A 57671-nucleotide genomic window follows, 5' to 3' on the forward strand; every position below is an offset into this window, starting at 1 on the left:
AAAATTTTATGGTGTTTTTAAATGAAGCATTGTCATTTTTGACATTGCTTTTTCTGTTTTAATGGATTTGGAGTGTCTTTTTATGGCTGTACCTAAACGAAAAACCTCTCCAGCGAAGAGGGGCATGCGCCGTTCGGCTGATGCTCTGAAGGCGCCGACTTATATCGAAGATAAAAATTCTGGTGAATTACGTCGTCCTCATCACATTGATTTGAAAACGGGAATGTATCGCGGGCGTTCCGTTTTAGTGGTTAAAACTTTAGCGTTTTATCTCTTTTCCAGTAGTAAACTTCTTTTGATTCATGAGTGAATGCACGTTTGTGGCGTGCATTTTCGCTTTAAGGTGGATGTTGAGGTCTCCTTGTGTCGCCCTTATCACATTGATTTGAAAACGGGAATGTATCGCGGGCGTTCCGTTTTAGTGGTTAAAACTTTAGCGTTTTATCTCTTTTCCAGTAGTAAACTTCTTTTGATTCATGAGTGAATGCACGTTTGGAGCGTGTATTTTCGCTTTTTCTTGAGAACATGTGTAAGGCTTGGCCATAGAAAAATGATTCTATTGTGGGAGATGATTTTTTTGTTTTTTTGAGAGGCTATAAAGGATTGCTTGTGTCAGTGTCTTTTATGATGATTTCGTTAAGAGCTGGGGTATTGATATAAGTTAGGTCAGGAATGGAATCATTTTGTATCGCACTTAATTTTTATTGACTGTAGAGGGAATCCTATTAAACCGTAAAATATCGTCGTTTAAGGTGGTTGACCCATGTAAGGCTTTAAGCATACCGGTGTTTTTTATGAGAATATTTAAGGCAATGGTTTGTCTATAGGCTTATATTGTGACATGTGATTCCCCATAAAAAAATAGAGATTTACATCACATTGATTTATAAAGATCATTCGTTTTTTTTGCGTCTTGAATGAAAGATCTATCGTAGGATTTTCTCATTTCAAATTTCGCTCATGTTGAATCAATGGCAATCACTTGCTTTTCGGTCATAAGTGGGGCTGGTATGTGGGTAAAAACTCTATAAGAAAGGACAAAATGTCTATAATGAATACTTTCAAATGTAAGGATTTTTGTAATATTGGGGGTTAGTGTATGCTGATACCAGGGTGTTTTCTTATAAGCAGAAAAGAGAAAACCGTTACAAGACAGAAGGTGTACACATTCAATAATCTTTAGTGCTTTTGATGATAAAGGCACATGAGACTTTTCTATGAATATCACGCTTTCTTTTTATATTTTTGAACTAAGAATTGTCCATATATTTTTTCTTATTTTTGTGAATATAAGGGATTTGTTACGAACAGCTTGTAAAAATAAGTAAACTTAGAACCAGATGTTTTATGTATGGGGTTGAGCGAGGTATTTTATCAAAGCCGGTATGACTCTCCAGTTCATCGCTGGTTTATGAATGGTTTTATGGTGTTGCTTACCTAAGTTTGTGATTTTTTTGTTATCTGTTCATCAATATCTAATCTTTAGCGGTCTGTTTAAAACAGAGGTTAAGACTTTTAAGAGTTCTATGAATCGTTTTAGATTTTGTATGTCCGATTGGAGTAAGAATATTGCGTATATCTCGTAATCTCTGAAATGAGAATATAACCTCATTTTGGAAAAATATGAAGTTGCAAGGGGCAATATCAACGCTCATTTGTATTGTTATTTTTTTAAGTTAGCTTTACAAACTTTCAAAAGTATTTGGAATGCCTGTTACAGAATGGAGATAATGGTTTATTTCATGCTTTTGTTTATCGCGTTCTTTAATGGGGAATGCTTCTCATGCAAAATAGAGCGCCCAAGACAAAATATGCTTATGTTGTACTGTCACGCGTTTTTTTTAAAAGAAATATTTGTTGCATCCATTTTATGACGGCGTTTTTGAATGTTATAATGGTTTTGTAGAAGGGTAAATGGTAAAGTTTCGGTGCAGTGTATAAACGGCACTATGATCTTTACGCTTAATGAAAAAGCAAGCCCGCATCCTTACACATCTTGCCAGATTCCAATGTTGGTATATCCTTTGGTGCTTGAGACGGTTCTACTAGCTCTTTTTGTACAGTTTTTACTCACAGATCAGCTCCGCTTGCGACCGAAAAGCAAGTGATTTTGATTGATTCAACATGAGAGAAATTTGAAATGAGAAATCTTACGATACTCAAGATTCTAATTTAATATGAATAATGCTAGATTATGATGATTAATCAATTTGTTATCTATGAAGCAAGCAAATAGGGAGAAGGAATTTGTCGAAAAGTTAGATTGTTTATAGGTTGGCGCAGGTTAAGAAACTTTGTCCTTAAGGGCAGAGAGGATGTTAAAAAAATAAAACCAGCAAAAGCTGGTTTTATCAAAATATCTCATTATGATGAAAGAGTGTGTTATGCAGCGTAGACAGCTTTACTGCTTTCATCTGTTTCTTCTCTCTCAGTTTTAAATTCGCGTTTCGGTTTGTTGGAGAGATGCATCTCTATGAGATTGATAGCTTCTGTTTCAGAAAGACTATTAATAACCGCAATTTCGCGGGCCATTCTTTCAAGAGCAGCTGTATAAAGTTGGCGCTCAGAGTAAGATTGTTCAGGCTGTAGATTAGAGCGGAAAAGATCACGGACCACTTCGGCGATACAAATAAGATCTCCTGAGTTGATTTTAGCATCATATTCTTGCGCACGACGTGACCACATGGTTCGTTTAACGCGTGCTTTTCCACGTAAAACTTTTAAGGCGCGGTCGACAGAATCACTAGCAGATAATTTACGCATTCCAACGGAAAGGGCTTTTGCAATGGGGACTTTGACATCCATCTTATCTTTCGCGAAATGAATGACAAAAAGTTTTAATTTATGTCCTGCAACTTCTTGATCTTCAATCGCTATAATTTGTCCTACTCCATGCGTAGGGTAGACGATATATTCAGAGGTTGCAAATTCTTTGGTCTTGGAAGACGTTCCATGTTGGGATGCCATAATTTTAGTTTACTCCCTTATGATCAACAAATGTATCGGAAAACAGGTTATAAACCTGAGGGTTGAGTTTTCTTTAACCAAGTATATTGTACCAATTAAGCGAGCATAAAAGCCGAGTACTTTTAAATCCAAAAAAAATACATCGCTTTACTATAAAAAGCAAAGAAAAATACTTAGAAAGATGATCATGTTAAAATAACATTAACATCAAACTTCCAAAGAATCAATCATTTCGCTTAAGGATTTTTTTATTTTTACAAGAGAAGTCTTTCAATTGTTGGAGGAGGAGGGTGTACACTGTATCATTACTCTTCGCCACTTCCTGGATTTTCTGAAAAATACTTTTCTAATTTATTTGGAACGCCATCCATTTCTTTTGCTTGAGGAAGAGGATCTTTTTGGGTGGTTAGATTAGGCCATTTGTCTGCATAATGAAGATTAAGTTCTAACCACTTTTCTAATCCTGGTTCTGTATCAGGTAAAATCGCTTCTGCTGGGCATTCTGGCACACAAACACCACAATCGATGCATTCGTCTGGGTGGATAACAAGCATGTTTTCCCCTTCATAAAAACAATCAACAGGGCAGACTTCAACGCAATCCGTATATTTGCAGTGAATGCAGTTGTCGGTTACTACGTGGGTCAAGATCAAACTCCATTTGTTATTTTAATTCTCTTTAGAGGAAAGTGTGTGCGTGTTTTTATGATTGGTGAGTTGATCGCGTAGTATAGCTAGTTTTGCAAAAGGTGAATCAGGATTAAGGCGCTTTTCTTTTTGAAAAGGCTTATGATTTGCATGTTTGCCTTGGGATTTGTGGAACTTATGAGAGCGTTTTGTTTGTGATAGCGCTTCTTGAGGGGAATTTTCATTTGTGTGTTCCCCTTTTTTTACAGCGCTCTTCGATTTATTTTGCCACTTATTTCCTAATTTATCACGTTTTTTTTGCGCGTGGTGATGAAATTGATGTCTATAATGCCATAGTAAAATAACTTTATCTTCTTCTGTAGGGAGAGGGGTTTTGGCAAAATTCCCAACAGGTTCAGCCGCCGGTAAACGATTGGTTTTATGGGGATGTTTTTCAATACCAGAGGATAAAGTATTTGGGTATGAGGTATTTTCTTCTTCTTGTGTTGTTTCTGAATCGCTTATTGTTTTCCATTGACTGCCAACGCATTCTGCTGCGGGAACATCTTGCATTGTCTCATTGATAGGGGAAGAGGCTTGGTGTGCAAGGAGATTTTGTTCAAAAACAGTATTGCTTATGCTGTACGATTGATAACCAAGTCCTTTGAGGATTTCTTCCATATCGTTTCCATTAGCCCCAAGAATGGACATCATGGCTGGTGTAACAAAAAAACTTTTGCCATCATAGGCGCCATCGGGTTTGGGATCACTTCCTTGTTTCCAATGAAGTGCGGGGCGGATGAGATTGGCGAGACGTTCTAAAATATCAATCCGTACAGCACGTTGTCCTAAGATTCGGTAGCCGGCTAATTGATAAAATTGGCGGTTATAGGTAGGGTCAACAATCAAAGAGGTTCGACCAGCAGATAATGCTGACAAAATTTCACCCAAACCAGTTTGATCTTGTCCCGCATTTTGAAGATTCCACAGGAGAGTAATGGCTTGAACCGGAGCAGGTTTAAGCATTCCGGCAACATAGATGTGAAAAGCGCCAAAACGCACACCTAGACGCCGAAGCACGGCACGTGATTCTTGCGCAAGTTCTTTGACAATGTCTAAGACTTCGCGGCGTGGTAAAATCCCTAAAGAGTTAAAAAGTTGTAAAGCAAGATTGTTTGTCGAAACCGTTAAATTATCAGCATTACGCAAATCAAATAGAGGTTTTAAAGTCGTTTCAAAATGAAAGGTGACAAAGCGTTCTAATCGTTTCACAACGTTATCGCGAGATTCTCCTGTGAGTTGTTCATCTGCTAAAACAATCAATTTTGGTTTGAAAAAATCTTCTGTTGCTACAAGCTGTCCTACGGGCTGACCAATCCAGCGCACAATTCCATCAGAACCGAGGGTAAAATCTCCATTTGCACAAGCACAAAAACGTGTTGCACGTTTGGAAAAAGCAAGAATCAAATTTTCATTCTCTGTTGAAATTTGCTTCTCAGCTATTTGATCGGTACTGTTTTTGTTGGCATAAAAACGAAAACCTTCAAATTTACCCCTTCCGTGTTTTTCAATGAGAATATCATCTTGAAGAATTTCATCCTGTTGAACAATCTTGCTATCCATGATCATTTTCTTTCTCAGTGCGAAATTGGTCAAAAGCTTTTTGCGACAATTTCATAATGCTTCTTTTTCTTTAACATGTTTGTTGCGTTTGCTTCAATCACTCTTGTCGTTTTTTGCTGTTTCTTTTTGCGCCTTTAAAACTTGGATGATTCTTTTTTTATTCAGTTTTCATTCAGTTTGGATGCTTTATATTTGCAAATTACACTTATTAGTTGTATTGTAAAGATGAAAGCATAAATAAATTCTTCAATTTAAAAGGAAACAGAACCGGTTATTAATAAACAGCTTTTGTTTTACATGATCATTTTATTTTTTTTGCTGTTTTGTCATGAAAAGCGAAGAGAAAGTTTTTTCAAATATTTCATAGGCTAAAAGGCATATTGTAAAGGCATTTTGCAGGTGAAATTGTGTCTTATGACAAGAAATTTTACCATGACAGTAAAAAAAAACAATTGCGATTATAAAAATACACGTTAAAGTAGTGGATACAGAAGTTAACAACTTTTGCGTTCTTTTTAAGCAAAGAACAATGATGTCGTTGCCAAATCAATTTTGATAATTTTAATCGCAAGGGGTTATTATGGGTAATCTTTCAAATGCTGTTTATAAAAGCAGCAAAAATTATAGCGATGCAGACAAAAGCTTAGGACGTAATATGATGCGTTCTGCTATGCAAGCGCCTTATCTTGAACGACAAAAAGAGCATGATTTGGCTCTGCGGTGGAAAGACAAACGTGATGATGATGCCATGCATCAAATTGCAGCAGCTCATATGCGTTTAGTGATTGCTATTGCTAACCGTTTTAAACGTTTCAAAATGCCATTGGGGGATTTGGTACAAGAAGGGTATGTGGGACTATTGGAAGCAGCTGCACGTTTTGAACCTGATCGGGAAGTGCGTTTTTCAACGTATGCAACGTGGTGGATACGCGCTTCTATTCAAGATTATATTTTGCGAAATTGGTCAATCGTTCGAGGGGGAACTAGTTCTTCGCAAAAAGCACTTTTCTTTAATCTTCGGCGTTTGCGTGCAAAGCTGATACAAGATGATAGTGCTTTGTCAAAACAGGATATTTTTCGCACAATCGCTGAAAAGCTTGGCGTTTCCGTGCGCGATGTTGAAACGATGGATTTTCGTTTTTCCAGTTCTGATAATTCCTTGAGTGTTTCTGTTTCTGAGAACAGTGATAATCCCATTGCTAAGATGGATGTTTTGGTGGATGATAGTCCTCTTCCTGATGCTTTAATTGAGCAAGTAATTGATGGTCAACGGCGTACACAATGGCTTTACGATGCGTTACAAATTCTCAATGAACGGGAGTTGGAAATTATTCGCTTTCGTCGCTTAAATGAAGAGGGTGCAACTCTCGAAGTTTTGGGTGAAAAGTTAGGAATATCAAAAGAGCGCGTGCGTCAAATTGAAGCTCGGGCTTTGCAGAAATTGCGTTCTGCTCTTCTTACGGTTCATTCAGAAGATGCTTACGATATATAAGCAGTGAAAGGCTTTGTGGGAGGAAGAGAGAGAACGTATAAGTAAGGGGGTATATGAGAGTATGATGAAGTTGGATTTAGAGGATTGCCAGATTTGTCTAGGGATATGCCTCCTTGGGGATGTGTTTGGTGCTATTGATGAACAGAGGAAGATTGGGGGTGATATTAGTTCGAGGAAGTATGTATCAAACGGAGTCGTATGAAGGTATGATGAAATTGGTTTTTGAAATGTCCCTCTTCATTTGTGAATATGCTTTAAGGGGGAGGGAGTCATACAGATAGAAAAGAATCAAAACTGTAGCAGATGAGAAAAAAGGCTTATTCTGTAATGATTTTCACTTTTGTACCTGCGGATAAAGTTTGTGTTGGTGAGAGGGCGTTGAGGATGCGAAAGAGTTTTTCTTTATCTGGTGTGTGTTGCATTTTATTGGCTAGGTTTGCAACGTTTTCTCCTTGTTTAACGCGGACAACACGGATTTTTAAGGGCTTCAGTTTTTTTAATTGTGAAGATGAAAGAGAATGAAAGCTTTGTAGCGTTTTTTGGGCAACCTCTACAAAATTTTGAGAATTATGTGGGGCGGCTGTCAGAAAACGAAAGATGTGGTTGTTGAATGGAATGACAACTACATCAAATTGCCATTGCTCATTGGTAGCATGGGCTCGTGCTCCAAGTAAACTTTGGCTTTGGAATCCTTGACGCGTAAATTCTTGATGGGGGAGTCCCTGAATTGTGATGGGGCGGATAGATGATTGGTCTAGCCCGATAATCCAGCCGCTTTTCAAATAATCACTCGCAGATATTCCAGCAGGATGCGGAATAGCATCAAAACGAATCGCAATTTTATCTGGTCCACTGGCCCAAACAGTGTGTGCTGAATGTTCTATTGTAAAATTGTTTGGAACAGAGAAAGCTATGCGCAACTGTGGGTGAATAAATTGGTTGCCTCGTACAAAACCTGTATAAAATCCTCCTCCAAAAATCATGCCATCAATGCTTTTGAGAAAAGAATCGCGATCGGTTGTTTTACTATTCCCTTTACTTATTTTACGCGCTTTTTCTATCGCAAGCCGAATGCGTTGAGGGGTGGTTGGGTGAGAGGCTAGAAAATCTAGAGAGGCATTTTGGGTGCCGGAGATATTACGCAAAGCACTATAGGCTTCCATTGTTTGAAGAAAGCGTGGTGAAGCAAATGGATCATATCCTGCTTGTTGGAGCATTTCAAGTGCAAGGGAATCAGCTTCTAGCTCTTGATTGCGGGAAAATTGCGCGAGTTGTTGCTTGTTTTGCGTAGGGTTATGAAGTTTTTTGCCAATAGAAGAAAGAAGATGTGAAGATATGTGATTTGCCATCTTTAATTGGGCTTCTTTTTGCAGGCGTAAAATGCCATGATTGGCTCTAATATGTGCTATCTCATGGGCTAAAATGGCTGCAACTTCTGAAGAATCATTGGCTAATGCCAGCATACCACGAGTGATGTAGATCGCGCCATTGGGGAGCGCAAATGCGTTAATACTTTCTGAGTTTAAAATGGTTACAGAATAGCTTTGATGAGAACTATGGGATGCAACTGTCAGTTTACGGACAATCTTTGCTAAAAGGTGTTCAAGTTTTACATCATAATAAGCGCCGCCATACATTTGCAAAATACGTGGGTGTTGCAGAGCGCTTAATGTGACATAGATATTGTGATTGTTGGTACGTTTGATCGTTTTAGAAGAAGTGGAAGAAAGCCTATCATTTTGAGAGAGGGGCGTATGACAAGCCGAAAGGAGAAACGTTAAACTTATGAAAGTTGCTTTATACAGGCGTGAGCGAAAAAGAAACTTGCGTTGAAAAATGGAGTGCGTTGGATCATGGTGCACATTGTTTCTGCGGAGTAATTTGGCAAATTGCATTTGTATCTTTGTATCGTATGTTTCTTCAAGAGAGTCATCAGGGATAAGGATTCGTTTGGCTATATCACGCTTTTTGTTTATAAAAAATGACTCTCACTGATAAAAGGGTGCACTATAAAGGAAATTTTGTGAAAGGCAAAGTATGGCATGACAACATTTACGATATTGTTAAATGGAGATGTTTGTATCACTGATCGCTTGCTTAATCAAATTCAAAACAGTCGGGTGATTGCTGCTGATGGTGGTATGCGTCATGCGGCAGCGCTTAATGTGTTGCCTGAGTTGTGGTTAGGCGATTTTGATTCATCGGATGAGAATTTAATACGCGAATATAGTCATGTTCCGCGTGAGATTTTTCCCTCTGATAAAGATATGACAGATAGTGCTCTAGCTTGCGAAAGAGCGCTGCAAAATGGTGCTAAAAAGCTTATTTTGTGCGGTGCTTTGGGAGGTGAAAGAAGTGATCATAGCCTTTCTCATATGACGCAAGCATTGGTGATGGCTGAAAGGGGCATTTCAGTGTTGTTGACAAGCGGTTTGGAAGAAGGCTGGCCGGTTTTGCCAAGACCTTGTTCGTATGATTTGCCTAAGGGATGTTTGTTTAGTATTATCGGTTTTTCTGATTTAAAAGGCTTAACTCTTGCAGGGGTAAAATGGCCAATTTGTGACAAAAATGTGTCATTTGGCTCTTCTTTAACACTTTCTAACCGTATTTGGGGAACCTTTTCTTGCCATTTAGGTTCTGGAAAAGCTATATTGTTAGCGTCTGTGCCTATTCCATAAAGCTCTTCCAATATATTTTGAATAAGGCAGGGGGGGGCCTAGTGATTAAGTGCCGACATAAACGATATATTATGTATTGATCTTGAGAAGGAAAGGTTTTGATATGTTAAAATCAATTTTTAAAGTGGCTGTTGTTTCAGCCATTGGTTTCAGTTCAGTCGCTTGTACCACAAACGATGAACGCGTTGCACGTTACGGCGTAGGAGGAGCAGCAATTGGTGCTTTGGCTGGAACTGCTATTGCTGGAAGTACTCCTGGAGCAGCACTTACCGGTGCAGCATTTGGTGCTTTGGCTGGAACAGTAACAGGTGCGGCTGCAAATCAAAGAAAACAACAAAGACAGGCATCACAATTGTGCACGTATCGTGGTCGTAGAGGGCATGTTTACCAAGCACCTTGTGCACAAAGAGTCCCTGTACGGCAATTGTGTGCTTACCGTGATGCAAGAGGGGTGATGTATAAAGCACCTTGTCCGCACCGCGTTCGTTAATGGCGCCGCCGCTCCTGCGGCTTGACCGCATTTTCTTAAATTTTGGAAAAACGCCTTTGCTCAATCAAGCTTGTTTATCGGTTGAGCAGGGGGCGCGTATCGCGCTGGTTGGCCGTAATGGTTGTGGAAAATCAACCCTATTAAAAATTGCCGCAGGAATATTAGAGCCTCATGGTGGCGAAATTTTTCGCCACCCGCGAGTGACGCTCCGTTATGTCTCACAAAATCCGGATTGTTCAGGATTTGAAGATATTAACGCTTATATGGAAGCGGGGCTGGACGATATATCTGATGTTCAGTGGATCAATACGCTTCGCACAAATTTAGGGTTTTCGGGGGCGGAAAAATTGGAAACGCTTTCGGGAGGCGAAAAGCGGCGTGTTTCATTGTTACAGGCCATTGCTGCAAAACCCGATATTTTGTTCTTAGATGAACCAACCAATCATCTCGATTTACCAACCATTGAATGGCTGGAAGCTGTTTTATCGTCTTTGCGTTCAGCGATTGTGGTGATTTCCCATGATCGGCGATTTTTAGAAAATGTTACGCGGTCAACGGTATGGCTTGATCGTGGCACAACCAAAAGACTGGAAAAGCGTTTTTCAGAATTTGAAAGTTGGCGTGATAAGGCGTTGCAAGAAGAAGCCATTGAGCAGCATAAATTGGGGCGCCAAATTGCCCGTGAAGAACAATGGTTGCGTTATGGCGTGAGTGCACGGCGTAAGCGTAACGTACGGCGTTTAGGCGAATTAAAAAACTTAAGACAGCGTCATCAAACCTATAAAGGGCAGCCTGGAAATGCACTTTTGACAGCAGCGAAAAGTCATGAGTCTGGGCAATTGGTTCTTGAAGCAAAGAAAATTTCAAAATCCTATGGTGATCGCATTATCGTGAAAGATTTTTCTTTGCGTATTCAGCGTGGTGATCGAATCGGGTTGGTAGGACCCAATGGTATCGGAAAGACAACGCTCCTTTCTGCATTAATTGGGCAAGAAGCCGTGGATAGTGGAACGGTGAGGCATGGCTATAACCTTTCTATGGCATTGCTTGATCAGCAACGTATTTTAAATGAAGAAGAGACTTTAGCGCATTATTTAACGGGAGGAAGAGGTGATACTCTTGTGATCAATGGGCTGGAGCGGCATGTAGTTTCTTATATGAAAGACTTTTTATTTTTGCCTGAACAAGCACGCACTCCCCTTAAAGAATTTTCGGGGGGAGAAAGAGCACGCCTCATGCTTGCACGACTTCTTTCACGTCCTGCAAACTTTTTGATACTTGATGAGCCGACCAATGATTTGGATATGGAAACTTTGGATTTGTTGCAAGAATTTATTGCTGATTTTGCGGGAACAGTATTGTTGGTCAGCCATGACAGAGACTTTTTAGATCGTACTGTAACGCATATGTTGGCACCTCAAGGTGATGGTCATTGGGTTTTGTATGCGGGCGGCTATAGTGATATGATGGCGCAAAACCAGCATGCTCTGAGTTTACAACGAAAAAAAACAGAATTATCGCAGCGTAAAGCACCTTCAAAATCTCATGTGGGAGAGCTTTCAAAGCAGGACTCATCAACAGATCATAGCTTGATAGTGCGGGAGAAAAAAACACGAGGTAAATTGTCTTATAAGCAGGTTTATGCATTGGAAAGATTGCCTGAAGAAATTGCTGTTTTGCAAAATGAAATCAAAAAAATTGAACAAGAGCTCTCTGATCCAGCTCTTTATCGCAGTGATAAAGAGCGTTTTGAGCGTTTATCAACAGCGTTGGAAAAAAAGAAAAATACTTGCACACAAAAAGAAGAAGAATGGTTAGAACTTGAAATTTTACGCGAAGAAATGGAAGCGTGTTCACGGTAATGTCTAAAACATTTTAAGAGATTTGTATTCATTATCACGTTTTCTTGGATTTGTTACAAGATCTTATGGCTGATTTTGCGAGAACAGTGTTGTTGATGAGTCATGGCAGAAACTTTTTAGATCGCACTGTAACATATAGCATTTCAAGGTGATGGTCATTGGGATTTGTATGCGGGTGCAGTGATATGATAGCGCAAAACAAGCATGCTCTGAGTTTACAAGGCAAAGAAACAAAACTATCTTTGCCGTGAGTTTTTTCAAAATTTCGTATATAGAAGTACGCTAGTTCCATTGCATACTTTGCCAGTCCCCAATGTTGCTACAGCCCCCTTGGAATTTGAGAGCATTCATAAGAAACATTCCCTTATCTTTACCTTATATCCTAAATGCACCAACCCCGCTTCTGACGGAAAAGCAAATGATCTTCATTGATTCTAACGTGAGAAGTGTTGTGATGGGGAAAGCTTACTGTATTCGACGTTATGATTTAAGTTTAAAAATGATGATTTGTTAGGATAAACCAACGTGTTATTGTAACATTTCGAGGAGGAGAAAATGATGGCAATTAAAACAAAGCGAACAATTTCCACATTGATCGGTTTAGAAGATGCAGCTGAACTGTCTTCCTTATTACCTCCGTAATGCGAATCATCTGCGTCCTTTTGAACCTGTTAGATCTGATGGTTACCACAGCCTAACAGCTTGGGAAACACGAGCTAATGCATTTGCTTGTGAAAGTGCACAAAGACAAGCATACCGATATGCCGTACGATTAAAAAATGAAAAAACAGTCATTGGTGTTGTGAATTTTACAAATGTGGTTCGGGGTGTTTTTCAAGCTTGTCATCTTGGTTTTTCTCTTGATGAAAAACAACAAGGCAAAGGTCTCATGTTTGAGAGTTTATCGGCTCTAATACGGCATATCTTTCATGTTTATCATCTGCATAGAGTGATGGCAAATTATATACCTGAGAACATAAAAAGCGAACGTTTATTAAAGAGCCTTCATTTTGAAAAAGAAGGCTATGCCAAAGACTATTTGATGATTTCTGGAAAATGGAGAGACCACATTCTAACCTCTCGAATCAATGATCTGTATGAGCCCGTTAATAGATTCGAATAAAGTTTTGTTAAAAGTTCTATCAAGGGGCTTTTTATCAAATGTGTAAATATGCCGAATTTCTGCCTATCCTAAAAGACGAAGATCCTTAACCACCTCTTCTTTTGTAAACAGTTCAGACTCTCATTTAGCGGATTTCAACTGCTAACCACTTTATATGTTTCTTTTCGTAGATAATGAATTGATTTATCATCATCATTCATTTTTTCAATTTGAAGGAAGAGAGTCCTCAATATCGTAAGACTTTCTCATTTCAAATCTATAGATGTTTAATCATAAAAATCACCTCTCTTGCACATCACAAACTGGATTGGCGTACAAGTGAGGGTTTGTGTGGATAAAAATGATTGGAGGACAAGGATAAAAATGCTCTGTATAAATCCTTTTAATGTGAGGGCTGTTGCAATATTGTGTATTCTGTGACCGATAGTCTCGTTACAAGTTACACAAACTGCTTATTGTTGGGTGAAATTTTTATACATTCATTTTTTTTTGCATTTTGCGTTTCCTTTTCTTAAGAAAATTTCCAATGGTATCAATGATTTTAATTCATACCAAGCGCATTTTTATAAAGCTCAATGATTGCTTCTTCTTCCATTCGTTCGTGCTCTTCTTTTTTACGCAACCGTATAATGCTTCGAACAGCTTTACTATCAAAACCAGAGCCTTTAAGTTCAGTGTAAACGTCTTTAATATCATCAGAAATGGTTTTTTTCTCTTCTTCTAGTCGTTCAATACGTTCGATAAAAGAGCGTAATTGGTTTACGGATATAGCGTGTGTTTGATCGGTTACTGTATCGTTCATTGTATTTTTCTCCAAGTTATATATTTTAAGTTGTTTTTCGACGACGAATTTATGTTGAAAAAGCTTGAAAAACAAAAAGTAAATCAAGCTACACTGTTTTTTTACAAATTGACTTTAAATATTTTGTAAAATTTTTAAGATATATGCATTGATAAAAGGGCTATAAAAAGAAAAATATAAAAATATACGTTTTAGACTTGAAAAGCTTTTGAAAAAGAAGTGTGTAATTTGTTTTGAGAATTTGACATCATAGAGGAAGTTTTGTGATTTTAAAAAAACGATATTGGGTGTTTCAAAAAGGATTAAAGGTTTTTCTCTTGAGCATTTTGCTCTTGTTTCCCCTTGTTGTTTTTGCAAAAGCTGACTTTAGGGTTTGTAATACAACCCAACAGTCTGTAGGGGTTGCTCTTGGATATCGTACATTTTCAGGGTGGGTGAGCGAAGGCTGGTGGACGGTACCCGTGACGGAGTGTAAAACCTTAATTGAGGGGCCTCTTGCTTCACGGTTTTATTATTTTTATGCGGAAGGGGCACAAAAAAAAGGGAACTGGGCAGGCTCTGTAACCATGTGTGTGCAAGATAGCCAATTTACCATTCAAGGGGTTCATGATTGTTTCCCTCGAGGATATCAAAAGGCTGAATTTAAAGAAATCGATACCGGGAATCAAACCAGTTGGATGATACAGTTGACGGATGAGTCTTTGTTAAACAATTCTGTTGTCCCTTCTCTTTCAGGAAATTCTCCGCCGTGAAACGTGCACGTAAAGTGAAAATTATTGCGACTCTTGGTCCTTCTTCTTTTTCCAGTGAAATGATTGAGAAGCTTTTTAGGGCAGGAGCAGACGTTTTTCGTCTTAATATGAGCCATACTGATCGTGATATGATGGTTGATTTGGTCAAGTCTATACGAGAAGTTGAAAAAACAGTTCGGCGACCCATTGGTATTTTAGTGGATCTTCAGGGGCCAAAACTGCGTGTGGGTCGTTTTACTAAGGGTCAAGAAGATTTGCGTGTTGGGCAAAGCTTTACGTTAGATAATCGCGATGTGTCAGGTGATGCACAGCGTGTTTTTTTCCCTCATGAGGATGTATTTTCGGCTGTTAAACCAGGGGATCGGTTGTTGATTGATGACGGAAAACTGGAACTGCGTGCGCAAGTTTGTGATGGTCATTCTGTACAGTGTCGCGTGGTTGCTGGAACCCGTATTTCTGATCGAAAGGGTGTCAGTTTTCCCGATACAATTTTGCCTTTTGATTCGATGACGTCAAAAGATAAAGAGGATCTTCAGGCTCTTTTACAGCAGCCTGTTGATTGGGTTGCTCTTTCTTTTATTCAACGTCCAGAAGATATTATAGCGGTGCGTCGATTGACGAAAAGCAAGGTGTCTTTGATGGCTAAAATCGAAAAGCCGCAAGCTTTAGAGCATATAGAGAAAATTATTGATGTATCCGATGGTATTATGATTGCACGGGGTGATCTTGGAGTGGAAATGCCTTTGGAAAGGGTTCCTGCACTTCAGATGGAGCTCATAAAAGCTTGTCGTTTAGCAGGAAAGCCTGTTGTGGTGGCAACACAAATGCTCGAATCAATGATCTCATCTCCTGTTCCGACACGCGCAGAAGTGTCGGATGTTGCTACAGCAGTTTATGCAGGAACAGATGCGGTGATGTTGTCTGCTGAATCTGCTTCTGGTCGTTATCCTGAAGAAGCCGTGCTTATGATGGATCGAATCGCGCGGCAAATCGAACAAGATCACACTTATGCAGCTCAGGTTGGGGCACAACATCCAGCACCAGAATCAACAGGAACAGATGCGATTTCTCTTGCCGCGCGTCAGATTGCTGAAACACTTGAATTAGCAGCTATTGTTGCCTATACGGCTTCAGGAACAACGGGGGTGCGCGCCTCTCGTGAACGTCCCAATAGACCGATTATTGCTTTATCTCCCATTGTGGAAACAGCACGGCGTTTAGCTTTAGTTTGGGGGCTTCATTGTGTGGTTGCGCAAGATGCACGGAATTTAGAGGATATGGTTGATCGTGCAGCAGCCATTGCATTTCAGGAAGGTTTTTGCAAAGGGGGAGATCGCTTTCTTGTGACAGCTGGTGTTCCCCTTGGAACGCCTGGAGCGACAAATCTCTTGCGTATTGCTTCTGTCTCTCAAGATGGAACGAAAGGGATTTGAGCCGTTTACGCATGGTGTTTTTTTATGCGCCTTTGAACAGGCTTTAAACACAACACGTGTGCGCTTTTTGTGAATGCTTCCATAGACCTATTATTCTTTTATCTCCCATTGTAAAGATAGCAAGGTGTTGCTTTAAGTTGTCAGGTTTGGGGATGGGAGCAGATGCGGTGATGTTGTCTGTTGATTTTGTTTTAGTTCTGAGGAAGCTGCTTTTACGGTAGGGCATTTAATGGGAGCCCCCCCTTTTATTTCATTAAGGCATATTGGGGATTGCTTTATTGATGTTTATACGAGCAAGATGTTCATTGGTAATGAGAGTTCATTCTTTTGCTTGTTGAATGAGGGCTTTGAAATTTTTCTCATTTTAAATTTTTGCAAACAGAATTGAATAAAATTAGAATTATGTGCCTAAAAAGTCATGCTTGTACGTCACAAGTGGGGGGGCTTGTGGGTAAAAACTGTACAAGAAAGGCGCCTCTCTTATGAATCGTTTTAAGAGCCAAGGGGGCTGTTGCAATATTGGGGGCCGGTTATAATGATGGTGCCGATTTGCTCTTTCTTTTATTAAGCGTGGAGATTTTGAGGACTGGGGAGAGAGATATGGATGGATTGTTTGTTATAAGGATAAAGATGTCGGGAGAGAATGTTTGCAAGAGTTATTATTGTCGTTTATGATGTTTGAAGTTATCGCAGATTAACATAAACTTCGGGTTTGGCTTTTTTCCTGCTCTGAAGGATGAAAATATTTAATTCACGCTGGTTTATAAACGATACGGTTCTTCTAGGTGGGTTTCATCTGATGGACATTCTAGGTGCAAAGACTCCATGGTGCTTATATTATCAAATGGCGGTGTTTTACGGGATAATAGATACGGTTATTTTTTAAATATATTTTGAATATATATTGAATCTGCTTGGTATTATCTAGGGGCAAGGACTTTTGGTATGCATTCGTAGGGAACATGAATATAGTTCTTTTCTCGAAGCATGCTTTATTTGTTTATTTCTGTTGTCATTTATATGATTTTTTTACAATGATGTTGGTTTTTTATCTTGTTGTGCTGTTAAAAGACATCTCATTTGAAGGGTGGTGATATAAGGTTTCCTCTTTGATATAAGAAGTGTTTGTGCAGGGGTGAAATATTCAGGGCCGAGTTTTTCTTGTTGAGTTTTAAGTTTATCCCATAAGTGGTGAGTAGCTGGAATCCTCTCTATAAAAAACTGGACCATTTACAGACTGGTGTGGGTTTAAGAGTTTTTATCCTGTGAGGTGTAGCGGACAAGTAAAATCACTGGTTTGTTACGCGCTGATGTACTTTTAGAAATCTTCCTGTTCTTGTTCTTGAAAGTTTGTGCTGTTTTGATCATCTTTGAGCAATTGGTTGGTGAGATTTTCAATGCGTTGTGTGGTGTCACGCATAATTTTCCCCATGGTGCGGTCTCTTTCGTTGTGGAGTCGTAAAAGAGCATTGTAGTCTTCTTGTAGTTTTTTATTTTCTCGTTTTATTTCTTCCATTTCATCGATAATCATTATGCCAGCCATAACCGATAAACGATGGTCGCCAATTTCACCAAAATTGTTCTTTAAATGTGTGATATATTGATCCAATTGAGCAGCAAGCGCGATAAGACGACGTTCTTGTCCTTTATCACAAGCCATGCGATAAATTTTACCATCAATGGTAACGGAAACAGTTTCCATACATTCAAACCTTTATCTATCAATGACAACACGAATTGTTTCCATTGCTTTAATAAGACGTTTGGAAACTTCTTTGTTTACGGACTCTAAGCGTTCAATTTGGGCTTCAGCTTTGTCAAGCGCTTGGGCAAGATGGCTGCGGTCAGCATTCATTCGTTGAATTTCTTCTTCCCATTCGTTATTTTTATCAATAACGGCATTGCGGTTTATTATGGTGATCTCTAAAGTTCTAAGTGCTTTTTCTAGGTGCTCTAGAGCATCTTGTAGAACCGTCGTTTCTTGGTTCATTGCTTTTATCCTTTGGGTAATTGTATCCTTTATCAATGTGTTATGCAAAAACGAATCACTTTCAATCTTGTATTGTGTGCATTTTATTTTTAAGTATGTAGGATATTTTAGCAAGCAAAGCAGGGGATAGATATAAATTAAAAGCTGGATTTTTTGCGCGTATTGACATAAATGACATGGATATACAGGACGCGTGAGGGGAATGTTGTTAATGTTATTGAAGTGGTGGCAAAAAGTCTCACGCTAATGGTTAAAAAATAGTATTCCTTGAGAATTTTAAGAGAATACGGAAAAAGCAACAGAATAACGTATTTAACGAAATGGTCGATTATTCATGACAAATACCCACCAACAGAATCAGATGGCCAATGCTATCCGTTTTCTTGCTATTGATGCGATTGAAAAAGCAAATTCTGGTCATCCGGGCTTACCAATGGGGGCAGCCGACATTGCTACGGTCCTTTATACACAATTCCTTGCTCATGATCCTAAAAATCCTCGCTGGCCTAACCGTGATCGTTTTGTGTTATCGGCGGGGCATGGGTCTATGTTGCTTTATGCTCTCTTGTATCTTTCTGGTTATGAAGATCTCTCTCTTGAGGATCTCAAAAATTTTCGCCAATTAGGGGCAAAGCTTGCTGGGCATCCAGAATATGGGCATGTGGCGGGAATCGAAACAACCACTGGACCACTTGGACAAGGGTTGGCAAATGCCGTGGGAATGGCTCTTGGGGAGCGTTTGCAAAACGCCCGTTTTGGTGATCTCATCAATCATTACACTTACGCGTTGGTGGGCGATGGATGCCTTATGGAAGGGATATCTCAAGAAGCGATTTCCCTTGCTGGTCATTTGAAACTCAATAAGCTTATTGTGTTGTGGGACGATAATAATATTTCCATTGATGGAGAGATTTCACTTGCTGATAGTACTGATCAGATTGCGCGTTTTAAAGCTTCTGGTTGGGAGACACATAAAATCAATGGGCATGATCAAGCAGCAATTGCGCGGGCTATTGAGGCGGCACAAAATTCCGATAAACCAACTTTGATTGCTTGTAAAACAACAATTGGTTTTGGAGCGCCAAATAAAGCGGGTACCAATAAAGTTCATGGAGCTCCTTTGGGCGCACGAGAAATCACTGAAACCCGTATCGCTTTAGGGTGGGAGGCTGAGCCTTTCGTTATTCCAGCCGATATTCTCGATAGTTGGCGCTTGGCTAGTCTCAATGCTGCTAAAAAACGTCAAAAGTGGGAAGCAAAATTTGCTGATCTTCCTGTCTCAGAGCGTGTGGAGTTCGAAAGATTGATGCGAGGCGATCTCGTGGGTGGATTTGATGGCGCTATTGATACTTATAAACAAAAACTGGTTGAAGAGCGCCCCGTTGTTGCTACGCGTAAAGCCTCGGAAATGGCTCTTGAAGTGATCAATGAAGTCGTTGTTGAGACCATTGGTGGTTCGGCTGATCTAACCGGATCTAATAATACAAAAAGCAGCCAGATGAAAAGTATCTCTGCTGAAGATTTTTCAGGGCGCTATCTGCATTATGGAATTCGCGAACATGCAATGGGAGCCGTGATGAATGGTCTTGCCCTTTATGGCGGCTTTATTCCTTATGGGGGAACCTTTTTATGCTTTTCTGACTATATGCGTCCCGCTATGCGGCTCTCTTCTTTGATGGGATTGCGGGTGATTTATGTCATGACTCATGATTCCATTGGTCTTGGTGAGGATGGTCCTACCCATCAACCCGTAGAGCATTTGGCTTGCCTGCGCGCAATGCCTAATCATCTTGTGTTCCGCCCTGCTGATGCTATGGAGACAGTTGAGTGTTGGCAATTGGCTTTGAAAGCACGCAAAACGCCTTCTACTTTGGCTTTGAGTCGACAAAATCTACCGCTTTTGCGTCAAGAGTATGAAGAAGAAAATCTCTGTATGCTCGGTGCTTATGAATTCCTAACAGCTAGCGATGATGCACAAGTGACGCTGTTTGCTTCTGGTTCAGAATTGCAAATTGCGGTGGAGGCACATGCGGTGTTAGAAGAAAAAGGCATTCCAACGCGTGTGGTTTCTGTGCCTTGTTTTGAACTCTTTTCTCAACAATCTCTCTCCTATCAGCGTGCTCTCATTGGAGATGCGCCGATTAAAATTGCCATTGAAGCTGCTGTCGCCCAAGGATGGGACCGTTTTATTGGCTGTGATGGTGTGTTTATTGGTATGGAGGGCTTTGGGGCAAGTGGAACAATTGATGCCCTTTATGCGCATTTCGGTATTACTTGTGAGAATGTGGTCGCCACTGTTGAAAAAGAGCTTGGAAAGATCAAAGAGGAAAAGACAAAATGACAGCTTGTGTTGTCATGAATGGGGTGGTTTTAGGGCATCATATTCTGTGCAGTGTTCTGGATGATCTTGTGCATTATTGTGGATAAGTGAGTGAGTGATCAAGATATTGACATTGTGGGAATTAATGATTTGGGATTGGTGAAATACCCATTTATTGTATTTTAAATGTTGTGCTTAAAAAATTGATGAGGAAACATGTGAAATGACAGTTCGTGTTGCAATTAATGGGTTTGGTCGTATTGGTCGCAATATTTTACGTGCACTTGTGGAAAGTGAACGGAAAGATATTGAAGTGGTCGCAATTAATGATTTGGGATCGGTGGAAACAAATGCCCATTTGTTGCGCTATGATTCAGTTCATGGGCGTTTCCCTGGGACCGTTAAGGTGGTAGGGGATGCCATTGATGTGGGGAGTGGTTTAATAAAGGTATGCGCAGAGCGTGATCCTGCTCAATTGCCTTGGAAAGATTTGGATATTGATATTGCTTTAGAATGTACGGGCATTTTTACTGCGCGTGATAAAGCAAGTGCTCATTTGGATGCGGGGGCAAAGCGTGTTCTTGTTTCTGCGCCTTCTGAAGGAGCAGATCTTACGGTCGTCTATGGGGTTAATCATCAATCTTTAAGCAGCGAGCATCGCGTTGTTTCAAATGCTTCTTGTACAACCAATTGTTTGGCGCCTGTTGCACAAGTCTTGCACAACACGGTGGGCATTGAAAAGGGCTTTATGACAACAATCCATTCTTATACGGGTGATCAACCTGTGTTGGATACAATGCATCGTGACCTTTATCGTGCACGTGCGGCAGCTCTTTCTATGATTCCTACCTCAACAGGAGCGGCAAAAGCTGTGGGATTGGTCTTGCCAGAATTAAAGGGATTGCTTGATGGTGTATCGATTCGTGTTCCGACCCCTAATGTTTCTGTGGTTGATTTGACATTTACCGCTAAGCGTTCCACAACAATTGAAGAAATTAATACAGCCATTGCTATTGCTGCACAAGGTCCTTTGAAGGGCGTTTTGGATTATACAGAAGAAAAACTCGTGAGTTGTGATTTTAATCATAATCCTCATTCAGCTATTTTCCACAATGATCAAACAAAAGTGATTGATGGTAAGCTCTGTCGCGTTTTGGTTTGGTATGATAATGAATGGGGCTTTTCTAACCGTATGAGTGATACGGCTGTGGCTTTTGCTAAGACAATATAAGAGGACCTCAGGGTCCTCCTTTTTATAGGAAAAAGTCTCATTTTTGTACAATTTTGAGAACAACAGATAGAGGCTGTTGTTCTCATGCGCTGGAGAGAAGAAACTATTGAAAAATTGATGGTGTGTTTTGTTTTAATACTGGGTCAATACGTGCTTTTAAAAGCTGCATGAAAGAGTAAACTTTGAAAAAGTAAGATCTGAACGAGACACTCTTTGAGAAAACGTCAGAAAATTAGGAGATGTAAATTCTTTTGCCTAGAAGTAAAAGGAAGCTTTAATAGAGATCAAGTTGAGCCAATGCATTTGTTTGCCACAATGGGATATGAAGATTAAGAGCAATGGTGGGCTTTTGTACATTTGATGATGAAAGCTTTGGCTTTTCAGAAGCAGAGGGTGAGAGATGGGCTGTCGTGGATCTCTTGTAAAAGCAAAGAGGGGATAAGTGGAAAGAAAAGTGGGCAGGGTTGTTGGATGCGTTTTTATTTGAAACAATGGAAAGTGAAGAGGAAGCAGTGATGGGGTTTCGTACACTTGATGATGTTGATGTCACTGGAAAACGTGTTCTTGTGCGGGTGGATTTTAATGTGCCAATGGCGCAGGGCAAGGTCTGTGATACGACACGCTTAGAGCGACATAAAGAGACACTCGTTGAGCTACAAAAGCGGGGTGCTAAACTTATTCTGCTTTCTCATTGTGGTCGCCCCAAAGGAAAGGTAGAGCCAGAGTTTTCACTCCGTCCTGTTGTGCAAGTGCTGGAAAAGATCATTAATCAGCCTGTTTCTTTTGTTCCTGACTGTATCGGTTCGGTGGTGCAGGTTGCGGTTGAGTCATTACAAAATGGGGGTGTTTTACTGCTTGAAAATGTTCGTTTTTATGCTGGTGAAGAAAAGAATGATTGTTCTTTTGCGGAAGCTTTGGCTCATAATGGGGATCTCTATGTCAATGATGCTTTTTCAGTTTCTCATCGTGCCCATGCTTCGGTGGAGGGAATAACGCATTTGTTGCCTTCTTATGCAGGGCGCTCTTTGCAAGGTGAGATGCAGGCGTTAGAAAAAGGACTTGGCAATCCAACACACCCTGTGGTTGCCATTGTGGGAGGAGCGAAAGTTTCCAGCAAGCTTTTTGTGCTCAATCATTTGGTGGAAAAGGTTGATCATCTCGTGATTGGTGGGGGCATGGCTAACAGTTTTTTAGCAGCGCAAGGTGTGTCTGTTGGTAAGTCACTGTGTGAACATGCACTGATGGACACGATAAAAAAAATCATCAAAAAAGCGCAAGAGTGTCAATGTACCCTTCTGCTTCCTCAGGATGCTGTCGTTGGATTTCGCTTTGAAAAAGATGCACCGCATCGTCTTTATGACATTGAAGATATTCCACAAGATGGCATGATATTGGATATTGGGACACGCTCTATTGCGCATATCAATACTGTGATAGATAAAGCTGCTACTCTTGTGTGGAATGGACCCCTTGGTGTTTTTGAAATGTCTCCTTTTGATAAGGGGACCATTGCAGTTGCACGCCATGCAGCAGAACGTAGTTTGACGGGAAAGTTGGTTTCAATTGCGGGAGGGGGCGATACAGTTTTTGCTCTTAATCATGCTGGTGTTGCCAATGATTTTACTTATCTCTCGACTGCTGGAGGGGCTTTTTTAGAATGGATGGAAGGTAAGGTTCTGCCTGGAATTCTTGCCCTTATGCAGGTTTAGAGAGTTTATTGAAAGAGCAGCTTTAAAAAAGAGCTGTGTGTCGTTGTGTAGGCTGTGTTTAACGTGTTGCGCACTTTTGGAAGTTTAAGACAAAATGAAATTTTAAGACAAAATAAAGAGGAATTTTTTATGAATGAACGGCTTGAAGATATTGCACTTGCTTTGGTGCATGCGGGTAAAGGTATTTTGGCGGCAGATGAAAGTACGGCGACCATTGGAAAGCGATTTGAAAGCATTGGTGTTGAATCCAATGAAGATAGACGCCGTGCTTATCGTGAAATGCTTTTTAGTACAAAAGAAGCAATGGAAAGCGCCATCTCTGGGGTTATTTTATTTGATGAAACCATTCGGCAAAAAGCATCAACTGGGAAAATGTTGACGGATCTTATTCGGGATGCAGGCGCTTTGCCAGGGATTAAAGTTGATACCGGTGCAAAACCTTTGGCCGCTTTTCCACAAGAGACAATTACCGAAGGGTTGGATGGTCTTCGTGAGCGGCTAAAAGACTATTATGCTTTGGGAGCACGTTTTGCTAAATGGCGTGCGGTAATTGCTATTGATGAACACACTTTGCCAACAAGAGGCGCAATAAGACAAAACGCACAAGCTCTTGCACGCTATGCTGCTTTGTGTCAGGAGTTCAAGATTGTGCCGATTGTTGAGCCCGAAGTGTTGATGGATGGACCATCGTGTGGGCATTCCATTACACGCTGCTTTGAGGTGACAAAAGCTGTCTTACAGACCGTTTTTAAAGAATTGTTTGAAGCTCGTGTTCTTTTGGAGGGGATGATTTTAAAACCCAATATGGTGATTGATGGAAAGGATGCCCGCAACGCTTCTGTTGAAGAAGTTGCTGAAAAGACCGTCCAGGTGCTTAAACAGACTGTTCCTGCCGCTGTTCCAGGAATTGCTTTTCTTTCTGGAGGACAGTCTGATCAGGAAGCAACGGCGCATTTATCTGCCATGAATTCTTTGGGCGCATTGCCTTGGAAATTGACTTTTTCTTATGGACGGGCATTGCAAGCAGCTGCTTTAAAAGCATGGGCTGGAAAAGATGAGAATATTGCTGTTGCACAGAAGGCATTTAGTCATCGGGCTTTGATGAATCATCTTGCGGCTTTGGGACAATGGACAACAGAACGAGAAAAAGCCTGCGCTTGAAGCACAAGCCTTATACCTAAATGCGGAGAGGTTTTACATGTTTCTGCGTGATTTTGGGTGCCCTCATCATGATAAAAATGGCGGGGGCGTTTTAGGCTTGAAAGCTTTCTCAGAGAGTTTTCTCCTTGGACCTTTTAAAAGTCTCTAATGGGTACTATCAAAAGATAAGATTGCGCAAGAGGTGCGATTGCGGGAAGGGGAGATGGTGCTTTAAAGGAAATTTGTGAATGCGCAGCATCTTAGTATGGTGTCGTTCATGGGGTGGGCACTTGCTTTTTGAATGAAAATCATAAAACTAAGACTGTATTGAAGAGTTTGATATTGTGATATTTTTTCTTTTTCATGTTATCATTACTTGTCATCAGCAGAATTCATTTGATTGCAGTTTCAAAGGTGGATTAAGCGGGTAGATTAGAGAGTTGCGATGTCTGAGTGGATTTTAATATACAGCTTATGAAGTTTTTGTGCGTCAGGATAGCTTCCTCTGCAAGGTGGGTGGCTTTTTATTGACGAACGGATTGAATAACTCTTGCTAACAAAATAGATTTGCACCTCAATAAAACACCTATTTTTCGTTAAAATGAATAAATTTTTCTTGTATTTTATGATGATATAATTACAAATAGCTAATTTTACAGCATTTTGGCTTAAAATGGGGGGGAGTTGTGGACAGCATATCTTCTAAGAATACAAGCACAAAAAGAAAAAATCGATACGCAGAACAGAGCTTTTCTGTAATTATGATGCGAAAATTGTGCAATATGGTGCGTAGAGTATTCGCTGTAATATTTGGAGTGTTTATTTTCATAATTTTTCTTATCCTGTTCCGCATGCGTGGATTGGTTCATGCCGTACTAAGCTTCTTTGCGGGTGCGAGCGGATTAACGTGCTTTTTCTTTTTTGTCGGATACTACTTGGAACGCCGCGAAGCAACAGCAGATGAAGCCGGTATATCGTTCACATTAATCTTAGCAATTGGTGAAGGCGTTTTTTCTATTTGCTGCATGTATGCTGCATGGGGTTACGACGCTCTCTTATTCCGTTTAGCACCTCCTGAGTATGAAATTATTCTCTTTGAATAAATAGAGTGCAATTCGTTTGTGTATAAATCAAGATGAGAGGCTGTCTGCCTCTCAAATTCTTAATAATCGCTCTCCAAAATCGTAACATTAGACCTGCGTTTAATGAGAGGACTAACAAGCCTTGGTCCTTAAGCTCAAGGAAATCCTTTAAAGGTTGCGTCTAACGGCATCCTTGACCTTAAGACACCCAAACGGCTTATTTTGTTTTTCTCATGCGGCTCTGAAATCATGATATAAGGGGAAAGCTTCTCATGGTGCCTAAATGGTACCTTATCGTGTGTTAAATGGAAAAATCAGAAAAAGCATTTTTATGCAATATAATCCAATTATGATTTTTTGATTTAAACATAAAGGACTTAAAGTCTTCTACAAGCTGATACGATAAAAGGGGGAAGGTCGCCTATACTGAGCAACTAAGGCGTATTTTAGGTGCTTTTGATATAGCTATATCTCCAGATGACTTTGAATGACTTATCCTTTTAGCTCTATTCACTACAAGGTCATTTTGAGGGGTCTTGGTTAATGATTGTAAAGGAAAATTAGCACGTAATATTTGGCTTTGCTGGTATAGATGCTGAATGAGTTAATTATCCAGAGGATCACTGAAGAGGGAGTGCTAAAAAATGATGGAAAATCCTCTGTACCTCGGTGAACTCGTGGTTGAAGATATAATTGTAGAACTTGGCTTATCTGTGACTGAAACAGCTGAACGGTTTGAAAGGGTTAGGGTGTTAGTTCTGCAGACGCTTGACTAGCTATAAAAAAATTATGATTTGGTGTAAGCTTTAAAACATAAATACCTTAAAAATATATCCTCTTTGTACATGTTTCTATCATCGTTAATGTGCCTTCTTAAAGCACGACAGGGGGAGGCTATAAAATTGAGGGCTGTAAATATAAATGATGGCGTTGGTGGTGGTGTGGGAAGATGGTGTCCAATTAAAGTACGCTATCCTTATTTTTATAGGCTATGACTGGAAGAAAGAGCTGGAGAGACAATTTGTGAGCAAAGAGAAAGTGTTTTGAGGATGCGTGTCTGCAAGAGCAGAACAGTGGTTGTGGTGATATTTACAAACAATAAATTTGATAAAATTTTACGATTTTGCCAACAGCTGGTTTATTATAAAAGCTGTTGCTTATACGCGCTCACAAAAGTTATAAGAAGCCCAAAAGCGCTAAAAGAGTTTTTGCTCTTTTTCAATAGTACGGATCTGCAAACAATGTTCAAAAAGTGTTCGTTTTTTTGAAAGAGAATAAAAGGATACTCTTGCAGATGAGAAAAGCCTATTTGTGAATTACAATTTGTCATGATTTTCGGTAAACACTATTGTTTAGGGCGGTGATAGAGGGCATGAAAAAATTTTAATATTCAGTTTTTTTAAGAGTGTGATCAGTCTTTAGGGTAGAGCTTGTATCCAGCCTATCAAGTGGGCCGCATAAGGGCTTCCTCGGTAAGGCGAGCACCATTATACTCTTTGCCAGTCGTATACTCTTTCCAGCGCCCCAATGTTGTGACAGCCCTTGGTATTTAAAGGGATAAGAGAGGCATTTTGTTCTTTTTTGTACAGCTTCACTCCACACGCTAACTCTGCTTGTGATGTGCAAGCCAAGAGATTTTGTTTGATTCACTATGAGGGTTTGACATGAGAAAATCCTATGGTATTCATGATCTCTCATAAAAAACAATGAATTATCCTTATAAATCAACGTAACAGTGCTGTTATGAAGAGAACTCCTTGCACATCTTAATAGTTTATAAAGATTAACTGGGTGTCATTTTATATTCTGTACACAGATGAAGTATTTTTATAAAAATGCTCCATCTCACGCAGAAAAAAACAGCCCGTTAAGACTTTAAAAAGAAAAACCTCTCAATGCTTGTCCCTCTTTTTCCATGAGAGGTTCAAATTGATAAGCCTGTCTGAAAGGAGTGCTGTTTATGTGCCCTTAAAGATACTGCTCTTGTATCAAGATCACTTACTCCGGTGAAAATTGGAGTTTTGCGAGGTAAGCATAGACGCCATTTTTTGCCACAAGTTCTGCATGGGTTCCTTCTTCCACAAGAGCGCCTTTATCCATCACGAGAATACGATCAGCTTTTAAAATTGTTGCCAAACGATGTGTAATTACCAAGGTTGTACGATTTTGCATCAATCTTTCTAAGGCGTCTTGCACCAACTTTTTACTGTTTGCATCTAAAGCAGATGTTGCTTCATCAAGCAGCAACACTTTGATTTATAATAATAGTTCACTGTTTTGTATGTTGAATGGGGATCCCGAATATTACAGGATTTTCTCATTTCAAACCTGTTCCATGTTGAATCAACAAAAACCATGTCTCTTGTACGTTACAAGTGGGGAGAGACCGCGTGAATAAAAAAAATATTAAGGAAGGACTTAAAATGTTTATAATAAATCGTCTCAAGTGCCAAGGGCTGTAGCAACACCCATGAGCTGGCAAATATAATGATGGTGCCGGCTTGCAGCAACAGGGGTGCATTTCTTAGAATTGCACGTGCAATATCGATGCGTTGTTTTGTTCCCAGAAAGCATGGTACCACGTTCTCCTACTTGCGTATCCAAGCTATCTGGTAAAGCTTGAATCAATTCAAGCGCATTAGTCGCTTTAGCGGCAGCAAGGATGTCCTCTTCATGGGTATTTTTCAGTTCCAAAAAAAGAAGAACGGTTTGCAATTATTTTATTTCAGGTCGTTATACTCTAAGAGGAAGGATTTATGCTCGTATTTCAAACTGATTTTTAAATTTAAAAAACGCAGCCACCAAGATTTATTAGTGCCTAAGATCCCATCTATTTATGTTGGATGCGTTTTTGAATTAATATTTAAAGTGCACTCTTTACAGCATAAAAAACCAATCACTTACAATAGAGCAATCATTTTTTTAAAACTTGTGCTCTTTATAATCAGGAATAGGCTTTTACATGCCAATATTACCAAAACGATTTTTGAATTTAGAAAGACGACCGCCACGGTCTACGAGTGTTTGGGAGCCACCTGTCCATGCTGGATGCGTTCTTGGGTCAATATCTAGATTAAGAGTATCGCCTTCTTTTCCCCAAGTAGAGCGCGTTTTATATTGGGTTCCATCCGTCATAACAACGGTAATTGTGTGATAGTTGGGATGAATATTCGCTTTCATGCGTAAAAACCTTTTGCGTTTACAGAATGAAACAGCACTTGCTCGATTTTTTAAGTGCGCTTCCTTTGTCTTTTTGATACATTGATTAAAGTATTTATTCCTATAGCTGAGCATGCATAAAAAAACAAGTGTTCAAGATGCATCATTGTATCAAGTGTTATAAATTCAATATAGTGAGCGAAACCTTATGAATCTCTTCAATCATTCAGAAAAATCTACAAAGTCTTCCCCTAAAAAATCTTCATTCTCTTCGCTTGCAATTTTTTTTCCTTATCTTTTACGCTATCGTTGGTTGTTTATCTTTGCCTTCCTAGCGTTATCTGTTGCTGCTCTTGTCACATTAGCTTTGCCTGTGGCTATCCGCCAAATGTTTGATCATGGTTTTTCTACTTCAAGCCATGGACATATCAATTTTTACTTCGGAATTTTATTTATTTTAGCCTTGCTTCTCGCATTTGCTTCTGCTGGTCGTTATTATTGTGTTATCACATTGGGAGAACGGATTGTTGCCGATTTACGGCGTGATGTGTTTATTCATATTATGAAACTTTCTCCTGCTTTTTTTGATCGGTCGCATTCAGGAGAGATTGTTTCAAGGCTTCTAACAGATACCACACAAATAAAATTAGCTGTGGGTTCTACCGCCTCTACTGCTTTGCGTCAGTTGATTATAGTGATCGGAGCCGTCGTGATGATGGTGATTACCAATGCTAAATTGTCTTTGTTGGTTTTGGTTGCTATTCCTGTTGTGGCCATTCCCTTGGTGGTTTTTGGGCGGAAAGTTCGCTCGCGTACGCGTGCGGCGCAAGATCGTCTGGCAGATGCCAATGCTGTTGCTACAGAACAGGTAAGTGCTATTCGCACTGTGCAAGCTTTTACCGCAGAAAAACTCGTTGCAACACGTTTTTCACAATTGATAGAACGGGCTTTTCAAACAGCACGTGCTTCTGTGATCCTGCGCTCCTTTTTTACGGGGTTTGCAATTTTTTTGGTTTTTAGCAGTGTGGTTGCTGTTTTATGGATTGGGTCGCGCGATGTTTTGAATGGAACGATGACAGGCGGGACATTAGGGCAATTTGTCCTTTATGCGGTTTTTGGAGCTTCTACTTTTGCGCAATTATCGGAACTGGGGGCAGAGTTAATCCAAGCAGCAGGCGCTGCTGAGCGGCTTTCCGAATTGCTACAAGAACAACCTACTATTGTAGCTCCTAAAAATCCTTTATCATTGGAACAACCTGTTCGAGGCGAACTTGTTTTTGATCAGGTTGATTTTATTTATCCTTCTAGACCACAAGAGAAGATTTTACGCTCGCTTTCGTTTTCTGTGAAGGCAGGCGAAACGGTTGCTTTTGTTGGGGCTTCAGGAGCAGGAAAAAGCACCATTTTTTCTTTGATCCTTCGTTTTTATGACCCGATAAGTGGAACAATTCGGTTGGATGGCATGGAAATTAATCGCCTTTCTTTACAAGATTTACGCAGCGCAATTTCCTATGTTCCACAGGATGTCGCCATTTTTGATGGAACATTGCGTGATAATATTATTTTTGGAACTGAAAATACTCATGAAGAGGAAATCCTTGCTGCCGCTAAGGCGGCTAATGCACTTGAATTTATTCAAGCTTTACCAGATGGCTTGGATACGCAAGTAGGAGAACGTGGTACCATGCTTTCTGGGGGGCAAAAACAACGCATTGGTATTGCACGGGCAATTCTAAGAAATGCACCCCTGTTGCTACTTGATGAAGCAACATCTGCTTTAGATGCAAACAGTGAAAAGTTGGTGCAAGACGCCTTAGAAGGATTGATGCAAAATCGTACAACCTTGGTAATTGCACATCGTTTGGCAACAATTTTAAAAGCTGATCGTATTCTCGTGATGGATAAAGGCGCTCTTGTGGAAGAAGGAACCCATGCAGAACTTGTGGCAAAAAATGGCGTCTATGCTTACCTCGCAAAACTCCAATTTTCACCTGAGTAAGTGATCTTGATACAAGAGCAGTATCTTTAAGGGCACATAAACAGTACTCTTTTCAGACAGGCTTATCAATTTGAATCTCTCATGGAAAAAAGAGGGCAAGCATTGAGGTGTTTTTCTTTTTAAAGTCTTAACGGGTTGTCCTTTTTTCTGCGTGAGACGGAGCATTTTTATAAAAATACTTCATCTGTGTACAAAATATAAAATGATCCCCAGTTAATCTTTATGAACTATTAAGATGTGCAAGGAGTTCTCTTCATAACAGCACTGTCACGTTGATTTATAAGGATAATTCATTGTTTTTTATGAGAGATTATTAATACTATAGGATTTTCTCGTTTCAAATTTAGTTATGTTGTATTAGTTAAAACCATGTCTCTTGTATGTGGCAAGCAGAGAGAGCCCGCGTGAATAAAACACTTTAGAAAGAATAAGTCCTCTTCATGAATCGTCTCAAGTTTCAAGGGCTATCACAACGGGGGGCGCTGGCATAAGAGTATGATGGTGCTGGGCTACTTAAAGAAGAACTGATAAATAGGCAGAGAGGCGCTTTTTATCGATGTTATAAAACAGTGCGAACAAAGCACGCAGTTTGTTTTGCTGTTTGGTTGAGTTAAGGTTTTTATTACTTTGAAAATCAATATTTCATGGATCATGCATTTTGAGGGCTTATAAGGCTTTTCTTTAAAGTACATAAATCACTAAAACAGCATTATTAAATACAAATTGTTCTATTTTACCAACAAAAATATCTATATTTTGTGTATTATTTTTATTAAAATATAATATGTAGTGATTTTCAAATCATATATACACATAATGATACAATTTCGAGAAATCGAGAAAAGAGCTGCGTTAAATGTTGGTGAGGTTAGAAGAGAGCAAGAATGGAAGAAGACATAAAATGGGCAATAGCTTTCATAATAGCTATAATTAAGGTCATTTGGAAATGGGGGAAAGAATGTGGGAGTGTGAGATTCGGCGTTATGATTTTGTGCATCATATTGATGGGGAAGTCGTGGTATTTGGGATACTCAGTGGATTTTTTGTTCGGTTTTGCAATGATAGTGTGTTGTGGGGGAAGCTTAATGCTTGCATTGGCAATTTATCAAAACAAGCATTTAACTAAACAACTTGAGCAAAAAGAGCAAGATTGCGCTGGATATCAAGATATTATTGCACAATGGGAACAGAAGTGTCTTCAATTGACTGACCAACTTGAGCAAAAAGAGCAAGAGTGCGTTGGACATCAAGATATTATTGCACAATGGGAACAGAAGTGTCTTCAATTAACTAAACAACTTGAGCAAAAAGAGCAAGATTGCGCTGGACATCAAGATATTATTGCACAATGGGAACAGAAGTGTCTTCAATTGACTGACCAACTTGAGCGAAAAGAGCAAGATTGCGCTGGACATCAAGATATTATTGCACAATGGGAACAGAAGTGTCTTCAATTGACTGACCAACTTGAGCGAAAAGAGCAAGAGTGCGCTGGATATCAAGATATTATTGCACAATGGGAACAAAGACTTTTTGCAAAAACTCAAAAAGTATCGCAGGAATGGTTGAAACAATGGGATGAGGGAGTAAGGCTATGGGAAAGAGACGTACTGGGGATAAAAAATCCTAGGGAAGATATGAAATTCAGTGGAGATCGGCTTCCATTGGTAAAGGATATTTGTGTTCGAGGGGAGCACAAAGTGCGTTTATTGTACAAGCAAGCACTTGGAAAAAAACTTACTTATGAACATTACAAAAAAATATGTAGTCTCTTGGATACCTCGTATTTTAGGAAATTTTTTGTAAAAGCAGTGCGATTAATGAGAAGGAATGGAATAACTCTGCAAAAGTTTGTAGATCCTCTTACGAACAAAAAACGGAGTCAACCTACGATGTTATTACTTCATTGGTGGTTATATGTTCTTGATGATATGATTACAGCTGAATGCAAACAGCACCAAAAGGAAAACTTTACAGGGGAGGATGAAAAGAAAAAATTTACAGATACTTTGTGGGACAACATATCTATAAGTATAGAACACAAAGAGATAGAGGAAATACTAACGCTTTCGGAATCTTGGTCTGGTGAGTGTACTTTATTATTATATTGTAAAAAGAATGTGTTGTTGTTGTTGTGTGATATTTCCAGTGATTATAAGGCGGCAAGAGAAACTTTCATTTACTATAAGAAGCTTATTAAAACAGTGAAAAAGGGCTATGTTGCCTTTGATAATGGTTGCCATTCTGTCACAGTTAGAGATGTAATCAATACTTGTAAAGAGAATGACACAAATAGAGCAAAAAATCTTTCCATTGTTGAAGGGAATCCAACATTTGAAGAAATTTATAAATTAGGCGTTAAAGAGTGGATGAAATCATCAAATGAGAAATGCGATAACCGATTGATCTTTTGGGAGAAGCTTGTTGAGGAAAAAAAGTTAAAAGAAAAATTAAAAATTATCTTCTGTAATGAGAAGGTAAAGGTGCTGGAAGAGGCTATTGAAAAAGATAAAGAGCAGCTTGCAAGTGAAATGCAGAAAGCAATTTTGGAAAACAAAGATTTTCATTATTATAAATGTCGTCGGCATTTGATAAACTATTTGTAAAACGGTTGAATAAAGGGGTAGAGAACAGTCCTATAAATCAGTGGATTTTCGGAAATCTCTGCTATTATGCAGTGGTGGAAAAGACGTGAAAACTCTTAAACATATGCGGCAGCTTTTATGAGAGAGGAGATTTTTGATCAATGGATAGCGCACTATAAAGAGCATATATTGAGGAGGAAATGGATTGTGTTTTTGTTTTGGGTTCGATAATTGCTTTTTGTAGCTTTTTGTTATGATGTTTTTTTGTTTATTGCCTTTTTTAGCTTTTTTGGAGGGGGATTTGAATAACAGAAACGTCAATAAGGTAAGCTGTTGAGGATTGCTTTTGTGGGGGGTATAGCGAGTATATTTTTTATTTGTGATGATGTTTTTGTCACTATCTGATCAGTTATTTCCTATCGTTTTATGTAAAGAAAATTTAAAACTCTCTCTCCACGTGGTTTTTTAAGGTTCTAAGGTTTTTGTAAAAAACTGTAAGAGTTAAATACTTTTTTTGAGGGTTTTTTCTAGTTTGATGCGAATGTGTTCATTGCCAGCAATGATATTTTTTTGCGGGATATATTGTTGCCTTCTTTATCGGTGATAAAACCGCCGGTTTTGCGAACCATCAGTATGCCGGTAGTTCTATCAAAAATTTGTAGGTTATCTTCCCAAAAGCCATCGGTTTTTCCTGCGGTGACATAAGCTAAATTAAGAGCAGCAGCGCTAAGACGGCGAAGTCCAGCAACTTTCATCATTACTTGCGCAATTCAATAAGAGATAAGGTTGCGTGATGAGAGATATCTCTATGGGGATGTTGCAAAGTTGAACTTTTAGCATTGCCTTTTAAAAAGACACTACTTCTGAGGTCTAAATGCCTTTTTTGAGGGTTTTTTCTAGTTTGATGCGAATGTGTTCATTGCCAGCAATGATATTTTTTTTGCGGAATATATCGCTGCCGCCTTCTTTATCGGTGACAAAACCACCGGCTTCGCGAACCATCAATATTCCAGCAGCCATATCCCAAATTTGCAGGTTATCCTCCCAAAAGCCATCGGTTCGGCCAGAAGCAACATAAGCTAAATCAAGAGCAGCAGCGCCAAAACGGCGAAGTCCGGCAACTTCCGCCATCACATTGCGTAATTCAATAAGATAGGTTCCATGATTTGGGCGACCAAAATGCGGCATACCTGTGGCAATGACACAATCTTCTAGTCTGCGTCGAGCAGAAACGCGACAGCGCCGGTCATTGAAAAAAGCACCACAACCGCGTTCTGCGGTAAATAGTTCATCACTTACGGGATTGTAAATGACACCAGCAACGATTTTCCCTTGACTTTCTAAGGCAATGGAAACAGCAAAAAAAGGAATGCCATGAAGAAAATTTGTGGTGCCATCTAGAGGGTCAATAATGAAACGATGTTGGGAATCTTCGCCAATGATTTCTTCAGATTCTTCCATTAGAAAACCAAATTTGGGGCGCGCTTTGCTTAATTCATTGAAAATAATTTTTTCCGCTTTGCGATCTGCTTGGCTGACATAATCTGCTGGTCCTTTCAAAGATACTTGCAAATTTTGCACTTCACCGTAATCACGCACCAACGAGCGTCCTGCTTTCATTGCAGCTTGCACCATGACATTCATGACTGCAGAATGGGCCATTTTTTATTCCTTTATTTATCTTTTTCATTTGCGCGACGCAAATAAATCAACTCATTGGTGTCTACAATAATACGTTCACCAGCATTCATAAAGGGGGGAACAAGAATACGAATCCCGTTTTCAAGAATGGCGGGTTTATAAGAGGAGGTAACCGTTTGTCCTTTGATGGCAGGATCGGCTTCCACAATCGTGACAGCAACTTGATCAGGAAGTGAGATGCCAATAGGCTTTTCTTGATAAAGTTCAACTGTGACAGTCATCCCATCTTGGAGAAACGCAGCACGTTCACCAACAAAATCTTTTTGAAGTTCAAGTTGTTCATAAGATTCTGAATCCATAAAGACCAAAGCATCCCCTTGTTGATAAAGAAATGTGAAATCTTTTTGTTCAAGGCGCACGCGTTCAACCGTTTCAGCAGCACGAAATCGTTCATTAAGTTTTGTACCATCAATTAAATTTTTCATTTCAACTTGGTTAAATGCACCACCTTTTCCTGGTTTTACAGCGTTGCATTTAACAGCAACCCATAAGCTTCCTTGATGTTCGATCACATTACCAGGGCGAATTTCATTGCCATTAATTTTCATCGTTTCTATCCAATTCTATTCTTGCAAAAAGAACTCTTTTGTTGTCGTTATGGCGCTTTTCTCTGCTGCCTTTAACAGTGAGCTCTTTTGTTATTTTCGGGCTCAAATCTCTTTGATTAGCCTTGCGGCTCTCTCATGGTCCTGTGCGCTTTCATAGGCTTTCTCATGTTTTTTGCAAAGAGAAAAGCTTAAGTAAAAAAGGACCTTGATGTATTTTTGCTTTTCAGTTCTTTGCAAGACCATAAAAAGCGCTCAGACGCAAGCTTTTTAAAAAATTGCACAAAAATTTTTTAGAATTTTTAGGGGAATTTATCCCGTTGTGTCGTAAAATATCATCATTGATGGCAATGATATAATTGATGGCAATGATATAAGTTCCGTAAAACCATGAGGTGTTTTTAATTGAGAATATGTGATGAATATTTGAGGGGGGCTTGTCCGGATAATCTTGTGAAATGAACCACATGAAATGGGAAGATAAAAGAGGAAGCTAAAAGAGTTCTGTTCTGAGAAGACGGATTGTTTACCAACTGGATAGGGAAGGGACTTCTGTCCTTTGAGGTGTGGGAGGCAAGTTAAGAACAGAGAGTGTAGCGCCCTATATCATAATGTTAAAAGTTTTCATTTTGATCAGAGAGTAATTGTAAAATGGCTCTTTGTTTTATCGAGGTTAGAACTCTAAATCTTTTGAGCAGCAGGTATTCTTCTGTGCTTGATGCGATTTCATCATGGTGGTATGGGGGCTGTTGTTTTGTTAAGATATCCGCATAGAAAAAGGAAACCAGAACATTTAGGCTATCGGAAATTTCTTTTAAATGCCCTGCGCTGACACGATTTAAGCCTTTTTCATATTTCTGGATTTGTTGGAAAGTGACACCTAAATGTTGACCTAATGTTTTTTGAGACATCTTCAACATTTTTCGTCTAAAGCGAATTTTTTTGCCAATGAATTTCCCACTGAAAATGTCGTTATAAGGATTTTTACCGATACCCTAGAAAATGCTACACGGGATATAGAAAGCTATTCAGCTGCTTCAACCACAGATAAGCCAAGTTTTGCATTTGCATCTTCGCGTAATAATTTGCTAGGGTGTGGGGCATTTTCATTATTTTTAGTATTCTTCTTTCCTTAAATCTTAAAGCTGTAACTTACACTATTTTGTATTGTCACAATCTATAATAAAATTTATCCACTCTGGCTAAAAATGAGGTTTTTTATTAAGCTGCAAATCTCTTTGCCTTTCGCAAGAGCTTTTAAGTTTTTACGTTTAAAATATAGAGAATGGTTACATGAAATAGCGGGTTCATTTGGGATGAGTATTTATATAAGAACGCGGCTCTCCGTTCACGTTATACTGAAAAAGAGACACTATAGTGCTACTATTTAATCTTATTCTATAACTCAAATTCACACCCATGTTTTGTTGTTTTTGGGGTTGATCTGTATAAATCACATTATATCCATTCTGTCGCAACAGATTGATAAATACAGGAGTAAAGTTGTCTGCTGTATTATTTTTCTTTATAAGAAGTGTGGTTGTAGCGGGTGGTAAAAACCCTTTGTTACCGCTAATAAATTTGTTAGCGACTAATTGTGCCTGACGCTTTGTAAGACTTTGATCAACATAATTTGATGAATAATTGCCTACAGATGCGCAACCTGCCACCAACACAACCGGTGACAGCAATAAATATTTTAACATCGTTAATTCCCCTTACTTATTGTTGCTCTTTTTTGCGAAGCTCCTATTCCAAAAATTAAGAGCAACTTTACCTATAGCTACTTAACAACATATCGGTATCTAATCAATCGGTTAATTAATCAATGAATAATGGTTTCAGCTGTAAAGGTTGCTTGAAGTGCTTCTTGCGGCGTATATTTTAATAAACAGCTGTTTTTGGTGATTGTGATAAAAAAGCAATTTTTTGCGTTTGCATGTTAAGATCACGTCCTCTGTCACCATTATACAATCATGCGTTAGGTGCTGTTCCAGATTGACCAAAAAAAATTTCAAGCATTGCTTTTTGAGGGCTATTTTTTTAAAATCCGCATGAATGCTTATTTTGTTTGCTGTAAAATACTATCGTTTGAGGTGTGGTGCTGTAAGGCATCAAACTTTGCACATGTGATATTTTTATGAGAATGTGTGGTGAATATATGAGGGGGGGCTTGTCCGGATAATCTTGTGAAATGAACCACATGAAATGGGAAGCTAAAAGAGTTCTGTTCTGAGAAGACGGATTGTTTACCAACTGGATAGGGAAGGGACTTCTGTCCTTTGAGGGGTGGGAGGCAAGTTAAGAACAGAGAGTGTAGCGCCCTATATCATAATGTTAAAAGTTTTCATTTTGATTCAGAGAGTAATTGTAAAATGGCTCTTTGTTTTATCGAGGTTAGAACTCTAAATCTTTTGAGCAGCAGGTATTCCTCTGTGCTTGATGCGATTTCATCATGGTGGTATGGAGGCTGTTGTTTTGTTAAGATATCAGCATAGAAAAAGGAAACCGGAACATTTAGGATATCGGAAATTTCTTTTAAGCGCCCTGCACTGACACGATTTAAGCCGTTTTCATATTTCTGGATTTGTTGGAAAGTAACACCTAAATGTTGACCTAATGTTTTTTGAGACATTTTTAGCATTTTTCGTCTCAAACGAATTTTTTTGCCAATGAAAATGTCGTTATCAAGATTTTTGGCTTGCATTTTAAAGCCCCCTCCGAGTGCGAGCGCCCTCGCGTTGGTATTCCGGGAGCTTGAAAATACTGAATCCGAATCAGCCTTTTTGCTTTTAGTGCTTAAAGCACCTGGACATAGCAAAAACTCCCGGAATCCCGGGATACCCAAAAAGTGGGTTTATTTTCGCGTTCGGATTATAGGGTTTTCAAGGCCCTATTGGTCGTTGCGTATGCGACCAAAACACCTTTCAATTCATAAAGTAATTTCAGCAAATTTACAATAAAAAATAGTTTTTTACTGAGAGTTGGCGTGTTTTTCATCCAAGCAAAAAGAATGAACAAATAGAGCTTTTGGAATTTGCGTGATAGCCTAGTTCTTTTGCTTATTGGATATTGTTTGCTTAAGCTGATGACATCAGTGCGTTTTCTTTACCAATGGAAATGTCGTTATAAAGATCTTTGGTTTGCATTTCCCTCCGACGGGGTGCGAGCGCCCTCGCGTTGGTATTCCGGGAGTCTAAAAACACTGACCTCAAATCAGCATTTTGCTTTTAGGGCTTATCGCCCCTAGACAGTGCAAAATCTTCCGGAATTTCTATAAATTTTATCTTTTTGAAGCAGAGAGGAGTATTTTAAAAAACAGGAAGGAGCTTTATTGCTTCTTTGTGCGCTTTTTCTAGTTGTGTTTTGTCCATGCCTTGGAGCATCATTTCAAGATCAGGGGCTTGCATTTTTGCCTCCTTTGCAAGCATATACCATGCCGCTGCCATTATTATATCGCCTTTTGTTCCTGTGCCATCTCGATAAAGCCTTGCAAGGGAAATCTGTGCTGGTGCTATCATGTTGATAGCATTTCTTTGAAGTAAATGAAAAGCACGGGGAAAATCTGTTTCTCCTCCACGCCCCTGTATAAGCCATTGTGCTAAATGAAGTTGAGCTTTTAAGTGGTTGTTTTGAGCCGCTACCTCCATGAGTTTGCGGGCATTGCGATCATCCTTGGGTCGTGTTAACGTGCCTAAGGCAAGAATTTTTGCAGCAGAAAAAGCAGCTTCAGCATCCCCAAGAGCTGCACCTTTTAAGTACAATTTTAAGGCTTGCTCGATTGCTTCATTTTCACGACTTTGGGAAGAAACACCGGGGAGAGCTTGTTTTTCCTGTGAGGCTTTATAAAGAAGCAGTTGTCCATAATAAAAATAGGCTTCCTTGACGCCTGCATTGACAGCTTTTTGAATGAATTGTTCACCAAGTTTTTGATTTTGTTTTATAAAGTGACCATCAAACAACATAAGTCCATAGCGTAGTTGTGCTTGGGGTTCCCCCTGTTTTGCGGCGCGTTCAAACCATAAAGCAGCACGCGCACCGTCAATAGGGACAGCACATCCCTCCATATAAATTCTGGCAAGAAGAGTTTGTGCAAAAGGATCATTTTTTTCAGCACGTCGGAGTGCTTCACGAAAAGCTTTTAAATAATAACCTTGGATGTAATAGTCATAGGCTTGATCATAGTCTCCAGCTTTTAAGGGCTGAAAAGGTTCTTGAGTGTTTGAAGCTTCTTGAATCGTATTGAAAGAGCCTTCAGAACTTGAGAATTCTTCAGTGTTTCCAGCTGAATTGACAGCAGAACTTGCAAGTCCAATCACGCCTAAGATAAGCAGCTTCACGCTTCTCTTGATCATGGTGTTTTCTCCTCATTACCGATCAGAATTTTCACATTTTTCTTTCATCATTACAAGCCGTATAAGAATCTCATTTCTATATTACTTTTTATTTCTCAGTTTTTCATCTTAGTTAAGGTAGGGTTGGGTAAGTTTAAAAAAATAGCATAAATGTCGATGAGAGCCAGATTGTTTAAAACAGTTTTGTTAAAAATAATAATGATGAAGGGTATCGTGTGTAAAAATGCTTATCTTCTATTATATTAAGGGCATCTCCTCCTAAAATGAAAAAATGCTTATAATGGGGGCTGCTTTTTAAAATACGTATGAATGCTTATGAATAGTGCGCTATCCGTGTGATGTTAGCTTGCATTCTCATCAGCGATGAGCTGTAAAAAGGCTTTCTTTTTTACCGTTGTGAGAGTTCTAAATCTTTTGAGCAGCAGATATTCCTCTGTGCTTGATGCGATTTCATCATGATGATATGGGGGCTGTTGTTTTGTTAAGATATCCGCGTAAAAAAAGGAAAGTGGAACATTCAAAATATCAGAAATTTCCATTAAACGCCCTGCGCTGACACGATTTAAGCCTTTTTCATATTTTTGAATTTGTTGGAAAGTGACACCTAAATGTTGACCTAATGTTTTTTGAGACATCTTCAACATTTTTCGTCTCAAACGAATTTTTTTGCCAACAAAAAGATCAATATGAGGATTTTTACTTTGCATCTTTCCCCGCCGGTTGCGAGCGCCCTCGCATGAGTATTCCGGGAGCTTGAAAGTACTGAAATCTAATCAGCTTTTTTTGCTTTTAGTGCTGAGAGCACCTGGACATAGCAAAAACTCCCGGAATTCCGGGATACCCACAAAGTGGGGTAAATTCATGTTTAGATTTTCGGGCTTTCAAGACCCTCTTGGTCGTTGCGTATGCGACCAAAACATCTTTTAATTCATAAAGTAATTTCAGAAAATTTACAATAAAAATAGTTTTTTACTTACAAAATTTGTTTTTTAATGAGAGGCTATCCGCTTCTTAAATCTCTCTGGAATGATTGTCAAAATCATGACATTAGCCCCCGTGTTTTTTGAGAGGGTTAAAAAGCCTTAAGTTTTAAGATCAAAAGAACTTTGGACGCTTAAAAGTTAAACATTTTCAATTCGCTAATATTGACAACATAACCAATAGTAATTATCTTCAATGTTCAGGAATAGAAAGGACATACATATGAAGACCACCCTTTCTCCGCTAATTTCAGAGTTCGAAACCGTTGAACAGGAAAGCAGCTACACTGCATGGCTGCGCGATAAGGTAGCGAGAAGTCTTGCAAATCCATATCCTCCTATTCCGCATGATGAGGTTATGGCTGAAATGGAAGTTATAATCAGTCAGCTTGAAGCTGAACAGGAAAAGTGATGCTTCCGATTGTTTGGTTGTCTTCGGCGCGCGACGATTTGCGTCAGATTTTAACGTACATTGCTCGCGAAAATCCATCCGCTGCGCGCCGAATGAAAAGGTTTTTGGAAGCATCCGTATTGCCATTGGCAGAACATCCATATTTATACAGACAGAGTGAGAAGGTATTAGGATTACGAGAAATTGTAGCGCATCCAAATTACCTTATATTGTATCGAGTAGCTGCAAATCAAATCGAAATTGTAGCTGTAGTACATGCCCGACGTGAATTTCCTATTTTTCTTTAATCTAATCAGAGGCTATCTGCCTCTTAAACCTTTCTGGAACAATTACCAAAATTATGACAACAGTCCAGCGTTTATCAAAGAGACTAAAATGATTTCTTCTACGGTAGTGAATTCACACGCGGTCTCTTCATTTAAATTTGCACAATCGCTTGCTGTTTGAGGAAGGGTTGGGGGGTGATCGTTTCTCTGTGCTATAGGATGTGTGTGTCTGTGGAATGTGGTGGGGTGTCTTGTGGTTTTGGGCGTGCGCTTTAAAAAATAAACATAAGCATTATTCAAATTGAATTTAATGCATGAGTAACTTTCTTTTCATCTAATTTCTTTGCATCTAAATTGAAGCCGGCTTCACATAGTCGATGAGAAAGATCTTTAAGTGTTTCTTTTACGTGTTCTTTAAAAGGAAGGTATATAATTCCATTAATATCTGAAGGGAGTTCAAGGTCTTGTTTTTTTAGAATAGCGACATTTTTGCGAGAAAGCGTAGACATTAACATGCCCATTTCGAAAATAACGTTTTGTCGCGCACGGGGTTGTGCTGCTTTTTTGCCGGCAGATTTGGCATAGCCTATATCATCGGGAGTAAGCAGCACAATACCAAATTTTATGAAATCGCTACAGATTCCTTTTTCTAAAGCTTCAATGATGGTTAAGCCATTTCCGCCAGTATTTTGTAAAATGTATGGTTCAAGATTAAAATCATTAAGAATAGATGTAAGTTGCTTTAGGGCAGTACGATCATGACCATGAACGATAAAAATTTTTTTATTTGAAGGATTGGAAGCAGTTTTTGAGGAAGGAATTGTTGATGTTTCTTGTATGTGTTTAACCAAAGCTTTTTCTAGATTTGTCACAGCGGATTCTTTGCCTTGAACGTTGATTGTTCCTGTGCTTTCATACCAATTAATAACGCCTCCTTCGGAGGTTTTGATTTGATATCCTTTAGAAGAATTAAGTGATAGAGACTTAATTTCTATGATTTTATATCCAGCTGTTTTAACTATATCTTTAAGGTCTTCGAAGGTTCCGCTATATTTCACTGTTTATATTCTTTCAATATTGCTGGCTATTAATATAAAATGTTGGTTTATTTTTATAACTATTTGAATTTAAATAGCTTTATGATTTCATATTCTTATACGATGCACAAAAAGAAACGGTCACCTTCCATTCAATTGATTGAAACGTGGGAAAACTTGACTAAATGATGGGAAATTTTACTGCGTGATGAAGCGATCTGATTGAATTGTGAATGAACGAAACGAATTTTTCTCCTATTTATATATGCCGTTATGTGCTCTATATAAGAAGCACGAAAGTTAACGCTTTATTTATAAATTCTCCTCCTATATTACAAGGGGGTGTTTTTCACATTTTTCTTGCATTGTTTTAAGCAGTATTAAGGGGTTGTCGTTTCCCAAAATGACTTCTTCTACAGCAATGAATTCACATCCAGTCTTTAAGACTTCATCAAAGGTTGAAAAATCGCTTCCTGCTTGGATAATGGCGGGGGTTTGCATAATTTCTGCCCACCATGTTGCTAACTGGAGATTGCGGGGGTGCGCATGGGGTTTTTTATCAGCACCGAGTTTGCCAAACAGAAGGTAATCAACACCTGTTTCCGCTGCAAGCATAGCACTATGGCGATTGCGTAAATTGCCAAAGCCTATAATTTTTTGTTCCTTTTGCTGATTTTTGAAGCTTTCAAGAGCGTTAAGATCATCTTCTATGTGCAATCCATCAGCCTTTATGCGCCCAGCAATGCGGCTGTCATCAGCGATGAGAAGGGCTGCGTCATGATGTTGAATATCTTCTGCGTAAGTTTGCGCTTGTTGTTGTAAAAAAGAGCTATCATCTTTCAACTTTTCAGAATCATAGAGGATGACGCATGCAAAAGACTTTGTTTGCAAAATTTGCCGCAAAAATGGGTGTGGGGTGTTGCGCCGAACATCGAGTGTTAAAATCAACTGAGGGAAAAGAGGCGGATCAATTGGTTTATTTTTTTGTTCTGTCATGTCAAATCCCTGTTTCTTAGAGAAAAATAATGCTTAAAATTAAAGTTTCATTCTATTATGCTTATTTGCGATGAAAGTGACCACCATTTTCACGTAATTTAAAGGATTTGTGGGTGTGTGGGAGCCTGCTTATGAGAAATGAGAGTGTTTTTAAGCATAATATGTCGCCTTTTTGCTGTGATACATGTATGGATTCTTTTCGTTCTTTTACCTTTAAAAAAATTTTGCCTTTTAAAAAATAAACGCTTAAAATGAAACTTGACTCTTAAAAATTAAAATTTCATCCTGTTGATGCTTGTTGGCAATAAGGGTAACCACCATTTTTATGGGACTTCAAGGGGTTTGTGGCGTGTGGGAGTCCACTGATGAAATACCAAGGTGTTCTTGAGCATAATACTCAACCTTTTCACCGTGATACGCGTATTGACGTTTTTCGTTCTTTAGCCTTATTGACGATTTTCATCAACCATATTCCCAGAACGATCTATGAGTCTTTTACCCATAGAAATTTCGGTTTTTCTGATTGTGCAGAAGTGTTTGTTTTGCTTTCAGGGATTGCTCTTGGGTTAAGTTTTCATGGACGGTTACAGCAAAAATCCTTTGCTTTTATCATCCGAAAACTGTGGTACAGAGCTTTGCAGCTCTATGGCGCATATCTTTTTACTACTTTTGTCACGTTAAGTCTTTTTTTTGCTGCCTTTTTATTATGGAAAACAGAAAAACTTTTATCAATGAACAATGTGGGACTCTTTTTTAAAGAGCCTGGTATCGCATTTTTGAGTACCTTAAGCTTTGGGCATCAATTGGGATATAATAATATTCTTCCTCTTTATATCGTTTTGATGTTTTTTGCGCCTTTTATCCTTTATTTGAGTTGTAAACAGACAAAGTGGCTGCTTTTTGGTTCGTTTACGCTGTATCTTATCTGCGGATTTTATAAAATTGCTCCTCCTTCTTATCCCTTAGAGGGAAAGTGGTTTTTAAATCCTTTGTCTTGGCAATTCTTATTTGTCATAGGATTGACCAGTACTTTAGCGCTTAAACAAGGAAAAACAATCGCTTTTCAGTCTTTTTGGATTGTTTGTGCGGCAGCGTATCTCTTGTTGGCGCTGTTATGGGTTCGCTTAAACTGGTGGGGTATTTTGGGGTGGCTTGGCTGGTCTTCCCCATTGCTGAACTTTAATAAAACCTTTTTAAGCTTGCCACGTTTACTCCATGTTCTTGCATTAGCCTTTTTTATTCTTTCTTTGCCCTGCATCAATAAATGGTTTTATGTCTCTCAGAAACATCCTTTAGCAATCTTAGGAAAACATAGTTTACCGGTCTTTGTAACGGGAACCATTTTTGCGATGTTTGGACAAATTATAAAAACAGTGATGACAGGAACGTTTTTTTCCGATACCCTCTTAATAATAACGGGTATTGCTCTGCAATTTGGAGTCGCCTATTATTGTGAAAGACGGCGATCTTGGCAGTGGTCCTTTTCAAGGAAACTGATCCGTTTATAAGAAAAACGCTCCTGTAGCGTTTGTTGGGTGCGTTAACCTTAGTATAAAAAGCGCGTTGCGCAAAAAAATTAAAAGAGGTAGCAGTTAAAAAAAAGCGTTCTACACAGCAACAAAAGAAACTTTTTAATACTCTATTCGTTGAGTGGTGTAATTTTGTGCTGATACTTGGAGTATAAAAGCGTGAGTGTACATAAACGTCCATATGATGAACCTATTATCATGATTGAGCATAATGCTTTTGAAAATGCTTTTAATCGTCTCTATGAAGAAACAATGGCGCTGATTGAAAAAACCGCAGCGTATATTGATTCAGAAGGGAAATTAGTGGCACGTTCCCTTTCGGCAGAAGTTTCTGCAATCTATGCGAAAGAAGCTATGTATTTAAGTACACGACTGATGCAAATTGCTTCTCAACTCCTTCTTCTTCGGGCAGAGCGCGAAGGGGAAATGTCATCAGAACAAATAAAAAAAGAAATTGTAAAAGTATCACTTCATACACCGACATTGGAACTTGAAACCCCTCATTGGCATGAATTGCCAGAAATTTTCCGCCAATTTGTTTCTCATTCATTGCGTTTAGAAGCGCGCATACAGTATATGCGTGCTGGGTGGGAAACTGCAGCCTCTTGTGCCTTAGAAGATGATAATCCAGTAGGAAAACAAATCGAATTGCTCAAAACTGCCTTTGGGCGTTCTTAGAGGTATTCCCTTGCTTTGCGCGAAGGGGAAATGTCATCAGAACAAATAAAAAAGCAATTGTAAAAGTGTCACTTCATACACCAATATTGGAATTTTTCCCTTTCATTGGCATGAATTGCCAGAAATTTTCCGTCAATTTGTTTCTCATTTCATTGCGTTTAGGAGCGTGCATTTTTTTCGTTTAGATATGCGGCTGTAGTTTAAGCGCGCTGGTAAATAAGGGGCGGCTGTAGTTTAAGCGATCCAGTGGGAAAACAAATCGAATTACTGAAAATAGCTTTTGGGGGTGTTTTGAGAAGAATAGCGCCTTGCTTCTTTCTTGCGATATTTAGAGCAATCTACCCATTTTTCACAACCAAAATGTCACAACTAAAACCAATCTAGAGTGCTTTTTTCTGCCTAATTTCTATTTGAGCGTAGGAAATATCTTGAGCTTATAGCTGAGAGGTATTGATTTCGAATTATGGCATGGGATGGGGTATGGTTGGTCTTGTGGAAATCGGCTTTGGTTGATTGCAGCTGGAACACTTTCTGTTGATCTGTCGTGTGATTTTGTTTTGGCTATGATAATGATCGGGCGCTAGATAGAGCTAGGGATTGTATATCAATTTATTTATGCTCTATAACTTATGCCTATAAAGTTGCTGTAGAGCGTGTGTTAATGAGGATGATACACATTGTGTCAGTTTTTGGGCTTCTCTTGTTTTGAATGGAAGTTATTTTCTTCGCGTAAAATAAAACATCCAAAATAAAGTGCCATATAATGAATGCCTCAGGGGTTCTCTGTGCCCCCATGCAATGTCCCCTCTCTATGCAATGACATTGTGGTGTAATGGGCATATTCAAAAACACCTCTCAGTTCTTGTTCACATCCATTGAGCTCCCTCATCTTAACGCTTGCAACGGAGCAAGCCGGCACCATCATCATATTTGCCAGTCCCCAGTGTTGCGACAAGTTCTTGGCTCTTGAGATGGTTCATTAGAGGCATGTTTAGTCCTTTCTTGTACAGTTTCACTCCACACGGAAATCCCACGTGTGATGTGCAGATAAAAGATTTTGATTGATTTTAGTTATGCTTCATAAAGTATGTTCCATAAAGATGCTGTTCGTTGCGTTTTATAATTGTATAAATTGGGGGCATGACCATCTTTTGACTGGTTTTGTCTTGTGCTGCTGTTTTGTTTGTGGTCTTGTCTTTATTCACAAGGGGGAAAAGTGTATAGACTGTAGTTTATGGCAGAGACGATTCGTATTATAGGCATTGATCCCGGATTACGGCGTACAGGGTGGGGCGTTATCGATGTTGCTGGTAATCGTCTTCAGTTTATTGCAGCAGGGACGGTTTCTTCTGATGTAAAGTGTGAGCTGGCTTCCAGATTATGTCAGATCCACAAAGGTCTTTCAGAGGTTGTGCATCAATTTATGCCCCATGAAGCCGCTGTAGAACATGTGTTTGTTAACAAAGATGCTACAGCAACTTTAAAACTTGGGCAAGCACGTGCAATTGCATTGCTGGTTCCTGCGCAAGCAACTCTTCCTGTTTTTGAATATGCGCCCAACAAAGTGAAAAAATCAGTTATTGGTGTTGGACACGGTGCTAAAGAACAAATCCATATGATGGTAAAAGTTCTACTCCCACGTGCTGAATTTGATAGCAGTGATGCGGCTGATGCTCTTGCTCTTGCTCTTTGTCATAGTATGCATCGTAAGAGTATTGACCGATCTTATCAGGCAAGGATGGCGATATGAGTGGGGTGGCAACATGATTGGCAAATTAAAGGGCACCCTTGAACATATCTTTGATGATCATATCCTTCTTGATGTGCACGGTGTGGGGTATGTTGTTTTTGTGTCAAATCGGCTGCGTCCTTCTTTGCCTTCTGTTGGGGAGGCGTTAAGCCTTTTTATTGAAACGCATGTTCGGGAAGACGCAATCCGCCTTTTTGGTTTTGCTACAAGAGCTGAACAGGAGTGGTTTTGTCTTCTACAAAATGTTCCTGGAGTAGGGGCGAAGGTTGCTTTGGCAATCTTGGGTACTTTATCGCCAGATGAACTCGCACAAGCTATTGCCTTAAACGATGTTGCGATGATTAGTCGAGCGCCGGGCGTTGGTAAAAAAGTCAGTGAAAGAATTGTGGGTGAACTGAAAAGTAAAACACTCCCCTTTGAACAAGCGCTCAAGACTGTTTCGGTTCCTCAGCGTGAGATGACCAATCAACCTGCGCATGACGCGCTTTCCGCGTTGATGAAGCTAGGGTTTGAACGGGAGCAAGCATCCCGTGCTCTTGCTCTTGCGATGAACGCTCTTGAGGAGGAAACTGTTTCTTCTGCCCTGCTGATCCGCCATAGTCTCAAATTGCTTTCTTCTCCTACTTAAAATCAAGGTAACAATGCATAAAGATGAAGATAAACGCCTTCTGGGTTCCGCTCCCCTTCCTAACGATCCAGATCGTTCCTTAAGACCACAAGTTCTCGATGATTTTATTGGTCAAGAAGCGGCACGGGCTAATTTAAAAATATTTATTGAAGCAGCAAAAACGCGGCAAGAAGCGCTGGATCATGTTTTGTTTGTAGGACCTCCGGGGTTAGGAAAAACAACGCTTTCACAGATTATGGCAAAAGAATTAGGCGTTAATTTTCGCTCTACTTCAGGACCTGTCATCGCTAAAGCAGGAGATTTAGCCGCTCTCTTGACCAATCTCGAAGAACGTGATGTCTTGTTTATTGATGAAATTCATCGCTTAAATCCGGCGATTGAGGAAATTCTTTATCCAGCCATGGAAGATTATCAACTTGATTTGATTATTGGGGAGGGGCCGGCAGCACGTTCGGTGAAAATTGATCTGGCTAAATTTACTTTGGTAGCGGCAACTACACGTTTGGGGCTTTTGACCACACCGCTGAGAGACCGTTTTGGCATCCCAATTCGTCTAAATTTTTATACTATAGAAGAATTGGAATATATTGTGCAGCGTAATGCACGGCTTTTTGCCGTCAAGATCAGTGATGATGGTGCTCATGAAATTGCACGCCGAGCACGGGGCACTCCTCGTATTGCTGGGCGGCTTTTACGGCGCGTTTGTGATTTTGCTTTGGTTAAACAGGCAAAACAAATTGACCAAAAAATCGCCGATGAAGCGCTTTCGCGCCTTGAGGTCGATCATCTTGGGCTTGATCCGCTTGACCGTCGCTACTTGCTCCTGATTGCGGAAACTTTTTTAGGGGGACCGGTGGGGATTGAAACAATTGCTGCTGCTTTATCAGAACCACGCGATGCCATTGAAGATATTGTTGAACCGTATTTGCTCCAACAAGGTTTTATTCAAAGAACCGCTCGTGGACGCATTCTAACTGAAAAGGCTTGGAGCCATTTAGGGCTTTCTGCTCCTGCCTCTACAACGTCTATACAAAGGCGTTCTCAACTTTCTGATGCTCAAGACAATTCATCACTTCAGACGTCTTTATGGGATGGGGAAGATGACTAAGATATTCTCTTTATTAAAAGAAACTATGTGAATATTTTATAGCAAGGTCATAAAATACAAGAGACGTGCTTCTTTTAGTATATTCTGACCAAAAAGGTCTTGCACGATTAAGGGGGGGCTTTTTCTTTTCACAACTTCAACACAAAAATGTGTTCAATCTTTTGATTGATAAATAATTTGCTATATTAGATGATTTTATGGGACATGAAGCCAATGACAGAAATAACTCCTTTTAAGAGCAATCATACAAATGCTTTTCATAATTTTCAGGTCCGCGTTTATGTTGCGGATACAGATTTTTCCGGAGTGGTTTATCATGCGCGTTATCTTGAGTTTTTTGAACGAGGACGTTCAGAGTTTTTACGGGATACCGGTTTTAATAATAAGATGTTAGCAGCAGGGGTTGAGGGGGAAAAACTGTTTTTTGTTGTGCGTCATATGGAAATTAATTTTTCAAGACCAGCTAAAATTGATAATCTTTTAGTTGTTAAAACACGTGTTACTCATATCCAAGGGGCACGCTTTTTTATGGAGCAATCTATTTTGCATGAGGCGACCACGTTGGTAACAGCTAAAGTTGAAATTGCTCTGATTAATGAGGAGGCAAAACCGCGACGTTTACCCAAAGAACTTTTTGCAAAAATGCTTGGTTAAAAGTGTTATTCATTGAGCGAGCAGCTTCAGGAGAGATCAGGGGATATAAAGTAACCTACAATCTAAGACCATACATTTATCATAGCCTAAATGTTTCCCAACAAGGTCACATGATACATCAAAAGAAAGCACCTCTGCTACAATAACTACACTAAATTGAAGATGATATCCCACAAAATTAAACACGCCTCATCCATGTTATGATTCAAAATCAATGTCTCATCATCCATTTTCTGCTATAAACTCAAGATATTTTCTTTCTTTTGAAGAAAGGTTCGTTGGCATAAGAAAACAGCAGAAAAGTACAAAACAAAAAAGAAATAAAAAATGGATTAAGATTTATTTTTATAAAAATGCACATACCCAGCACAATATTGCAATAAAGTGATAATAAGCTATTAGGTCAAAAATTTTCTCAAAACACCCAAAGAGTATTTTAAGCAATTTGATTTGTTTTTTACTGGATTGTCATTTGGCATCACAAGAGCGCATGTCCCATCCATTTTCATCCATAATGCATGACTTTATCTGCGCTCCTAAACGCAGTGAATGAGTGAGAGATTAATGTATACAAAGCAGAAATGTATTCTGGATTTAAAGTTTCAAAAGCATATTATTTTATATAATAGATTGACTTAGAAAGATAAATTATCACTTCTCACGGGTACAAACCCCAATAGAGTCATAGAGTAAAATACTTTCATTTCAAATCTGTTCATGTTGAAACAATTAAAATCATTTGATTATACATCATAAGATGAGCAATATAAATCGTTGAAAAAATTGTAAAAATGTTTCTTATGGATCATTCTCAATGCAATAACGATCAAATATCACAAGTGCGCAAAGAGAACGAAGAAGCCAGTTTTCATGAAGTAAAGATGTGAAAAGGCTTTTTTCACGTCACAGAAGCTTTTACGTTATACTATGGTGCCAAGAGATGATGGGCATTGAAAGGGGCGAATTCACAACACAATGAGACTATATGAGACTTACAATAGATTATATGGGACTTACAATAGGGGTGCATGGGTGAGGCGCATTGTTGTGAGGCATTTTATGGTGGTTTATTGTCGTTTTTGTGCCCGAGGGTATCCCCGTATTAAATTCGATGAAAAATGAGAGAAACAATAGTCTGAGGCAAAGCGTAATCTTTCATGATTATAACATATTTATTTATAATGATAATTCATTGCGTTGTCACTTTTGGATAATTCTGAAACTTGTAAGATTTTTTCTTTTCAAGCCCTATTGCTGTGAATTAATCAAAAACATTTTCTTACATGTCACAAGCGGGGTTGGTGAGTGGATACAGAAACACTTGAGAAAGGAATAAAAATGCCTCTTATGAATCTTTTCAAGTGCTAAGATTTATCGCTGCATTTTGAGCTTAAAACGTGTATGATGTTTTAGTTTTTTTTCATGAGCGTAAAGGTGGTGGTGCATAATAGATTTGATATCATGCATTTTTATATCTTTTGTTTTTATAGCATTTATGGGGAAGGCTTTATCGTTATATTTTTCATAAATGCTGTTGTGAAATGAGGGGGGGCGTGTGTTGAGGGATGTCTCTCGTCATCACTTTTTAAAGAAATTTAAGAAACAAGTCTTGTTTTAGCACATGAATTTATGTGAAACTAAGGTTTTTTACTTAAATTTAGAAACTATAAAATAATCTGTTTTATAGAATTTTAAAAAATACACCTTTTATTTAGAGGGACAAAAATTATGCCGCATGGTGAACTAACGAATCCGGAAACAATTGGAATGTTGCATTTGTTTATGCAAGCGAGTTGGATCGTGAAAGGTGTTATGATTGGGTTGCTGCTCGCTTCCATTTGGAGTTGGGCAATTATTTTTGATAAAATTTTTACGTATCGGAGAATACGGCGTGAAATAAAGCAGTTCGAACGTACATTTTGGTCAGGCAAAGCGCTAGAAGATCTTTATGCATCATGTAAAAGTCAACACACCAATAGTATATCCGCCGTTTTTATGGCGGCGATGATTGAATGGAAAAAATCTCTTGAAAAAGGGACCCATACATCGAAAAGTTTGCAGAGCAGAATTGATAAGGCTATGGATTTGACGCTGGGACGTGAAAGTGAAAAAATAGAATCAAAATTAAGTTTTCTTGCGACACTGGGATCTGCGGGGCCCTTTATCGGACTTTTTGGAACAGTTATTGGTATTATGGAGTCTTTTCTTTCTATTTCAGCTTCTCAAAATACATCACTTGCCATTGTCGCGCCAGGGATTGCAGAAGCGCTTTTAGCAACCGCTATTGGTTTGTTTGCAGCAATTCCAGCCGTTATTGCTTATAACAAGTTGACTCATGAAAGTGCGCGCATCATTGCACAAATAGAAAATTTTGCCGATGAATTTTCAACAATTGTATCGCGGCGTATTGATGAAACACGCACAGCACCTTCCTCATTATAAAAAGGAGCTTATCCCATGGGAATTTCTGTTGCTTCTTCTTCTCGAAAAAATACACGCAGGCGCTATCATTCACGAAGCCAACTGATGAGTGAGATCAATGTCACTCCTTTTGTGGATGTCATGCTGGTCTTGTTGATTATTTTTATGGTCTCTGCCCCCCTTTTAGTGAACGGTGTTCCTCTAGATTTGCCTCATAGTCAAGCGGGTCCCGTACGAGCTCAAAAAACGCCCCTTACGGTTTCACTTGACGCGCAAGGGCGCTTTGCCATTAATCAAGATTATTATGAAACGTCACAAGCACTGATTGCACACCTTAAAACTCTTCTGGAAGAAGATGCTACACAAAAAGATCAACGGGTTTTTGTGCGGGTTGCTAAAACTGTTGAATATCAGCAAGTATTAAAACTGCTGGCGGATATTCAAAAAGCGGGGTTTTCTCAAGTTGCGTTAGCAAGTCTAGCACAATAAATAATAAGTAATAAAATTTTCGCATAACCTGTTGTTTTTAAAGTGTTTAATAGAGCTCAGAGTGATTAAAAATGAAAAAATATAAGTCATAAATAAGGCATAAAGAATGAACAAAGACTCCTATCATAGCATGAAACGAGGCTTGGCTTTATCCCTTGTGGTCCATGTCATTTTTCTCAGTTGGGGAGCCGTTCAGTTTACAAGCTCTGTCTCTTTACCACAACCATTGGAAGCAATTCCCATCACTCTTGCTCCTTTAGTGGACGAGTTGTCCTCTCAACAAGGATCCGTGAAGGCTCCCATCCGTGCAATCCCTGCCGTTAAACCAACTGTGCAACCACAAGAGAAAGAAGATGCACGCCATATTGGAGAGGGACAAATAGATAGTCTAGCACCTTTTCAACCAAAGGAAAAACTGCGTCCTGTTGAAACAGCATCGCTACCACCAAGCAAGAACACGTCAGAAACATTTGCACCCGAACTTACAAAACCAGAATTATTAGAAGCAAAAACAGAGGATACACCCAAGGTTGCGCCTGAGATGCCTTTGAGCGCGCCGGAGGATACCCCCAAGGTTGCACCTGAGATGCCTTTGAGAGCACCGGAGGATACTCCCAAAGTTGCACCTGAGATGCCTTTGAGCGCGCCGGAGGATACCCCCAAGGTTGCACCTGAGATGCCTTTGAGAGCACCGGAGGATACACCCAAGGTTGCACCTGAGATGCCTTTGAGCGCGCCGCCGGAGGATACCCCCAAGGTTGCACCTGAGATGCCTTTTAAGGCGCCGGAAGATGCGCTCAAGCCTGCGCACAAAAATGAAGAGATGATATCGCCAAAAGAATTGGCTCCAACGGTACAGAAGGTACCAGCAGAACAGATTGTTCATCAAGCGCCCAAAATTACACTTCCAGAAAAATCTCTTCTTCCACAGTTTAAACCAAAATTTGACGAAGAATTTCCAAGGAAGAATGCGGCTGCATTGAATCAAAAGACGCCAAAGCTTAACAAGAAAAACCAAGAAAAACAGACTATTGAAGATATTTTAGCACTGGAGGAAAATAATTTGCTCAATCGTGCGCGGTCACAAGGAGGGGGAGCAAAACGTTCTCATACACCAGAAGCTTTGGGCGCAAGAAAAAACATTGATGATACCACAAAAATGGCACAAACATTGGTCAATATTGCGGGGGCATGTATTCAACAGAAGCTTAAACTTGTGGCGCTTGGTGGCGATTTAAAAAACCGTCCGGTTGTGCGGTTGCGATTTTATTTAGATCGTGAAGGGATGGTTGTGGGCGATCCTATCATTGATCCCGTAAGCGGTCTTGAGAGTCAACAAGCTATTATGATAAGGCAGGTGTACGCCGCTGTCTTTTCATGCCAACCTTATGCAGATCTCCCACGTGATCAATATGATCTATGGGGGCAAGGTTTTGACTTTAATGTTGATCCCCTCCAAGAAATCAGATGATAAATGAGAAAAAATAAATTGGCTTAACGAAAGGACACATTCCATGATGACTATAACGAGACATAAAGTTTTTGCTTGGTTTATTGTCACTTGTGGGTTGTGGCTTTCAAGTATTTCATCGGGCTATGCGCAATTGAAAGGGACTATTTCGAGCGCTGATTTTAATCCCATTCCCATTGCAATTACAGACTTTATTTCCAATGATTCGATTGGGTTGAAAATATCTGCTGTGGTGACAGCCGATCTTGAGCGGTCGGGGCTTTTTTTACCGCTTAATAAAGAAAATTTTCTTGAAAATATTTCTAATCCTAATAAACAACCGCATTTTGCGTCTTGGCAGAAAATAAAAGCGCAAGGTTTAGTTACGGGGCAAGTCATGAGAGAAATCGATGGACGTTTGAGGGTCGATTTTCGTTTATGGGATGTTTTTGGACAAAGACAATTGAAAGGACGGCGTTTTTATACCGCGACAGAACGTTGGCGGCGTGTGGCACATATGATCGCAGATGAGATCTATAGTGAGATGACAGGAGAAAGTGGTTATTTTGATACACGAATTGTTTTTATCGATGAAACAGGCCCCCAAAATGCACGCATTAAACGCTTAGCAATGATGGATCAAGATGGCGCAAATTTGATTTATATGTCTGATGGAAGTGAATTGGTGCTTACACCACGTTTTTCCCCAAAAAGACAAGAAATGACCTATATGGCTTATGAGGACAATCAAGTACCTCATGTTTATCTTCAACAAATTGAAATGGGACAAAGAGAGTTGATCGGAACGTTTAATAACATGACAATTGCTCCGCGTTTTTCTTCTGATGGACAAAAGGTCATTATGAGTTTGTTACAAAATGATGGCAGTGCAAATCTTTACACCATGGATTTACGAACCCGTACGATGACGCGACTTACAACAACTTCTGCTATTGATACTTCTGCTTCTTATTCACCGGATGGAAAACAAATCGTCTTTTCCTCAGATCGTAGTGGAAAGCCGCAAATCTATAAAATGAATGCGGATGGGAGTGATATTCAGCGTATTTCTTCAAACGAGGGGAGTTATTCGACACCTATTTGGTCTCCACGGGGTGACTATATCGCCTTTACAAAACAATTAAGCGGACAATTTTCTATCGGTGTTATGCGCCCTGATGGACAAGGAGAACGAATTTTAACCACAGGGTTTCACAATGAAGGACCAACTTGGGCACCCAATGGTCGTGTGCTGATGTTCTTTCGCAAAAATCCCGGTATGGGACCAAAAATCTATACGATTGACATTACAGGACGCAATGAACGTCAATTACCCACCCCCAATGATGCTTCGGATCCAGCATGGTCGCCATTGCTCAATATACAGTAAAACAAAATGCTTAAAAACAGAACATAGAAGGAATATAGTCTATACAGTTTCAAGTTTACACAATCTCAATTGTCTTTAATTATTTAAAAGAAGGAATCGATTATAGTGGGCATGGGGAGTTATGTAGATTTCATCTATCATCTACGGTTGTTTATCGACAATAGAATTTCCTTGGGGGAAAATGCTTAAAAAATTCAAAAACAACATCTTGAAAAAATATAGTCGAAAATTCTGAGGTCTCTAGATTTCAACTTTTTATTCAAAGTGTCTCTCTATATTTTTTTGACGTCCTCTTTGATTTTGTTTGCGAAGAGTCTAGACTCTTGTCAAGGGTGTTTTTCTGCTGCTCTCTGATGTGTTTTATTCAAGTACGCTGTTGTTTTAGGTCAGAATATTGATTGATCGGTAATAGCAAAAGGACAGATTTTTAAGATAAATGACATTATTTTATGAAACATACGATGATTTTATGAAACATACGATGTCATAAAGTTAATGCTATAAAGTCAAAAATTTATCCGCAACGGATTAGAGAGATATACCGGCTTTTTGGATAATACTTTGCTAAACAATCAGCTCTGGCTTTCCATTTGCTTATTTTTATTCTGTGATGTTGTAAAAACACTGTCATTTGAGGTGTGGCAATATAAGGCATATAAACTTCCTTGAGATATTTAAGTGTTTTTTAAGTGCATGGCGAATATTTAGGGGAGTGTGTATTTTTTGAGCCTTAAGTTTCAAATGAATTCCATGAGTGATTCGTTATAGGAATACGTCAAGAAAATCCGAATTGTTTACAGACCAGATCATCTTCATTACTTGAGGGTGGGGAGGTTAATCTTAAAGAACAAAAAGATTAAATAGAGAGGGGTTATAGGGATAATCTTTGGGGCATGTAAGAAAGGCGTGAGGCTACAGAGTTTTTTATGCTTTCTTTTTTGGGTTATGTTTTCTGGAATTAATGGCGGTTTTCTTGTTGCACCAATGGTTAGTCCCCGCTATTGATGCGGGGCTTTTATATGTGCGGATAAAGAGGCGAGGTGACAGATGCTTTTGAAGCCCTCATGAATGAAGAGAGGGCTTGTGCAAATGATAGGAATTATACAGATAATTTTGCCAAAATCTCATCGCTGACATCAAAATTGGCATAAACATTTTGTACATCATCATCTTCTTCTAATGTTGAAATCAGTCGTAAAACGGACAAAGCTTTTTCTTCATCTATTGGTGCAAGGGTGGTGGCTTTCCAAATCGTTTTAATCGATTCTGCTTCACCAAGTTTTGCTTCAAGTGTTTTGGAAACTTCACCAATATCTTCAAATGCGCAGGTAATATGATGTCCGGTTTCTTCTGATTGCACATCTTCAGCACCGGCTTCAATTGCTGCATCCATGATGTTATCGGCTGTCCCTGCTTCTGGCTTATAGATTATTTCACCAATCCGATTAAACATGAAACTGACCGATCCTGTTTCTCCTAGGGCTCCTCCTGATTTTGTGAAGGCGGCGCGCACATTTGAAGCGGTGCGGTTGCGGTTATCAGTTAAAGCTTCAACAATGACGGCAACACCGCCTGGTCCATAGCCCTCATAGCGTACTTCATCATAATTTTCGACATCGGTACCTGAAGCTTTTTTAATCGCGCGTTCAATATTATCTTTCGGCATCGATTGTGCTTTGGCATTTTGAACAGCCAGCCTTAAACGTGGATTCATGGCTGGATCAGGAGCACCTTGTTTTGCTGCTACGGTAATTTCCCGCGCAAGTTTAGAAAATATTTTCGAGCGCATTGCATCTTGACGCCCTTTACGGTGCATAATATTTTTAAATTGTGAATGGCCAGCCATAGTTTTCCTTCCTATTTTAGGGCTTTCTTTCCAGTTGGATACTCTTTAGAATTTAAGGCGATAAAACACGCATCCCACCAGAATAAATGTGCCACAGCATGAGGTGAAGTAATCGAATAAATCCTTTATAAGAAAATTCATCTTAAAGGTAAAGACACCTTAGTTGAGGATCATTACAAGAGAGATCTCTTGTCGTTGAGCAAAAATAACGCTATAACAGAATGTAATCTCATGGCAAAATGGTTTATTCCATGCCTCGCTTTGTTTTAGGAGTGGTTGGAGAGACCTAACATATAAAAAGTTCTAGTGCTCTTGAGTGGGCGGTAACCGGCCTCATAGAAGAGGCGCAGAAGAGGATTTATAAAAAATGGCA

The 57671-nt window shown here is 39.3% G+C and carries 47 protein-coding genes and 3 pseudogenes (1 of these 50 only partly in view); 29 read left to right on the forward strand and 21 right to left on the reverse strand.

The window, feature by feature from the left end; translation table 11 throughout:
* Positions 1-82 precede the first annotated feature (82 nt).
* On the forward strand, positions 83-310 hold the full coding sequence (gene rpmF, locus ACFIKD_RS04770) for a 50S ribosomal protein L32 (protein ID WP_375644444.1): 228 nt from the start codon (positions 83-85) through the stop codon (positions 308-310).
* Between the two features lie 2072 nt (positions 311-2382).
* Here the strand turns inward: rpmF and ACFIKD_RS04775 are convergent.
* From ACFIKD_RS04775 to ACFIKD_RS04785, 3 genes are all read right to left on the reverse strand, one after another.
* Positions 2383-2967 (reverse strand): CarD family transcriptional regulator, encoded by a 585-nt coding sequence (locus ACFIKD_RS04775; RefSeq protein ID WP_375635507.1) that lies wholly within the window; start codon positions 2965-2967, stop codon positions 2383-2385.
* Between the two features lie 305 nt (positions 2968-3272).
* The gene (gene fdxA / locus ACFIKD_RS04780) at positions 3273-3614 is read right to left on the reverse strand and encodes a ferredoxin FdxA (RefSeq protein WP_375635508.1); all 342 of its coding nucleotides are present in this window, start codon (positions 3612-3614) and stop codon (positions 3273-3275) included.
* 21 nt (positions 3615-3635) lie between these two features.
* Complete coding sequence (locus ACFIKD_RS04785) at positions 3636-5216, reverse strand: hypothetical protein (RefSeq protein ID WP_375647355.1); 1581 nt, start codon at positions 5214-5216, stop codon at positions 3636-3638.
* A gap of 580 nt (positions 5217-5796) precedes the next feature.
* On the opposite strand from ACFIKD_RS04785, the gene ACFIKD_RS04790 reads away from it, so the two are divergent.
* Complete coding sequence (locus ACFIKD_RS04790; RefSeq protein WP_015856975.1) at positions 5797-6708, forward strand: RNA polymerase factor sigma-32; 912 nt, start codon at positions 5797-5799, stop codon at positions 6706-6708.
* 317 nt (positions 6709-7025) lie between these two features.
* Here the strand turns inward: ACFIKD_RS04790 and ACFIKD_RS04795 are convergent, their stop codons facing one another.
* Entirely contained in the window at positions 7026-8603 is a 1578-nt protein-coding gene (locus tag ACFIKD_RS04795; protein ID WP_375635510.1) for a M48 family metalloprotease, read from the reverse strand.
* A 147-nt stretch (positions 8604-8750) separates the two neighbouring features.
* Between ACFIKD_RS04795 and ACFIKD_RS04800 the strand changes: the two genes are divergently transcribed.
* The 4 genes and pseudogenes from ACFIKD_RS04800 (at position 8751) to rimJ (ending at position 12861) form a co-directional block, all read left to right on the forward strand.
* Positions 8751-9386 (forward strand): thiamine diphosphokinase, encoded by a 636-nt coding sequence (locus tag ACFIKD_RS04800; RefSeq protein ID WP_375647356.1) that lies wholly within the window; start codon positions 8751-8753, stop codon positions 9384-9386.
* A 103-nt stretch (positions 9387-9489) separates the two neighbouring features.
* The gene (locus ACFIKD_RS04805) at positions 9490-9876 is read left to right on the forward strand and encodes a hypothetical protein (RefSeq protein ID WP_015856972.1); all 387 of its coding nucleotides are present in this window, start codon (positions 9490-9492) and stop codon (positions 9874-9876) included.
* Positions 9876-11738, forward strand: a complete 1863-nt coding sequence (locus ACFIKD_RS04810) for an ABC-F family ATP-binding cassette domain-containing protein (RefSeq protein WP_375647379.1) — start codon at positions 9876-9878, stop codon at positions 11736-11738. The genes ACFIKD_RS04805 and ACFIKD_RS04810 overlap by 1 nt, the downstream gene beginning before the upstream one ends.
* A gap of 558 nt (positions 11739-12296) precedes the next feature.
* Positions 12297-12861: pseudogene (gene rimJ / locus ACFIKD_RS04815) on the forward strand (ribosomal protein S5-alanine N-acetyltransferase).
* Positions 12862-13402: 541 nt separating this feature from the next.
* Here the strand turns inward: rimJ and ACFIKD_RS04820 are convergent.
* A complete protein-coding gene (locus tag ACFIKD_RS04820; protein ID WP_005774567.1) occupies positions 13403-13663 on the reverse strand; it encodes a DUF2312 domain-containing protein in 261 nt (86 codons plus the stop codon).
* 263 nt (positions 13664-13926) lie between these two features.
* Between ACFIKD_RS04820 and ACFIKD_RS04825 the strand changes: the two genes are divergently transcribed.
* Together ACFIKD_RS04825 and pyk are read left to right on the forward strand one after the other, a co-directional pair.
* Positions 13927-14415, forward strand: a complete 489-nt coding sequence (locus tag ACFIKD_RS04825) for a DUF1036 domain-containing protein (RefSeq protein ID WP_375635512.1) — start codon at positions 13927-13929, stop codon at positions 14413-14415.
* Positions 14412-15848 carry a pyruvate kinase gene (gene pyk, locus ACFIKD_RS04830; RefSeq protein ID WP_375635513.1) on the forward strand — a complete coding sequence of 479 codons (1437 nt, stop codon included), beginning with the start codon at positions 14412-14414 and terminating at the stop codon, positions 15846-15848. Before ACFIKD_RS04825 ends, pyk begins: the two co-directional genes overlap by 4 nt.
* A 1318-nt stretch (positions 15849-17166) precedes the next feature.
* Here pyk and ACFIKD_RS04835 read toward each other — a convergent pair.
* Positions 17167-17550 (reverse strand): cell division protein ZapA, encoded by a 384-nt coding sequence (locus ACFIKD_RS04835; RefSeq protein WP_026500755.1) that lies wholly within the window; start codon positions 17548-17550, stop codon positions 17167-17169.
* Between the two features lie 12 nt (positions 17551-17562).
* Positions 17563-17838, reverse strand: a complete 276-nt coding sequence (locus ACFIKD_RS04840) for a DUF4164 domain-containing protein (RefSeq protein WP_005774573.1) — start codon at positions 17836-17838, stop codon at positions 17563-17565.
* A 334-nt stretch (positions 17839-18172) separates the two neighbouring features.
* On the opposite strand from ACFIKD_RS04840, the gene tkt reads away from it, so the two are divergent.
* The 5 genes from tkt (at position 18173) to ACFIKD_RS04865 (ending at position 25341) form a co-directional block, all read left to right on the forward strand.
* Positions 18173-20179 (forward strand): transketolase, encoded by a 2007-nt coding sequence (tkt, locus tag ACFIKD_RS04845; RefSeq protein WP_273787674.1) that lies wholly within the window; start codon positions 18173-18175, stop codon positions 20177-20179.
* Between the two features lie 202 nt (positions 20180-20381).
* Complete coding sequence (gap, locus tag ACFIKD_RS04850) at positions 20382-21389, forward strand: type I glyceraldehyde-3-phosphate dehydrogenase (RefSeq protein ID WP_375635516.1); 1008 nt, start codon at positions 20382-20384, stop codon at positions 21387-21389.
* A 515-nt stretch (positions 21390-21904) separates the two neighbouring features.
* On the forward strand, positions 21905-23098 hold the full coding sequence (locus ACFIKD_RS04855) for a phosphoglycerate kinase (protein WP_375644538.1): 1194 nt from the start codon (positions 21905-21907) through the stop codon (positions 23096-23098).
* Positions 23099-23227: 129 nt separating this feature from the next.
* Positions 23228-24259, forward strand: a complete 1032-nt coding sequence (locus tag ACFIKD_RS04860) for a class I fructose-bisphosphate aldolase (protein WP_375647357.1) — start codon at positions 23228-23230, stop codon at positions 24257-24259.
* Positions 24260-24924: 665 nt separating this feature from the next.
* Positions 24925-25341, forward strand: a complete 417-nt coding sequence (locus tag ACFIKD_RS04865) for a hypothetical protein (protein WP_375647359.1) — start codon at positions 24925-24927, stop codon at positions 25339-25341.
* 1977 nt (positions 25342-27318) lie between these two features.
* Here the strand turns inward: ACFIKD_RS04865 and ACFIKD_RS04870 are convergent.
* The 3 genes and pseudogenes from ACFIKD_RS04870 to rpmE form a co-directional block, all read right to left on the reverse strand.
* Positions 27319-27570 (reverse strand): annotated as a pseudogene (locus ACFIKD_RS04870) (ABC transporter); the annotation flags it as partial.
* A 192-nt stretch (positions 27571-27762) separates the two neighbouring features.
* Positions 27763-28035, reverse strand: a complete 273-nt coding sequence (locus ACFIKD_RS04875) for a hypothetical protein (protein ID WP_375647360.1) — start codon at positions 28033-28035, stop codon at positions 27763-27765.
* Between the two features lie 243 nt (positions 28036-28278).
* Positions 28279-28500: a 50S ribosomal protein L31 gene (rpmE, locus tag ACFIKD_RS04880; RefSeq protein WP_015856961.1), complete on the reverse strand. Its 222-nt coding sequence runs from the start codon at positions 28498-28500 to the stop codon at positions 28279-28281.
* A gap of 187 nt (positions 28501-28687) precedes the next feature.
* Here rpmE and ACFIKD_RS04885 point away from each other — a divergent pair, with 187 nt between their 5' ends.
* The 3 genes from ACFIKD_RS04885 (at position 28688) to ACFIKD_RS04895 (ending at position 33084) form a co-directional block, all read left to right on the forward strand.
* Positions 28688-30478: an ABC transporter transmembrane domain-containing protein gene (locus ACFIKD_RS04885; protein WP_015856960.1), complete on the forward strand. Its 1791-nt coding sequence runs from the start codon at positions 28688-28690 to the stop codon at positions 30476-30478.
* 958 nt (positions 30479-31436) lie between these two features.
* Entirely contained in the window at positions 31437-31604 is a 168-nt protein-coding gene (locus ACFIKD_RS04890; RefSeq protein WP_375647361.1) for a hypothetical protein, read from the forward strand.
* Between the two features lie 328 nt (positions 31605-31932).
* The gene (locus tag ACFIKD_RS04895; protein ID WP_375647363.1) at positions 31933-33084 is read left to right on the forward strand and encodes a hypothetical protein; all 1152 of its coding nucleotides are present in this window, start codon (positions 31933-31935) and stop codon (positions 33082-33084) included.
* 480 nt (positions 33085-33564) lie between these two features.
* Here the strand turns inward: ACFIKD_RS04895 and ACFIKD_RS04900 are convergent.
* The 8 genes and pseudogenes from ACFIKD_RS04900 to ACFIKD_RS04935 all read right to left on the reverse strand — a co-directional run.
* Positions 33565-33841: pseudogene (locus ACFIKD_RS04900) on the reverse strand (inositol monophosphatase family protein); the annotation flags it as partial.
* Positions 33842-33933: 92 nt separating this feature from the next.
* Positions 33934-34725, reverse strand: coding sequence for an inositol monophosphatase family protein (locus ACFIKD_RS04905; RefSeq protein ID WP_015856959.1), 792 nt, complete (start codon positions 34723-34725; stop codon positions 33934-33936).
* A gap of 11 nt (positions 34726-34736) precedes the next feature.
* Positions 34737-35312 carry an elongation factor P gene (gene efp, locus ACFIKD_RS04910; protein WP_273787683.1) on the reverse strand — a complete coding sequence of 192 codons (576 nt, stop codon included), beginning with the start codon at positions 35310-35312 and terminating at the stop codon, positions 34737-34739.
* A 611-nt stretch (positions 35313-35923) separates the two neighbouring features.
* On the reverse strand, positions 35924-36301 hold the full coding sequence (locus ACFIKD_RS04915) for a helix-turn-helix domain-containing protein (protein ID WP_375647380.1): 378 nt from the start codon (positions 36299-36301) through the stop codon (positions 35924-35926).
* Between the two features lie 315 nt (positions 36302-36616).
* Complete coding sequence (locus ACFIKD_RS04920; protein ID WP_375647364.1) at positions 36617-37015, reverse strand: hypothetical protein; 399 nt, start codon at positions 37013-37015, stop codon at positions 36617-36619.
* A gap of 641 nt (positions 37016-37656) precedes the next feature.
* Positions 37657-38016, reverse strand: a complete 360-nt coding sequence (locus tag ACFIKD_RS04925) for a helix-turn-helix domain-containing protein (RefSeq protein WP_375647365.1) — start codon at positions 38014-38016, stop codon at positions 37657-37659.
* 604 nt (positions 38017-38620) lie between these two features.
* Positions 38621-39664 (reverse strand): tetratricopeptide repeat protein, encoded by a 1044-nt coding sequence (locus ACFIKD_RS04930; protein WP_375647367.1) that lies wholly within the window; start codon positions 39662-39664, stop codon positions 38621-38623.
* 341 nt (positions 39665-40005) lie between these two features.
* A complete protein-coding gene (locus ACFIKD_RS04935) occupies positions 40006-40371 on the reverse strand; it encodes a helix-turn-helix domain-containing protein (RefSeq protein ID WP_273787686.1) in 366 nt (121 codons plus the stop codon).
* A 496-nt stretch (positions 40372-40867) separates the two neighbouring features.
* Between ACFIKD_RS04935 and ACFIKD_RS04940 the strand changes: the two genes are divergently transcribed.
* Entirely contained in the window at positions 40868-41056 is a 189-nt protein-coding gene (locus ACFIKD_RS04940) for an antitoxin (RefSeq protein ID WP_375619989.1), read from the forward strand.
* Positions 41056-41343, forward strand: coding sequence for a type II toxin-antitoxin system RelE/ParE family toxin (locus ACFIKD_RS04945; protein ID WP_375647368.1), 288 nt, complete (start codon positions 41056-41058; stop codon positions 41341-41343). The genes ACFIKD_RS04940 and ACFIKD_RS04945 overlap by 1 nt, the downstream gene beginning before the upstream one ends.
* Positions 41344-41618: 275 nt before the next feature.
* Here the strand turns inward: ACFIKD_RS04945 and ACFIKD_RS04950 are convergent, their stop codons facing one another.
* Complete coding sequence (locus ACFIKD_RS04950; protein WP_375619987.1) at positions 41619-42380, reverse strand: TIR domain-containing protein; 762 nt, start codon at positions 42378-42380, stop codon at positions 41619-41621.
* A gap of 306 nt (positions 42381-42686) precedes the next feature.
* On the reverse strand, positions 42687-43355 hold the full coding sequence (locus ACFIKD_RS04955; protein ID WP_375647370.1) for a thiamine phosphate synthase: 669 nt from the start codon (positions 43353-43355) through the stop codon (positions 42687-42689).
* A 365-nt stretch (positions 43356-43720) separates the two neighbouring features.
* On the opposite strand from ACFIKD_RS04955, the gene ACFIKD_RS04960 reads away from it, so the two are divergent.
* The 10 genes from ACFIKD_RS04960 to tolB all read left to right on the forward strand — a co-directional run bounded on the left by ACFIKD_RS04960 (position 43721) and on the right by tolB (position 55452).
* The gene (locus ACFIKD_RS04960; RefSeq protein ID WP_375647371.1) at positions 43721-44863 is read left to right on the forward strand and encodes an OpgC family protein; all 1143 of its coding nucleotides are present in this window, start codon (positions 43721-43723) and stop codon (positions 44861-44863) included.
* Between the two features lie 180 nt (positions 44864-45043).
* Positions 45044-45562 carry a DUF1465 family protein gene (locus ACFIKD_RS04965; protein WP_015856950.1) on the forward strand — a complete coding sequence of 173 codons (519 nt, stop codon included), beginning with the start codon at positions 45044-45046 and terminating at the stop codon, positions 45560-45562.
* 1234 nt (positions 45563-46796) lie between these two features.
* Positions 46797-47312 (forward strand): crossover junction endodeoxyribonuclease RuvC, encoded by a 516-nt coding sequence (gene ruvC / locus ACFIKD_RS04970; RefSeq protein WP_273787693.1) that lies wholly within the window; start codon positions 46797-46799, stop codon positions 47310-47312.
* A 13-nt stretch (positions 47313-47325) separates the two neighbouring features.
* Positions 47326-47940: a Holliday junction branch migration protein RuvA gene (gene ruvA / locus ACFIKD_RS04975; RefSeq protein ID WP_375635532.1), complete on the forward strand. Its 615-nt coding sequence runs from the start codon at positions 47326-47328 to the stop codon at positions 47938-47940.
* 13 nt (positions 47941-47953) lie between these two features.
* Positions 47954-49048, forward strand: coding sequence for a Holliday junction branch migration DNA helicase RuvB (ruvB, locus tag ACFIKD_RS04980; RefSeq protein WP_375613207.1), 1095 nt, complete (start codon positions 47954-47956; stop codon positions 49046-49048).
* A 213-nt stretch (positions 49049-49261) separates the two neighbouring features.
* Positions 49262-49702, forward strand: a complete 441-nt coding sequence (gene ybgC, locus ACFIKD_RS04985; protein ID WP_375635534.1) for a tol-pal system-associated acyl-CoA thioesterase — start codon at positions 49262-49264, stop codon at positions 49700-49702.
* Between the two features lie 1728 nt (positions 49703-51430).
* Positions 51431-52144, forward strand: a complete 714-nt coding sequence (gene tolQ, locus ACFIKD_RS04990; protein WP_015856945.1) for a protein TolQ — start codon at positions 51431-51433, stop codon at positions 52142-52144.
* A gap of 15 nt (positions 52145-52159) precedes the next feature.
* Positions 52160-52612, forward strand: coding sequence for a protein TolR (gene tolR, locus ACFIKD_RS04995; RefSeq protein ID WP_273787696.1), 453 nt, complete (start codon positions 52160-52162; stop codon positions 52610-52612).
* 106 nt (positions 52613-52718) lie between these two features.
* Positions 52719-54083 (forward strand): cell envelope biogenesis protein TolA, encoded by a 1365-nt coding sequence (locus ACFIKD_RS05000; protein WP_375647372.1) that lies wholly within the window; start codon positions 52719-52721, stop codon positions 54081-54083.
* Positions 54084-54126: 43 nt separating this feature from the next.
* Positions 54127-55452 carry a Tol-Pal system beta propeller repeat protein TolB gene (gene tolB / locus ACFIKD_RS05005; protein ID WP_015856942.1) on the forward strand — a complete coding sequence of 442 codons (1326 nt, stop codon included), beginning with the start codon at positions 54127-54129 and terminating at the stop codon, positions 55450-55452.
* Positions 55453-56551: 1099 nt separating this feature from the next.
* On the opposite strand, the gene ACFIKD_RS05010 is transcribed toward tolB, so the two are convergent.
* Positions 56552-57298, reverse strand: coding sequence for a YebC/PmpR family DNA-binding transcriptional regulator (locus ACFIKD_RS05010; RefSeq protein ID WP_005774608.1), 747 nt, complete (start codon positions 57296-57298; stop codon positions 56552-56554).
* A gap of 367 nt (positions 57299-57665) precedes the next feature.
* Here ACFIKD_RS05010 and ACFIKD_RS05015 point away from each other — a divergent pair, with 367 nt between their 5' ends.
* A protein-coding gene (locus tag ACFIKD_RS05015) for a DUF1013 domain-containing protein (RefSeq protein ID WP_375611764.1) crosses the window boundary here: on the forward strand, positions 57666-57671 show its 5' portion. It continues 690 nt past the right edge of the window; only the first 6 of its 696 coding nucleotides appear in the window; the start codon lies at positions 57666-57668; its stop codon lies off the right edge, out of view.

This window comes from Bartonella sp. CR84HXZ (assembly GCF_042194535.1).
Lineage (GTDB): Bacteria > Pseudomonadota > Alphaproteobacteria > Rhizobiales > Rhizobiaceae > Bartonella > Bartonella grahamii.

Excerpts from the sequence above, each read along its gene's own strand:
- rpmF (WP_375644444.1), top strand. The coding sequence starts at position 83 with ATGGCTGTACCTAAACGAAAAACCTCTCCAGCGAAGAGGGGCATGCGC.
- ACFIKD_RS04775 (WP_375635507.1), bottom strand. The coding sequence starts at position 2,967 with ATGGCATCCCAACATGGAACGTCTTCCAAGACCAAAGAATTTGCAACC.
- ACFIKD_RS04785 (WP_375647355.1), bottom strand. The coding sequence starts at position 5,216 with ATGGATAGCAAGATTGTTCAACAGGATGAAATTCTTCAAGATGATATT.
- ACFIKD_RS04790 (WP_015856975.1), top strand. The coding sequence starts at position 5,797 with ATGGGTAATCTTTCAAATGCTGTTTATAAAAGCAGCAAAAATTATAGC.
- ACFIKD_RS04795 (WP_375635510.1), bottom strand. The coding sequence starts at position 8,603 with ATGCAATTTGCCAAATTACTCCGCAGAAACAATGTGCACCATGATCCA.
- ACFIKD_RS04800 (WP_375647356.1), top strand. The coding sequence starts at position 8,751 with ATGACAACATTTACGATATTGTTAAATGGAGATGTTTGTATCACTGAT.
- ACFIKD_RS04805 (WP_015856972.1), top strand. The coding sequence starts at position 9,490 with ATGTTAAAATCAATTTTTAAAGTGGCTGTTGTTTCAGCCATTGGTTTC.
- ACFIKD_RS04810 (WP_375647379.1), top strand. The coding sequence starts at position 9,876 with ATGGCGCCGCCGCTCCTGCGGCTTGACCGCATTTTCTTAAATTTTGGA.
- ACFIKD_RS04820 (WP_005774567.1), bottom strand. The coding sequence starts at position 13,663 with ATGAACGATACAGTAACCGATCAAACACACGCTATATCCGTAAACCAA.
- ACFIKD_RS04835 (WP_026500755.1), bottom strand. The coding sequence starts at position 17,550 with ATGGAAACTGTTTCCGTTACCATTGATGGTAAAATTTATCGCATGGCT.
- ACFIKD_RS04840 (WP_005774573.1), bottom strand. The coding sequence starts at position 17,838 with ATGAACCAAGAAACGACGGTTCTACAAGATGCTCTAGAGCACCTAGAA.
- tkt (WP_273787674.1), top strand. The coding sequence starts at position 18,173 with ATGACAAATACCCACCAACAGAATCAGATGGCCAATGCTATCCGTTTT.
- gap (WP_375635516.1), top strand. The coding sequence starts at position 20,382 with ATGACAGTTCGTGTTGCAATTAATGGGTTTGGTCGTATTGGTCGCAAT.
- ACFIKD_RS04855 (WP_375644538.1), top strand. The coding sequence starts at position 21,905 with ATGGGGTTTCGTACACTTGATGATGTTGATGTCACTGGAAAACGTGTT.
- ACFIKD_RS04860 (WP_375647357.1), top strand. The coding sequence starts at position 23,228 with ATGAATGAACGGCTTGAAGATATTGCACTTGCTTTGGTGCATGCGGGT.
- rpmE (WP_015856961.1), bottom strand. The coding sequence starts at position 28,500 with ATGAAAGCGAATATTCATCCCAACTATCACACAATTACCGTTGTTATG.
- ACFIKD_RS04885 (WP_015856960.1), top strand. The coding sequence starts at position 28,688 with ATGAATCTCTTCAATCATTCAGAAAAATCTACAAAGTCTTCCCCTAAA.
- ACFIKD_RS04890 (WP_375647361.1), top strand. The coding sequence starts at position 31,437 with ATGTGGGAGTGTGAGATTCGGCGTTATGATTTTGTGCATCATATTGAT.
- ACFIKD_RS04905 (WP_015856959.1), bottom strand. The coding sequence starts at position 34,725 with ATGGCCCATTCTGCAGTCATGAATGTCATGGTGCAAGCTGCAATGAAA.
- efp (WP_273787683.1), bottom strand. The coding sequence starts at position 35,312 with ATGAAAATTAATGGCAATGAAATTCGCCCTGGTAATGTGATCGAACAT.
- ACFIKD_RS04920 (WP_375647364.1), bottom strand. The coding sequence starts at position 37,015 with ATGTTAAAATATTTATTGCTGTCACCGGTTGTGTTGGTGGCAGGTTGC.
- ACFIKD_RS04925 (WP_375647365.1), bottom strand. The coding sequence starts at position 38,016 with ATGCAAGCCAAAAATCTTGATAACGACATTTTCATTGGCAAAAAAATT.
- ACFIKD_RS04930 (WP_375647367.1), bottom strand. The coding sequence starts at position 39,664 with ATGATCAAGAGAAGCGTGAAGCTGCTTATCTTAGGCGTGATTGGACTT.
- ACFIKD_RS04935 (WP_273787686.1), bottom strand. The coding sequence starts at position 40,371 with ATGCAAAGTAAAAATCCTCATATTGATCTTTTTGTTGGCAAAAAAATT.
- ACFIKD_RS04940 (WP_375619989.1), top strand. The coding sequence starts at position 40,868 with ATGAAGACCACCCTTTCTCCGCTAATTTCAGAGTTCGAAACCGTTGAA.
- ACFIKD_RS04945 (WP_375647368.1), top strand. The coding sequence starts at position 41,056 with ATGCTTCCGATTGTTTGGTTGTCTTCGGCGCGCGACGATTTGCGTCAG.
- ACFIKD_RS04955 (WP_375647370.1), bottom strand. The coding sequence starts at position 43,355 with ATGACAGAACAAAAAAATAAACCAATTGATCCGCCTCTTTTCCCTCAG.
- ACFIKD_RS04960 (WP_375647371.1), top strand. The coding sequence starts at position 43,721 with ATGAAATACCAAGGTGTTCTTGAGCATAATACTCAACCTTTTCACCGT.
- ruvC (WP_273787693.1), top strand. The coding sequence starts at position 46,797 with ATGGCAGAGACGATTCGTATTATAGGCATTGATCCCGGATTACGGCGT.
- ruvA (WP_375635532.1), top strand. The coding sequence starts at position 47,326 with ATGATTGGCAAATTAAAGGGCACCCTTGAACATATCTTTGATGATCAT.
- ruvB (WP_375613207.1), top strand. The coding sequence starts at position 47,954 with ATGCATAAAGATGAAGATAAACGCCTTCTGGGTTCCGCTCCCCTTCCT.
- ybgC (WP_375635534.1), top strand. The coding sequence starts at position 49,262 with ATGACAGAAATAACTCCTTTTAAGAGCAATCATACAAATGCTTTTCAT.
- tolQ (WP_015856945.1), top strand. The coding sequence starts at position 51,431 with ATGCCGCATGGTGAACTAACGAATCCGGAAACAATTGGAATGTTGCAT.
- tolR (WP_273787696.1), top strand. The coding sequence starts at position 52,160 with ATGGGAATTTCTGTTGCTTCTTCTTCTCGAAAAAATACACGCAGGCGC.
- ACFIKD_RS05000 (WP_375647372.1), top strand. The coding sequence starts at position 52,719 with ATGAACAAAGACTCCTATCATAGCATGAAACGAGGCTTGGCTTTATCC.
- tolB (WP_015856942.1), top strand. The coding sequence starts at position 54,127 with ATGATGACTATAACGAGACATAAAGTTTTTGCTTGGTTTATTGTCACT.
- ACFIKD_RS05010 (WP_005774608.1), bottom strand. The coding sequence starts at position 57,298 with ATGGCTGGCCATTCACAATTTAAAAATATTATGCACCGTAAAGGGCGT.